Below are 57671 nucleotides of genomic sequence, written 5' to 3'. Positions count from 1 at the left end.
GCGATGTCACTGTCACAAACCCCGATGGCAGCACAGTCACCGTCACGATGACCCAAACCGCGCCCGGCCGCTGGGAAGGCCGCTACGAGGGGCCGGAACCCGGTCTTTACCGACTGGAAGAAGGCAGCCAGTCCACCGTCATCGGCCTCGGCCCTGCGGCGCCGCGTGAATTTGAACAGACCATTGCAACCGGCGATATCATGGCCGCCGCCGTGGCCCAGACCCGTGGCGGCGTGCGCGCGCTGCACGACGGTATCCCGAGCCTGCGCGATGTGCGCGAGGGACGCGTTGCCGCTGGACGTGGCTGGATCGGACTGACCCCGCGCGACGCCTATCGCACCGTCTCGGTCAACCAGACGCCGCTGCTTCCCGCTTGGCTGGTGCTGCTGCTGGCCAGCGCGGCGATTCTCGCAGGCTGGCTGCGCGAAGGGCGGCGGTGACCATCAGCCTTTGCGTGGTGCCGGATCTGCGCTACTCACCTGGGCGGGTGATCCGCACGCGGGCCTGATCGGAGCGACCATTGCGATCAACCACCACCAGTGTTGAAAATCCGCGCTCCATCCCCGGCAGATCAATGCTGCGGCGGCGGGCGCCGGTCACCACCGGCTTTTGATTGGCCAGCACCAGAAACGGCGCCTCGCCGCCTTTGATCCGCAGGGTGACCTGTCCATCCTCTGCCAGCATCAGCGCCGCACCGTCCGGTGGAAACGCCAGCTGCACCGCGTCAGCGGGCTGGCCACCCGCCCGACCGCCGTCAAAGCGCTGCAAGGGCAGCGGCAGCTCCGAAGTGGCCACCCGCAACGCCGAGCGAGGCGCCGGAGCGAGCGGTGCGAAACCGGTCCCGAGCCGCCCGAAGGCCTCAAACAACAGTGGGGCCGCCAGCTCCGCGCCAAAGGCGCCCGGCACCGGCGTGCCATCGGCCCGGCCAAGCCAGACGCCAACCACATGGCGACCATCCCAGCCAATCGCCCAGGTATCGCGGTGCCCGTAGGACGTCCCTGTCTTATAGGCCAGCACGCCAGCAGGCGCACCTGCTGGCGGCGGCACATCGCGCAGAACATCGGTGAGATGCCAGGCTGAGACCTCGCTCAACAGGCGTGGCATCCGTTCAAACGGCGCCTCCATACGCACCCGCAACCGGGGCCCCTGCCCGCCCAACGCCAGCCCGGCATAGACCTGCATCAGATCATGCAGCGACAGGCCCACCCCGCCCAACGCCACCGCCAGTCCCGGCTTGCCGCCGGGCAGTTGCGGTCGCGCGCCACCGCGACGCAGGGCTGACATCAACCGCACCGGACCCAGCGCCTGCATCACCCGTATTACCGGCGTATTCAGCGATAATTGCAGCGCACGCCGCATCCGCAGGTCTCCGCGATAACCTCCGTCAAAATTCTGTGGCGCATACCCGTCGATATCAATAGGCCCGTCGTGGATCATGGTTTCCGGGTGCGCCAGCCCCTGATCAAAGGCAAGACCATAGACCAGCGGTTTCAGCGTGGACCCCGGCGAACGCGCCGCGCGCGTCATATCCACAAACCCCTGTCGCAGATCATCCTGATATCCGGCTGAGCCGACCGAGGCGAGGATCTCGCCGCTCTGGTGATCGGCCACCAGCACCGCCGCCGACAGCCGGGCGTCCTGCCGCGCGACGGTCTGCGCCAACAGCCGCGCCAGCCGGTGCTGTAATCCGGCCTCCACCGTCAGATCAATCCGCGCAAGCTCCGGCGTCTCGGCCTTCACGCGATCCGCCAGATGCGGGGCCATCTGCGGGAAGGGGAGCATTTGCCGGGGGATCCGCGCCCGCTGCGCAGCCTCGGCCGCCTCCACCGGCAAGACGCCTGCGGCTGCCATCCGCGCCAATACCCGGTTGCGGGCCATCTCTGCAGGTTTCGGAGCGCGATCCGGGCGGCGCGCCTCCGGTGCCTGCGGCAAGGCGACCAGCAGCGCCGCCTCCGCCGGAGACAACCGCAACGGCTCCTTGCCGAACCAGGCATAGCTCGCCGCCCGCACGCCTTCCAGATTGCCACCAAAGGGCGCGTGAACCAGATACAGCTCAAGGATCTGCGCCTTGGTCAGGCGTCGCTCCAGCGCCAGCGCCAGCCGAATCTGGCGCAGTTTTCCTGCCCAGCGCCCGGTGCTGCCATCCTCCAGCAGCCGCGCCACCTGCATCGTCAGCGTCGAGCCACCCGAGACCACACGCCGCTGCCACACCGCCTGCGCCGCCGCCCGCAGCAGAGCAAGCGCATCAACGCCGCCATGGTCGTAGAACCGCTTGTCCTCATAGCGCAGCAGCATCGCGCGATAGCCGGCGTCGACCTGATCCGGCCGCACCGCCATCCGCCAGATCCCATCGGCAACCGGATAGGCCCGCAGCAACTGGCCGTTTCGGTCGCGCACCTCGGTGGCTGTCTCCGCCAGTGTTGCGGGCATCGGCGTTCGGGCGATCCAGGTCTCGACCCCCAATCCCAGCGCAGCAATGGTCACGCATAGGGCAGCCGCCCCTCCCAGCAGCCGCCAGGAGGAGCGCGCCCGTAGCCGCATCCTTGGCGCGCGGATCACCGGACCTGCACGCGCCCGGTGGCGGTGCGGGCCCGGCTGGCGGGCCGGTACATATCCTCAACCGACGCCGCCGGGTGGTGGAACAGACCGGGCGTCACCGCCCGCGCCACATAGGCCAGCGTCACCGGCGCCCCGGCCTCGTCGCCGCGGCCCCTCCGCAGATCGACAGCCGCCAGAAACCGGTCCGCACGGAATTCTGCATGTCGCGCGTCGCTCAGCGTCAGCCAGTCTAGCCCGCTCAGATCACCGGATCGCAGCAGGCTGGGATTATCAATCTCCAGCCCCGCAGGCAGCGGATCATTGATCATCAACCGCGCGCCACCCGGCTCAAACGGGACCACCCGCAGCACGGTGACAAAGCGGTCGCCAACCGTGAACTGATCCGGAGCCAGTGCCTCGCCCTCCAGTGTGTAATAGCTCCGCTCGATGCTGTAACCAGTTCCCCCTGCCGGCGCCGCCACCAGCGGAACGCCAAGGGTGGTGAGGGTGATATCGACCTCCTTGCCCGAGGCCGCCGTCAGCGCCAGCGGATCGCGATCCTGATCTCCATCCAAGACCTCAACAAATGGCCCGTCCGTCGCCTGTCCATTGACCAGCAGACCGGAGCCACCACCGCCCTCGATCAGCGCATGAGCCGCCATCAGCGTCCAGGCGCTTTCCTGCGTGGACAGCAGCCGGCCATCGGCTGTCAGGCCCGCGCTCAGACGACGGCTGTCCACCGCCTGCGAACCGGCCTCGCTGGCCAGGGCCAGGACACCGGCCTGATCGCGGCGCTGGCTGCCATAGTCGGCGCGCCACAGGGTCGGATCGGGATCATCCCCCTGCAACATAGAGGCCGCCCGGGCAAACATCTGATCGGCCCGGCGCTGATCGCCATAGGCCGCCAGCGCCGCCCCGATCTGGGCAACGGCCAGGGGTGTGGCGAAATCCGCAGCCTTAACGTCTGCGTAATAGCGCAGATCGCCCATCGCCGCCTCCCCCTCGCGCGCCAGCACCAGCAGCGCATAGGCGATGTCCTCACCTCCATTCTCGAAATCGGGGGCATAATTCACCCGGTTGCGCAGGTTGTCCAAGGCCTGCCGGAACCGGGTGTCAGCGACCTGATAGCCCTGCACACGCGCGCGGCTCAGAAAATCGCTGGCATAAGCATCCAGCCAGAAATCACCGCTTTCGGCGCGCCACAGACCAAAACCGCCATTGCTGGCCTGCCGCGACAGCACCTGCTGAATGGCGCTGTCAATCCGGGCGTCAACCTGCGGCCCGTCACCCAACCCGGCAGCCTGTGCCACCGACGACAGATACAGCAACGGCAGCGCCCGGGATGTGATCTGCTCGGTACAGCCATAGGGGTAGAGGTCGAGGCCCGTCAGCAGACCCGGCACGTCGAACCGCGCCAGCGGCCCCGCGGACATCACTGCCCGCGCGCCGCCCGGTCGCAGCCCGGTAAAGACGTCAGATGAGAACAGAAAACTATCCCCCGCCGCCAGCCTGAACCGTCTGGTTGTGGCAACCATCGGATCATTGGCCCGCACCGGCAGGCGCAGCGTCTGGATCAGCGTTTCGCCCTCTGGTGTCGTCACGGCGAGCTCAATCTCCGGATCTCCGACAGCCAGCGCTTCGACCGGCAGCATCAGGGTGGTATCTGCGCCATCGGCCAGCTCCAGGACTTTCGGCAATGTCCCGATCTCAAGCCCGCCGCCAAGGACCCGCGCCGCAAGGCTCAGTTGGCCTGCGGGCCCATCTGCATGAGTGAGCTCCACAAGAACCCGGCTGCTGTCTCCGGGCGCCAGAAAACGCGGGGCATTGGCGCTCACCACGATCGGATCGCGCACCACCATGTCCCGCTCCGCCTGTCCAACCGCATCTTGCGACCAGGCGACAGCCATCACCCGAACCGTGCCGTTAAACGCTGGCAGCGCGATCGGCACCTCGGCCGTTCCATCGGCCTTGACCTTCACCGGACCGGAAAACACCGCCATCAGATCCTGCGTCGGTGGCGGCGACTGCAGTCGCATCCCCGCCCCAGCATCGCCGCCGGAGCGCACCCGGCCCAAGGCGCCGTTGCCACTCTCGATCAGGCGACCGTAGAGATCCCGCAGCTCCATCCCGAGCCGCCGCTGGCCATAGTAATGCGCCAGGGGGTCCGGGCTCTGAAACCCGGTGAGGTTCAATATCCCAAGATCAACCGCCGCCAGCGTCAGCCAGACCTCTTCACCGGGAGCGGCCCCCGCGACCTCGACGCGGGCCAGCTGTGTCCGGCGGGGGCGGGCCACCTCGGGGAGGTCCAAGGTTACCTCCAGCGCCTGGCCCGGGCGAATGACGCGAGCATGGGCAAGCCCCAATGCGCGGGTCGGGGTCTGATCCGCTTTGCCAGCAAGCGGCTGCACCACCATCGCCGAGACATATGCCCCGCTGCCCCAGTCGGCACCAACTGCCAGTGGAATCACCGTCTCCCCGGCGGGAACCTCGACCATCTGGCGGCTGATCAACCGGTTCGACATCACCGAAACCAGAGCCGTGCCAGCCGCGCGGGTGACCAGCCGCAACCGCGCTGTATCGCCGGGCTGGTAACTGTCGCGATCAAGAAAGACGTCCAGCTGGTCGGGCGTATCAGCCCCCTCGTCAGGCACATACCACCCTGCATAGAAATCGGTCGAAGCCGCCACATAGGGCGTGCCCCGATGTTCGATCACCAGCTCATACCGGCCCCAGTCCACCGGCTGCTCCAGCACCAGAGGCGTCGCCGCGCTCAGGGTTGCCTCACCCGTCGCGATCCGGCTGCGCCGGGTGGTCGGCTCCCAGTTCCAGTTGCCGTAGAGCTGATACCACTGGTAGCGGGTTTCCACCCGGTTCAAACTCCATGTGACCGGCATATCCCGCGTGCTACCGTCCGGGGCCAGCGCAATCACCGAAAACCGCGCCGCATCGCCCTCTGCGACGACCTCTTCAAAAAGCGGCTTGATACCAATCACCGGCCCGTCAGGCTGCATGGGCACGGTCATCTGCCGTTCGACGGGTCGCGCGCCCCCATCGGCCAGCCGGGTGGTCACCTCCGCAACCAGAGGCTGACCCGGCGCGTCAATCTCCGGCAGTGTCACGGTAACCACGCCCAGACCCGAGGCATCGGTGCTCATCCCGCCGAAATAGCGGCTCTGCGGCGCGACGACCTCGTCATGGCGACCAAAGCGATAGCCCGTCCAACCGCTCACCTGTTCCGCCGGGCGCAGGGTCACCTCGCCCTCGATAGTCAGGTCGCGGCCCGGTGCACCAAACAGATACCGCGCTTCGATCCGCAAGGGGGCGCTTGTGCCCGGACGCAGACCTTGGTCGGTTCCTGCCGCCAGCTCTTGCGTGAAATCAATGCGTTCAGGCAGAAAATCCTCGACCAGAAGTTGCCTGCTGGCCAGCGCCGGGGCTTCGGGGTCCGACAGAATCGACAACCGCCAGGTTCCGCGCGGTGCCGTATCGCCAATCGGCAGGCGGAACACATGGCCGCCCAGCGCCCCCTGATCGGAAACCACCCGGGCGTATTCGACCCCGTCCGGGCGGTTCAGAACCGCGATCAAGGGCACGCCCGGAAGCGCCTCGGCCCTCGGATCACGGGCAAGGGCGGTCGCATGAATCACCTCACCCGCACGATAAGCCCCCCGATCAGTGGTCAGGAACACGTCAATCGGACCCGGCGCCAGACGCCCCTCCACCCCCCGGTCCGACAGATCAAAGGCGGCGTCCCGCAATGAGAGAAAGGCAAAATCGACCTTCGCCGCGTCCTCATCGCCGCTCAGCGCCATGATGACAGCCGGAGCCGATGCCCCCTCTCCACGGGTCAACCCCGCGTCGAAACGGGCATAGCCATCAGCGTCGCTGACTGCCGTCCCCAGCACCGCGTTGGCATTGGAGATCAGCTGCAAACGAACGCCCGCGCGCGGCGCGGCATCTGCCAGTCCCTGTACCTGCACATGCAGCCCATCACTGCCCAGCATGGTGCTCAAACCCAGATCCGTCAGCACGAACCATTGGGTTGCCGCAGGCGCCTCATAGGGATCGGCCCCCGGAACCTGCGCGCTCAGCGCATAAAGACCTACCGGCTGATCCGCCAGCGCCTCATCAAGCGGCAGCCGTGTGGTCACCGATTGGTTCAGATCCTGCTGGACCTCCGCGGTGCCGGTCCAGATTTCCTCGGCAATATCGCTGGCGAAATGTTCATCCTGCCACTGCGACAGCGGCCGGGCAAAATAATCCTCCTGTAGGGTTCGCAGCAGGTTGCGATCGCTCACACGGCGCAGGCGCAGATCAAGCGTGGTCGCGTTTACCGTCTCAACCGGCACCGCCACCTGATCTCCCTTGGGCAGCACATAGGACCGCCCGGAGAATCGCACGTTGGGGGCGCGATCCCGCACGTAGTGGGTCAGCGTTACATCCTTGGCCAATGTCTCGCCGGTTGCCGCCGGCAGCCCGCGCCGCAGCATCACCCGGTAGCGGGTGCCATGCTCCACACCGTCAATACACAGCTCGCGCGCGGTCGACTCGGCAACCAGACGCGGATCGGCCAGTTTTACAAAGTCGCTGTAGTCGATCCCGCTGCGTACCAAATCTTCAGAAAATTCGACACAAATGCGGGGCGATGCGCTGTCGCTCTCAACCCGGCTCCCGGTGACACGAAATCCATATTTGGCAATTGCCTCATCCAGACGTAGCGACAGTTTCGCGCTGGTGTCACGATCTGCCGCCAGCCGCAGAACCGCCAGCGCGGCACGTCCCCGTCCCAGCTGTTCCAACGCCTCTGCGGCGGTGATCAATCCGGCCGCCTGCGCCGCCGGCTGCGAACTGCGCAGATAGGCATTGAGCGCCGCGGCAAAGGCCTCTTCATGGGCGCGGCGTTGGGCGGATCCGTTGAGTTCCTGACGCAGCAGCCTGCGGGCATAGTCCAGCCACAGATCGCCGCGATCGCTCAGCACCACAGCCTCGGCAACCCACCGCAGCGCCGCTGCCGACGGTGCCCCCTGCGCCGCAGCAATCAGATCCTCAACGCTGGATCCACCCGTTGGAAAGCGCAGGCCAAGGTTTTCTGCCTGTTTGGACACCGCAGCCAGATCCGCAACCTCCAGCCCCTGCAAGGCCGCGGCGCGCTGTTTGGCCGCCTGCTTCTCTGCAGCACCGGCGAGAAGCTTATGCGCTGAAAACGCCCCGTCATAGGGCGACGGCTGATCCATCGCCGATTTTGGGAAACAGGCGTTTGATCGGCTGTTGAAGGCAAACCCGACACAATCGGTCTGTGCCGAACAAGCCCGCGCGCAACTGCGCAAATCGGTGTCAAAAAGCGGCCCAAGATCGGCCCCGAAATGATCGGTGTCGCGCTGAATGACATAGCGCGTTTCCGGAAAAATTGAATCAGCGAAAACAACTAATGGTTGAACAAGCCAACCGCACAAAAGTACAACAAATGAAACAGGCACACGCACAATAGAACCCTCCAGACCTGCCAAGAGGCTGGCACGGGGTTAACGCCATAGCAAGATATCGCAACGTAACAGATGAACTAATCTCAATTTAATCTCTGCCCGCCAAAGTAGGGCAGACAGGTCGTGTTGGTTTTATGTGGAGTTCGCAGGGATGAACCTTGCTGACAGATTGACGGAAGAACGACGCGCGCGTCTCGCGGCGGAGCGCCTGCTTGAATTGAAGCAGGCGGAACTTTCGGCAGCCAACCGCAAACTCGGGCGCCATGCGCTGGCATTGACACGCCAGATCGGCGTCACCCAGGCCGAGGTCGCGACGGTGCGCGACGAAAACGCCAAGGTGAAATCGGACCTGTCCACCGCCAACGAAAAGGTTGAGCGCGCCGAGCGACGGCTTTGGCATTCGATCCAGGCCTTTCAGGACGGCTTTGCCTTCTTTGATGCCGACAGCAAACTGATCGGCGCCAATGGCGCCTATCTCGACCTGTTCGACGGGCTGGAGGAAGTGGCGCCGGGCGTCTCCTACGTGCGGATCCTGCAGATTCTCACCGATGAGGGGCTGGTGAACACCGGAGAACAGGATCCCGATCACTGGCGAGCCCAGATGTCGGAGCGCTGGCTGTCGCCCTCCCCCGAACCTGTGGTCGTACGGATGTGGGACGACCGCTACCTGCGGCTGCTGGATCAGCGCGGCCATGGCGGCGATATGGTCAGCCTGGCGCTCGATATCACCTCCACCGTCCAATACGAGGAGGAGCTTGAGGCCGCCCGCGAGCGGGCCGAGGCCGCAAATCGTGCCAAATCCGCCTTCCTGGCCAATATGTCCCATGAGATTCGCACCCCGATGAACGGTGTTGTCGGCATGGCCGAGCTGCTCAGCGACACCAATCTGAACGAGGAACAACAGCTCTACGCCAACACGATCAAAAACTCCGGCGAGGCGCTTTTGGTCATCATCAATGATGTGCTCGACTATTCCAAGATCGAGGCGCAGAAACTGCAGCTGCATCCTGAACCCTTTGATCTGGAGCGCAGTGTGCATGAGGTGCTGATGCTGCTTCAGCCCACCGCACGGGACAAGGGGCTGACACTGCTGCTGGACTACGATCTGTTCCTGCCAACCAGCTTCGTCGGGGATCCCGGACGCATTCGCCAGGTGCTCACCAATCTTGTCGGCAACGCGGTGAAATTCACCTCAGAAGGTCATGTTGCCCTGCAAATCACCGGCATCTCCAATGCTGACGACAAGATCTGTTCGATCCATGTCACCATCGAAGACACCGGCATCGGCATCCCCGCAGAGAAGGTGCAGGACATCTTTGGCGAATTCAATCAGGTCGAGGATGAGCGCAATCGCCAGTTTGAGGGCACCGGCCTTGGCCTTGCGATCTCAAAGCGGCTGATTGAACTGATGGGCGGCGAGATCTGGGTCGAAAGCGAGGAGGGCAAGGGGTCCTGCTTCGGTTTCCGCATGGAGCTGCCACTGGCAGAGGGCGCTTCAACCAGCATCCCGACGCTGCCCAAGGGGCTGTGTCAGGTCGTGGTTATCGAGTCCCAATCGGTCATGCGCGACGTGCTCAGCAAACAGCTGGCGACGCTGGGGCTGGATGTGACGGTCTTTGACAATGGCACCACCGCAATTGCCCAGATGCCTGAGGACGTCGATCTGGTCATCTGCGATGAACAACTGCCCGATCAGGATGGGGTCGAACTGGCCCGCAAACTGCGCTCCGGCTCCTTTGCCAGTGTACCGATCCTCATGCTCAGCAGCGACCCCACAGCAGCCAGCAACGCGGTTGTACAATCCGTGACAGACAGCGTGCTGCTGAAACCGATCCAGCGGGACGAGCTGTTCCAGCGGCTTGTCGACCTGCCCAAGCGTGGATCAGCGGCGCGTGCCGCAGATATCGTTGAGCCGGTTGCAGCCACACCGCAGGTGCTCGACACGGTGGCCACACCGCTGCCGTCAGCGCAGCCAACGGCCCCGGCGCCCTCCCCGACCGTGGCGCCGACCCTGGCTCCGGCCCCGATCGCCGCGGCGGTCGATGCCACCCCGACGCCCCGGCTGATGCGGATTCTGGCAGCAGAAGACAACCGGACCAATCAGCTTGTGTTCCGCAAAATGGTGAAAGATCTGAACATAGATCTGCAATTTGCCAGCAACGGGATTGAGGCGGTGGAGGCCTATCAGTCCTTCCAGCCTGACCTGATTTTCATGGATATCTCGATGCCGGTGATGGACGGCAAGGAGGCAACGCAGAAAATCCGCGCGCTGGAACACGGCACCGGCATCTACACGCCGGTTGTCGCCCTCACGGCCCATGCGATGGCCGGCGATTCAGACGGGATTCTCGCCGCAGGTCTGGATCACTACCTGACCAAACCCCTGCGCAAGGCGCTGATCCACGAACGTATTCACGCCTATCTGCCTGCCGAGGCGGCGCCGCTGGCGGATGACGACCTCACCCAGACCGGCGCCGCCTGATCTGCACCGGCCCCGCTCAGCCCGCGCGCAGGAACACCGGCTGATCCGGCTCCGACATCTCCGGCATGTAGCGATAGCCGCCGCTGTCAAAATCCAGCAACGCCGCAGGATCGCTTAGCCGGTTCTGAATGATGTAGCGCGCCATCGCGCCCCGCGCCCGCTTGGCGTAAAAGCTCACCACCTTGGGCGTGCCGTTCTTGTCTTCCATGAAGACAGGCGTCACGACCCGCAGCGCCAGCGCTTCGCGATCAACCGCGCCGAAATACTCCTGGCTGGCGCAGTTCACCAGCACATCGCTGCCCACGGCCTCACCTTGGGCATTCAGCGCATCAGAGATGTCCCGCCCCCAGTAGTCATAGAGATTCTTGCCCTTTGCCGTCTTCAGCCGCGATCCCATCTCCAGCCGGTAGGCCTGCATCGCATCCAGCGGCCGCAGCAGCCCGTAAAGGCCCGACAGAATGCGGAAATGGTCCTGCGCCCAGGCCAATTCCTCCGCGTCCAGAGATCCCGCCTCCAGCCCCTGATAGGTGTCACCCGCAAAGGCCAGCGCGGCCGGGCGCGTGGCATCGCTGCCCGGATCGGCGGTAAAGCTCTGAAATCTCTCGTAGTTCAGCTTGCCCAGATCCTCGCTGATATGCATCAGCTTCATCAGCTCGGCGACCGACAGATCGCGCGCCACGGATGCCAGATCCACCGCCGCGTCGTGCATGGCGGGCCATGTCATCTCAACGTCGCGTTCGCTCCAGTCCAGCTTTTTGGCCGGAGAAGTCACTACCAGCATATTCTGCCCCCATCTGTTCTGGACAAGACCTAGCCCGCGCCGCGCAAGACGTCCAGAAACGCCGCTGCAAAACGTTCCGCGCGGCGCTCGCCTAACAGCCTTGTGATGGCGATTTCAGTCTGCGGACGGACCTGCGCCAGCTTCGCCAGCTGCGCCGCAGAACAGCTCAGCGGTTTCTCGGTTCCGTCGCTGCCCCGCGCCAGCTCCGCCTGCACAGCCATCAACGCATCATAAACCGATCCGGCATCGCGCCCGGCCAGCTTGCGCCGCATCGGGTGCAGCGCCGCGCTCTCGCCGGTGATCACCGACAGGAAATCGCTGCCATACCGCTCCAGTTTCTTCGCCCCGACACCGCCGATCCGCGCCATTTTATCCAGCGTATCGGGCCGGGTTTCGGCCATCTCGATCAGCGTGCGATCCGCAAAGATAACATAAGCCGGCACTTTCTGCGCCTCGGCCAGCGCGCGCCGCTTGGCTTTCAGTGCCGACAACAGCGGCGCGTCCTCATCCGACACCAGCGCCTTTACCGCAGGGCTGCGCTTGGCAGAGCTGATGGTGTCGCGGCGCAGCGCAATGTCCTGTTCACCGCGCAGAACCGGCAGCGCTGCCTCGGTCATCCGCAGCGCGCCATGGCGTTCGGGATCGGGGCGCACCAGATCATGCCCCATCATCTGCCGGAACACCGCCTGCCACTGTCGCTTGCCATATTCCTTGCCACAGCCAAAGACCGACAGATCGTCATGCCGCTTGTCACGCACCCGGTCGGTAGCATTGCCCACCAGAATGTCGATCAGATGTCCCGATCCATAGGTCTCGTTCGTTCGCAGGATCGCCGACAGTGCCTTGCGCACCGCCGTGGTGCCGTCGAACACATCCACCGGCTGGTCGCAGAGATCACAGTTGCCACAGGGCTCAGCCGCCTCGCCGAAATAGGCCAGCAAGGTCTGGCGGCGGCATTTCAGCGCTTCGGCCAGTCCGAGCAGCGCATTCAGCCGGGCATGGTCTGCACTGCGGCGGTCCGGCGGCGCCAGACCCTCGTCGATCTGACTGCGACGCAGTCGAATATCTTCCGGCCCGAACAGCGTCAGCGTCTCGGCAGGCGCGCCGTCGCGGCCACCGCGTCCGATTTCCTGATAATAGGCCTCGATGGATTTGGGCAGATCCGCATGGGCGACCCAGCGAATATCGGGCTTGTCGATCCCCATGCCAAAGGCCACCGTGGCCACAACGATCAGACCGTCCTCGCGGGCAAAGCGCGTCTCCACCCCGCGCCGGTCCTCGGCGTCCATGCCACCGTGATAATAACAGGCGGCGTGGCCCGCCTCGCGCAGCCCCGCCGCCAGCGCTTCGGTCTTGGCACGTGTCCCACAATAGACGATGCCGGATTGACCTTTTCGGGCGGCCGCAAACTCGAGTATCTGACGGCGCGGGCTGTCTTTGGTGGCAAAGGCAAGATGGATATTGGGCCGGTCAAAGCCGCGCAGGAAACTGCGCGGTGCGACACCATCAAACAGCTTCTCGACAATCTCTTCGCGGGTTTCCTGATCTGCGGTCGCGGTAAAGGCCGCCAGCGGCACGTCCAGCGCCCGCCGCAATTCACCAATCCGCAGGTAATCGGGGCGGAAATCATGGCCCCACTGGCTGACGCAATGCGCCTCATCCACCGCGATGAGGCTGACACCGATCCGCCGCAGCATCCCCATCGCCGCCCCGGAGGCCAGCCGTTCCGGCGCCATATACAGAAGCTTCAGCCGCCCCTCCTCAATGGACTGCCAGACCGCCTCGGTTTCTTCGTCGGTATTGCCGGACGTCAGCGCCCCGGCGGTCACGCCAACCTCCTGCAACGCCCGCACCTGATCGCGCATCAATGCAATCAGCGGCGAGATCACCACCGTGACCCCTTCACGCAGCAGGGCAGGCAGTTGGAAGCATAGGGATTTGCCGCCGCCGGTTGGCATGATCGCCAGCACGTTTTCCCCGGCGGTCACGGCGTCGACGATCTCCTCCTGCCCCGGGCGAAACCCGTCAAAGCCAAAGATTTCCCGCAACAGCGGCGTCGCGCCAGTAGCACAGGCAGCGGTGACGGATGTGCCAGTGGAGGTCGCCCCGGTCGGAGCGGTCATTTCCGGCTGCAATGCGGACATGGGGGCTGGGGGCCTCGTTTTGTGTTCTGCTCGTCTTGGCAGCTACAATCCCACAACGGGATTCGACCCACAAGGGTGCGCACCCCCGACCGTCAGACAAGTGGCACCGAAAAGACCGCCGCAGGCCGATGCCTGGGCGGTCCATCCGCATCAATCGCCGCGCCGCGATCAGAGCGATCGCCGCGCCTCGGCCCATTGGGTCAATAGAACACGGCGATATTGTTGGTCAGAATAATCCGCAGCGCATAAACGGCGATCAGCACCACCAGCGGCGCCAGATCGAGGCCCTGCATATTGGGCAAAATGCGGCGCACTGGCGCATAAAGCGGCTCTAACAAGCGGTTCAGACCATACCAGACCTGCGCCACAAATTGCTGATTGAGGTTCAGAACCTGAAAATTGATCAGCCAGCTCATGATCACATGGGCGATGATGAAGAACCAGACGATGTCCAGGATCAGCATCAGAATTTGAAACAGCGACAGCATCTCTTTGATTTCCCTTTTTGGAGCCTGTCCACAGGTAAGCGCGCCCGCGCAAAATCGCAAGACTGCCGCGAGGTTGCGGTTGACGCGCTGTAAACAGATGGCAACACGGGCACATCACACAGGAGAGCGCGCCCATGTTTCCCATCGTCCGCCTGATCAAGGATCTGCTGGTTGCCCGCCGGATGCCGCCGCTGGATCTGACCGACACCCATGTTTCCCGCCACATCTGCTGGCCCTGGGATCTGGATATCTGGATGGAGCTCAACAACGGCCGTGCGATGACGCTCTATGATCTGGGCCGTACCATGCTGGCCCAGCGTGTCGGCCTGATCGGCGCCCTGCGCAGCCGTCGCTGGGGCATGACGGTTGCGGGCACCACGGTGCGGTTTCGCCGCCGCATCCGCGGCTTTGAACGGTTCGAGATGCGCAGCCGGGCAGTGGCCTGGGACGATCGCTTCATCTATCTGGAACAATCCATGTGGAAATCCAACGGCGACTGCGCCAGCCACGTGATGCTGCGCACCGCCATCACAGATGCCAAGGGGATCGTCGCACCGCAGGAGGTGCTCAAAACCATCGGTCGCACCGACAGCCTCGCCCCCGAGATGCCCGCCTGGATCAAGGCCTGGTGCGAGGCGGACGCAGGCCGCCCCTGGCCACCGATGATGGCGGATCCTGCCCCTGCGGCGCCCGAAACCCTCCAAAACGGCTAGGGTCGGCCCGCCGCAGCATCCGGCCGCACAGCATATGGCTGTACGAAGGACCAGCGCGATCTACCACAGGTCAACGCAGGACACGCTTGCCTAACCCCATACCGGCCTGTCATACCAAAAGGTAACGACAAAAGACCACGACAGGCATCGGGCGAGGGACGACGAGGCATGACGCAGATATCCATGCGCAAGCGCATCTGGGGCTGGTGGGCCTTCGACTGGGCCAGTCAGCCCTATCACACGCTGCTGGTCACCTTTGTCTTTGCGCCCTTCTTCGCAGCCGTTGCCGCCGAGTATTACCTGACCCAGGGCCTCGCGGATGAGGCGGCAAAGGCGCAGGCGCAGACGGTCTGGTCGATGTGCCTCACCATCACCGGCCTGATGATCGGCCTTGGCGGGCCGTTTCTGGGCGCGCTTGCGGATATCTCCGGGCGCAAAATGCCCTGGATCATGATGTTTTCACTGATGTATGTGACCGGCGCCTGGGGCCTGTGGTTCATGGACCCGGACGGATCAAACCTCTGGTGGATGCTCATCAGCTTTGGCTTCGGCTTTATCGGCGCGGAATTTGCGCTGATCTTTGTCAATGCGCAGCTGCCCTCTCTCGGCAACAAGGAAGACGTCGGCACCATCTCAGGCACCGGCTTTGCCATCGGATACCTTGGTGGGGTGATCGCGCTTTTCCTGATGCTCACATTGTTCGTCGAACAGGGGAATGGCAAAACCCTGATCGGGATTGATCCCATTCTGGGGCTGGATGCGGAGACCCGCGAAGGCACCCGCGCCGCAGGCCCGCTGACAGCGATCTGGTTTGCGCTCTTTATCATCCCCTATTTCCGCTGGGTGCGCGACGATGCCATCACCGGCGCGCGCGGGCGGTTTGGCGATGCCATCCGTTCCGTTGGTCGCGCCGTCCGCAGTCTGCGCCATCGCGCCAGCCTGACCGGCTATCTGATCTCCTCGATGCTCTACCGGGATGCGCTGAACGGGCTTTATGCCTTTGGCGGAATTTACGCGCGGCTGGTGCTGGGCTGGGAAATCACCCTGATCGGCGTCTTCGGCATCATCGCCGTGATTTCCTCGGCGCTGTTCAGCTGGCTCGGCGGGCTGGCGGATCGCCGCTTTGGCCCGAAACCGGTCATCACCACCGCAATTCTGATCCTGACAATCGTCTGTTTCCTGGTCGTCAACATGTCCCGCGACCAGTTCTTTGGCCTCTCTCTCGCCGAAGGCTCCGGCCTGCCTGACGCCGTCTTCTTTGCCTGCGGTGTGCTGATCGGTGGCTTTGGTGGTATCCTTCAGGCCGCCAGCCGCAGCCTCATGGTCCGCCACACCACGCCCGAGAACGCGACCGAGGCCTTCGGTCTTTATGGCCTTTCGGGTCGCGCCACAGCCTTTCTGGCACCGGCCCTGATCGGAATAGCCACCACGCTCACCGGCAGTGCCCGCCTCGGCATTGCACCGGTTATTCTATTGTTCATTATCGGGCTCATCGTTCTGCGCTGGGTCAATGCAGAAGGAGACCAGAGTTGAAGTTCAGTCGATACATCACCCTCACCGCCCTCCTGTTGACAGCCTGCGCCCCCGCCGGGGACAGCCGATCACCCTCCGCCAATCCGGTGGTTAGCCGCTCTGCAAACTCGGACGTACCCGCAAAGCAGCTGTTCGGTGCCAAACGCGCAGGCTCCGCGCAGAAACCCGCACCGCATGGCTCCTATGCCAAGGGCTGCGTGGCCGGGGCAGAACAGCTGCCCCAGACCGGCCCGACCTGGCAGGCGATGCGCCTGTCGCGCAACCGCAACTGGGGCCATCCCGAAACCATCGACTTTATCAAGGATCTGAGCCGCGTTGCCGCCCGCCAGAGCGGCTGGAACGGGCTCTATGTCGGCGATATCAGCCAGCCGCGCGGCGGCCCGATGCTGTCCGGGCACCGCAGTCATCAGGTGGGTCTGGACGCCGATATCTGGATGCTGCCGGCCAAGCGCCTCGACCTCTCCGTCGACGAACGCGAGAAAATCTCCTCGATCTCCCTGCGCCGGGCCAATGGTGCCTACACCAATTCCAGCTGGTCACCCCAGCACCACGCCATCCTGCGCGCCGCCGCCAAGGATGACCGCGTGGCGCGGATCTTTGTCTTCCCCGGCGCCAAGGTCCAGATGTGCAACGACGAGAAGGGCAACCGCGACTGGCTGCGCAAGGTCCGGCCCTGGTACGGCCATCACTACCACTTCCACGTCCGGCTGAAATGCCCGGCCGGCGCGCGCGGCTGTGTCGATCAGGATCCGCCCCCGCGCGGCGACGGCTGCGATGACGCGCTCCAGTGGGTGAAGGACATCCTGAATCCGCCGCCGCCAAAACCGCGCGACCCCAATGCGCCGCCGCCCAAACCCCGGCGTGAATACACTCTTTCGGACCTGCCTCAGCAATGCGCCGCCGTTCTGCAATCAAACTGAGCCTCGGGCTGGCAGCGGCGCTGACCATCTCTCTCACGGCGCTGCTGGCCTATCGGCCCGTCGCCTCGGCCGCACAGCCGGGCGGGGCGCAGTTCATCGCGGCCTATCGCTGGACCCACCCGGCCAAATGGTTCGGCGGGTTCTCCGCCCTGTCGCTGTCGCCGGACGGGGCGCAGATGACCGTGGTCAGCGATCGGGCCACCATCGTCACCGCCCGCATTCAGCGCGGAACCGCGGCACTGCACCCCATCGAGGCCATCACCCCGACCGAGGCCCATAAGCTGCGCGCATCAGACGGCGCGATCCTGCGCGGGCGGATCGTCGACGCAGAAGGCCTCGCCATCGCGCGTGACGGCACCCTCTTCATCTCCTTTGAAGGCGTCTCGCGCGTGGCCCGGCACCGCCGGGGTGACAGTCGCGCCGAGGTGCTGCCCCGCCCAAAGGCCTTTCGCCGCCTGCCCCTGAACAAGGCGCTGGAGGCCCTCGCCATCGACGGCAAGGGCCATCTCTACACGCTGCCGGAACGCGCCCTGACCGAGGCCGGAGATATCCCCGTCTGGCGGTGGAATGGCAGCCGATGGGACCGTCCCTTTGATCTGCCGAGCCGGGGAAAATTCCTCCCTGTGGGCGCCGATTTCGGCCCTGACGGCCGCTTCTACCTCCTGGAACGCGACTTTGGCTTCATCGGCTTTCGCAGCCGCCTGCGGCGCTGGGACATCACCGCCGATGGCATCAGCGGCGAGGTCACATTGCTGCAAACCGGTCTCGGTCTGCACGACAATCTGGAGGGCGTCTCGATCTGGCGCGACAGCAGCGGCGCGCTGCGCGCCACTATGGTCTCCGACGACAACTTCAAATCGCTGCAACGCACCGAACTGGTGGAATACCGGCTGCCCGATTAGGCCACCACCGGTGCGACAGCAGGCAATACCTGACAAATCTCTTGCCCAAACAGGGGCTTTTCCGCTATTGGGCCTGATCTTTCGCATCGGCGAAACAAGTCTCCGCGACCTTGTCTAAAAAACGGACTGCAAAATGACACGCTCTTACCTTCCTGGCATTCTTGCCATGGCCGCTGTTGTTGTGGCCTCCAATATCCTGGTGCAATTCCTGTTCGGCCAATGGCTGACCTGGGGCGCCTTCACCTATCCCATCGCCTTCCTCGTGACCGATGTGACCAACCGCGTCTATGGCACCGGACCCGCTCGCAAGGTGGTGCTGGCCGGTTTTGTCGTTGGCGTCATCTGCTCGCTGATCGGCACCCAGATCATGGGCGAATTCGGCCCCCTCGTGACCCTGCGCATCGCCATCGCCTCCGGCCTTGCCTTCCTCACAGCACAGCTGCTGGACGTCTCGATCTTTGCCGCCCTGCGCAATGGCGCCTGGTGGCGGGCACCGCTGACCTCGACCTTGATCGGCGCCACGGTCGACACCGCGCTGTTCTTCAGCATCGCCTTTTCCGGCGCTCTGGTCTGGCTGGAACCCGGCAATGATGTCAGCTGGGCCGGTGAAATGCTGCCGATCCTCGGCACTGGCCCCGTCGCCCCGCTCTGGGTCTCGCTTGCTGTTGCCGACTGGGGCGTGAAAGTGGCACTGGCGCTGCTGGCGCTCGTCCCCTTCCGCCTGATCGTGGCACGTCTTACACGGTCGCAGGCCAGCGTTAACTGACAGCCGTCTTTTTATTTGGAGATCTTCCAGTTCCGTGCCACCATCCAAGACAGCGGAAACAGAGAGAAAAGGAGGTGATCCAGTGTCAAGAAAGGTATTGGAGCAAGGCGTAGCAACAACCGGAGCGGCGGCCCTCTGAGGCAGCCCTCTCTGGCAGTCGCCATCCGGCTGGGTTTCAGACCCTAACCTGCCTTTGCTCTTACAGACTTTCGGAAAGGGCCGCCTCCGTCGGGGCGGCCCTTTTTGCGTCACGCGATGCCCTCCCGTGACCTCCCAGCCACGGCTTTCGCTTGGACCTTGGCGATACGGCAGATTATGGTTCGCCCATGTTGCACATTACCGACACCATCGCCCTACAGGACTGGGAATTGACCGAAAGCTTTATGCGCGCCTCAGGTCCCGGCGGGCAGAACGTGAACAAGGTCTCCTCCGCCGTCGAACTGCGGTTCGAGGCCGCACGCTCCCCGGCGCTCAGCCCGGCGGTGAAATCGCGCCTGAAACGGCTGGCCGGCCGCCGCTGGACCAAGGATGGCGCGATCATCCTGCAATGCGACGAAACCCGCTCGCAGCAGCGCAACCGTGATCTGGTGCGCGAACGCCTGGCCGAACTGATCCGCCAGGCCCTGATTGTCCCCAAACGCCGCATTGCCACCAAACCCACCCGCGGCTCGGTACGCCGCCGTCTGGAGGCCAAACGCCAGCGCGGCGACATCAAGGCGACGCGCGGTAAGATCGACCCGGACTGAGACAGGCGATTGCGCTGCTCCCCGGTCTCCGCCAAGCTGCCGCCGAGTCAATTCGGGGAGAGAGCATATGCGGCTGGCAGGGAAATGCGCCATTGTAACCGGCGGGGCCTCAGGCTTTGGCGCCGGCATCGTCACCAAATTCCTGCAGGAGGGCGCGCGGGTGATGATTGCCGATATCAACGCCGACGCCGCCGCAGAGGCCGCAGAACAGGCCCGCAACAGCCATGGCACAGATCGGGCATTTGCCCAGACCGTCGATGTCTCCGACCGCGCCTCGGTCGATCAGATGGCGGCCACGGCGCTGGATCAATTCGGACAGGTCGATATTCTGGTCAACAACGCTGGTGTCAGCCACCTGCCGACGCCGCTTGAAAACGTCAGCGAAGAGGATTTCGACCGCGTCTTTGCCGTCAATATGAAATCCGTCTACCTGACCGCCCGCGCATTGGTGCCGCATATGAAGGCGCGCCACTCCGGCGCCATCCTGAATGTCGCCTCCACCGCCGGCATCTCACCCCGTCCCAATCTCAACTGGTACAATGCCTCCAAGGGCTGGATGATCACCGCAACCCGCACCATGGCGGTTGAGCTTGCCGCCGCCGGGGTGCGGGTCAATGCGATCAACCCGGTCGCGGGCGAAACCCCGCTGCTGAAAACCTTCATGGGAGAGGATACGCCGGAAATCCGCGCCAAGTTCCTCTCCACCATTCCAATCGGCCGCTTTTCCACCCCGGAGGATATGGGCAATGCCGCCTGCTACCTCTGCTCGGATGAGGCCAGCATGGTGACCGGCGTCGCGCTGGAGGTCGACGGCGGGCGCTGTATCTGACCGCCCAAGCCCGACCAAATATCCGACCCGCCTGTCATCTTTCCAGAAATACTCCCGCCGGAGGCCGCGCGCGCCAGCGCGCCCCTGCCATAATCTGCCCCAGATGCCCGCCCCAACAGGAGACACCCGATGAAACCCGGCCCGCGCAACCTGATCACCGATGTCCCCGGCCTCAAGGTTGGCAATGCCCAAGACCGGCGGCTGAAATCCGGCACCACCGTGCTGACCGCCGATCGGCCCTTTACGGCCGGGGTGCATGTGATGGGCGGCGCGCCGGGCACCCGCGAAACCGATCTGCTGGCACCGGACAAATCCGTCGCTCAGATTGATGCGCTGGTGCTCTCCGGCGGCTCCGCCTTCGGGCTGGATGCCTGCTCCGGCGTGGTCGCAGGGCTGCGCGCCGCCGGACGGGGCTTTGCCGTGGGGCCTGCGCGCGTGCCGATCGTGCCGGGTGCGATCCTCTTTGACCTCCTGAACGGCGGCGATAAGGACTGGTCGGAAAACCCCTATGCCGCCCTCGGTCGCGCCGCCTATGAAGCGGCTGATCACTGCTTTGCCCTTGGCACCGTCGGGGCGGGCACCGGAGCTCTTGCAGCACGACTCAAGGGTGGGCTCGGATCAGCCTCCTTTGTCCTGCCGGACGGCACCACCATCGGAGCGCTGGTCGCGGCCAATCCGCTCGGTTCGGTCACCACACCGGGAGACCGCCATTTCTGGGCCGCTCCTTATGAAATTGACGGGGAGTTCGGCGGTGCAGGCGTCGATCCCGCCACCGGCTTCACCACCCCCGCCCCGAGCCTCAAGATCGCCGCCATGCAGGCGCTGGCGCAGGGCACCGAACTGCCGACCGAGGGCAGCAATACCACCATTGCCATTGTGGCGACCGACGCGGCGCTGAGCAAATCACAATGCCAGCGGCTCGCCATTGCCGCCCATGACGGCATCGGACGCGCCATCGTACCGGCACATTCCCCCGGCGACGGCGATCTGGTTTTTGCGGTCAGCACCGCAGATCCGGCAAAGACCATCAGCGACGGTGATCTGGGCGCTGATCTGGGCGCCATCGGACATGCCGCCGCCCTCTGCCTCAGTCGCGCCATCGCCCGCGCTGCCGCGCTCGCGCATGCCGAACCCGGCGATCTGCTGCCCTCTTGGCAGGACATGTGACGCCACGGCCTCCCCTTGACCTCGGCGCGATCTGACACAGGTGAACTGTCGCAGCGCCCGACCGAGAGCCAACGCGGCAATACGCCCGTTTGACTTTCCTGCAGATCCGGCGCGTATTGATCGAGCCAACTCAATTTTGGAGCAAGCGACATGAAACTTCTGACTGCTGTAGCGGCCCTTGGCCTGATTGCAGCCCCTGCCTTTGCCGAAGGCGACGCCGACAAGGGCGAAACGGGCTTCAACAAGTGCAAATCCTGCCACATGGTTGTCTCGGACAGCGGTGACGTGATCATCAAGGGCGGCAAAACCGGCCCGAACCTCTGGGGCGTTGTCGGCCGCACCGCCGGCACCGCGGACGGCTATAAATACGGCGACGACATGGTGGCCGCAGGCGAACAGGGGCTGGTATGGGACGAAGAGAGCTTCGCCGCCTATACCGCCGATCCCAAGGCTTTCCTGCGCGATTATCTGGGTGATTCCAAAGCGAAATCCAAAATGTCCTTCCGCCTGAAGAAAGGCGCCGAAGACATCTATGCCTTCCTCGCGATGCACGGCCCCGCTGATGCCGCCGAAGGCGACGCAGACGCCACCACAGATGAGACCGCGACCAACTGATCCCGGTCCCCTGACACGACAGCAAAAGCCGCGCGCCCCTGGCCGCGGCTTTTCGCACAATTGCCTTTCGTTTTCTGCTGGGATATTGACCGTTCCGCGTCGGCACCCGCAACCACGCACCCGCAACTCTGGCCAGCCTTGGTTGCGGGATTGACCTCCACCCGATGACAACCATATCTGCCCGATGGCCGCACAGCCCAGCCCCTTGCACAATCCTTGCGAGCTCCTGCAATGACCCACCTGATCCCCGCCTGGGTGAATGGCACCCTGACGCCGGTTGAAAAGCTGGCTGCCCATGAACAGGGGCTGAAGCACAAGGCCGTTTCGGTCTTTGTGGTCAAGGGCGGCGAAATCCTGATGCAGCGCCGCGCTCTGGGCAAATACCATACCCCCGGTCTGTGGGCGAACACCTGCTGCACCCATCCGCAATGGGATGAATCCTCCTCCGCCTGCGCGGTCCGCCGGATGCAGGAGGAGCTGGGCATCACCGGTCTCTACCCCGAGTTTCGCCATCACCTCGAATACCGCGCCGATGTCGGCAACGGGCTGATCGAACATGAGGTGGTTGATGTCTTTCTCGCCCATGCCCACCGCGCGCCGCAGCTCACCCCCAACCCGGATGAGGTGATGGAGACCCGCTGGGTCGATTACCACGACCTTCTGGCCGAGGTGAAGCGCCACCCGGATCGCTTCACCCCCTGGCTCAAGATCTACCTCAACAGCTATTCCGACGTGATCTTCGGCCCCGACCTCAGCCTCGGCAGCAGCGAGGACAGCTGACGCATCCGCGGCTATCAGGCTCTAACCAAGGCATCTGCCCCCCCTTGCCCCGATGCGGGTGCCGTGATCCTAATATCGGCATATCGACAGCGCACAAGAGGGCAGGCCAGATGACAGTGATGATTGCGGGGGCCGGGATCGCGGGGCTCACACTTGGCCTCACCCTGCACGAGCTGGGTGTACCCTTCCACATCTACGAGGCCACCGAAACACTGAAACCGATGGGCGTCGGCATCAATCTGCAACCCAATGCGGTGCGCGAACTCTTCGATCTGGGGCTGGAGGCCGAGCTCTCCGCCATCGGCGTCCGCACACGGCAGGTGGGATTTTATTCCAAACTGGGCAACACCATCTGGGAGGAGCCGCGCGGCCAGGCGGCGGGCTACAGCTGGCCGCAGTTTTCCGTCCATCGCGGCGCCTTGCAGATGATGCTCTATCACGCGCTCCTCGCCCGCGCGGGCGACAGCGTCCTCACCACCGGCGCGCGGGCGGCGGGATATGAGCTCACAGATCACGGCGTCACCCTGCATCTGGACGGCGGGCGCGGCGCGCAGGGCAATCTCCTGATCGGCGCCGACGGCATCCATTCCGCCATCCGCGCGCAGATGTATCCGGGTGAGGGCGCACCGATCTGGAACGGTCGCATCCTGTGGCGCGCCACCACACAGGCCCCGGCCTTCCACGGCGGCGCGGCCATGGCAATGATCGGCCATAACCACCTGCGGCTGGTGGCCTATCCGATCAGCGCGCCCGACGCCAACGGCAAGGCGGTAATCAACTGGATCGCAGAGAAACAATTCGATCCCGGTGTGCCCCGGAACAAGGAAAGCTGGAACCGCGCTGCCGACATAGATGATGTTCTGCCGGATTTTGCCGATTGGCGCTTTGACTGGATCGACGTGCCCGCGCTGATCACCGGAGCCGAAACCGTCTATGAATATCCAATGGTGGACCGCGACCCGCTACCATGCTGGCAGGATGGTCCGGTCAGCCTGATGGGCGACGCCGCACATCCGACCTATCCGGTCGGGTCTAACGGCGCCAGCCAGGCCATTGTCGACGCCCGCGTGATTGGCGCCCAGATGCTGACTCATGGCGCAACACCTGAGGCCCTCACCCGCTACGAAAACGCCCTGCGTCCCGTCACCACCGCCGTTGGCATGGCCAACCGCGCAGGGGGAGGCCCCGACGGCGTGTTGCAACAGGTCGAGGATCTCTGCGGCGGGGAGTTCACCGACATCAACGACGTTATCCCGCAGGATCAGCTCGCCGCCCATGCCGCGAAATACAAATCCATCGCCGGGTTTTCGATCGAAGAGCTGAACGCCCGCCCCCGCACCATACCCGCAGGCACCCGCATCAACTGAGGCGACCGGGCGCCGCGCATCGCGCGGCGCCACCCCCAACTGCGCAGACACAGTCCACGACTGTGACGGAACAGGCGGGAGCGCCCGCCTGCGGCAATGTCAGACGCCGATCACTGCCTCAACCGCGCGTTTCCAGCGCCCATAGGCGGCGCTGCGCCGGTCTTCATCCATCGCCGGGGTGAATTGCTGATCCAGCGCCCAGGTCTCGGCAAACCCGGCCTGATCGGGATAGACACCCGCCCGCATCCCCGCCAGCCAGGCGGCCCCAAGCGCGGTGGTTTCCTGCATCACCGGCCGATCCACAGCCGCCCCCAACAGATCCGCCAGGCTCTGCATGGTCCAGTTGCTGGCACTCATGCCGCCATCCACCCGCAGGGTGACCAGACTCTCGCCTTGCCAATCCGCCCGCATCGCCTCCCAGAGGTCACGGGTCTGATAGGCCACGCTCTGCAACGCCGCGCGGGCAAATTCCGCAGGCCCCGAGCTGCGGGTCAGACCAAACATCCCGCCCCGGCAATCGGGTTTCCAATAAGGCGCACCAAGCCCGGTAAAGGCCGGCACCAGAATGACGTCCTGACCGGGATCGGCATTGCGCGCCAGGGCACCGCTCTCCTGGGCCGAGCCGATAATGCCCAGACCGTCGCGCAGCCATTGCACCGCCGCACCGGCGATGAAAATGGACCCCTCCAGCGCATAGGTCGGCGCGCCGTCCAGCTGATAGGCAATGGTGGTCAGCATCCGGTTCTGCGACACAACCGGCGTATCACCGGTGTTCAGCAGCGCAAAACAGCCCGTGCCATAGGTCGATTTCATCATCCCCGGCTGGAAACAGGCCTGCCCGATGGTGGCCGCCTGCTGATCGCCGGCAACCCCCAGAATGGCGATCTCGCCGCCGAGGAACTCTGCCTTGGTGGTGCCGAAATCTGCGGCACAATCCTTGACCTCCGGCAACATCCCGCGCGGCACCCCGAGAAAGCCGCAGATCTCGCTGCTCCAGCGCCCCTTGCGGATATCATACATCAGCGTCCGCGCCGCATTGGTCGCATCGGTCACATGGGAGGCGCCACCGGTCAGCCGCCAGATCAGAAAGCTGTCGACAGTGCCAAACAGCAGATCTCCCGCCTCGGCCCGGGCGCAGGCATCTGGAACGGTGTCCAGAATCCACTTCAGCTTGGTGCCCGAGAAATAGGGATCCAGCAGCAGCCCGGTTTTCTGGCGCACGCTGTCCTCGTGGCCCGCGGCGCGCAGCTCTTCGCAGATGGCGCTGGTGCGGCGGTCCTGCCAGACAATGGCATTGTGGACCGCCTTGCCGCTGTGGCGATCCCAGACCACCGTGGTTTCGCGCTGGTTGGTGATACCGATGCCGGCAATATCCGCCGCCTTGACGTCCTGCGCCTGCATCACCTGCCGACAGACATCCAGCGTCGTGCTCCACAGATCCTCCGGGTCATGCTCGACCCAGCCGGCCTGCGGAAAATGCTGCGGGAATTCCTGCTGCGCGGATCCCACCGCCTGCATCTTATCATCGAACAGGATCGCTCTGGTCGAGGTCGTGCCCTGATCAATCGCCAGAATATACGTCATCTTGCCCCTCCCCTGGGTCGTTTGGAGCAGAGATTAGACGTAAAACTGCGACCGCTACCAGCCCCTACTAATCATTTAGTTGATCAACCGCGATATTGTCGATCAACCGGATGCCATCCAGCCAGGCAGCCGCCAGCAGCCGGGCCGGGCGGTCGGGGCGGACAAGTGGGGCCAGCGTCTCGGCACAGCGCAGGTCCAGATATTCGATCTCGCCAAAACCGGCCGCGGCCAGTCGCGCACGCGCGCGCTCGACAAGCGCACCAAACTCGGCCCCACCGCGCAGCTGCCCGGCCAGGTCGCTAAGCACCGGATAAAGCTGCCCCGCCTTGCCCAGCGCCTCGGCTGACAGGCGCATATTGCGCGAGGACATCGCCAGCCCGGAGGCTTCGCGCACCGTGGCACAGCCCTGCACGGTGATCGGAATATCCAGATCCCGCGCCATACGGGTGACCACCATCAGCTGCTGATAATCCTTCTCGCCGAAAAATGCCTGATCGGCGCCGCTTTGTAGAAACAGCTTCGCCACCACCGTCGCCACCCCGTCAAAATGACCCGGACGAAACTCGCCCTCCAGCACATCGGTCAGCCCCGCCACCGACACCGTGGTCGCATAGCCTTCGGGGTAGATCTGATCCGGGTCGGGCACATAGATGGCATCGACCCCGTAGGGCGCCAGTTTCTCCGCGTCGGTCAGTTCAGTGCGCGGATATTTGGCCAGATCCTCGGCATTGTTGAACTGTTTGGGGTTCACGAAAATGGTGACGATCACCCGGTCACAAGCTGCCTTGGCCGCCGCCACCAGTGACAGATGACCGTCATGCAGCGCCCCCATGGTGGGCACCAGGCCGATACGCGCGCCCTCGCGGCGCCAGTCGGAATGCAGCGCACGCAATTCGCTCAGGCGGCGTAGGATCGGAGCAGTCATGATGGGATCAGTCCTTTTGCGGGGCCTTGGCCGGTGCCGCCGTCGTCGGTGCCGGGGCCTGGTCTGCAAATACATGTTCGGCCGCCGGGAAGCTCCGCGCGCGCACCTCGGCTGCATACTCGGAAATCGCCGCCTCTGCCAAGGGGCCGAGATCGGCATAACGTTTCACGAATTTGGGCTTAAAGGCGGTAAAGAATCCCAGCATGTCATCGACAACCAGAATCTGACCGTCACAGTCGGCACTGGCCCCGATACCGATGGTCGGAATCGCCACCTCAGCGGTGATCCGATCGGCCAGCCCCTGCGGCACCTTTTCCAGCACCACGGAAAACGCGCCTGCCTCCGCCACCGCATGAGCATCCGCCAGCACGGCATCGGCCTGCGCGTCGCGGCCCTGCACCTTGTAGCCCCCCAGCGTGTTGATCGACTGCGGCGTGAGGCCGATATGCGCCATCACCGGGATGCCGCGCTTCACGAGAAAGCGGATGGTCTCGGCCATCTCGACACCGCCCTCCAGCTTGACCGCCCCGGCGCCGGTTTCAGCCATCAGCCTTGCGGCATTGCGAAACGCCTGCTGCGGATCTTCCTCATAGCTGGCAAAGGGCATGTCGATGACCATCATCGCCTGTTTCAATCCGCGCGCCACCGCCTGCCCGTGCAGGATCATCATCTCCATCGTGACGCCAAGCGTCGAGGGCAAACCATGCAGCACCATGCCAACGCTGTCGCCGACCAACACAAAATCGCAATGCGCGTCCATCAGCTGCGCCATCGGTGTGGTATAGGCGGTCAGGCTCACCAGCGGGGTGCCGCCTTTGCGGGCGCGAATATCCTCGGCATTGGGTGCCATTTTGCGGGCCGTTGCACTCATGATGCTGTCCTCTCCGTTCGCATTGCGCACCGCTAGCAATTTACGCTGCGCGCTTCTAGGGGGCGAAATGTCCCGCTAACCTTGATTACCTGACGGAAAACGCGGAACAGTTTTCCGAAAGGTCACAAAATGCGGCCACCACCCAGAGGGAGAGACCACCAATGACACGATTGCCATTCCTGTTTGCTGCCAGTTCCGCACTGTCCATTCTGGCGGGGGCGGCTGCGGCGCGAGAGACCGTCACCGTGGCCCTGCAGCTGGAACCACCACATCTGGACCCCACCAGCGCTGCCGCCGGGGCCATTGATCAGGTGCTCTATTCCAACGTCTTTGAAGGGCTCACCCGCTTCATGGGCGATGGCTCGGTTGTACCCGGTCTCGCCGAGAGCTGGGAAATCTCCGAGGATGGGCTGACCTACACCTTCTCTCTGCACAAGGACGTCCGCTTTCACGATGGCTCCACGATGGACGCCGAGGATGTGAAATTCAGCCTTGATCGCGCCCGCGCCGAGGATAGCACAAATGCCCAGAAGGCGCTGTTTGCAGATATCGCCAGTGTTGATGCGGTCGATCCGCTCACCGTCAGGCTGACCCTGTCGCAGCCCAACGGTATGATGCTGTTCAACCTTGCATGGGGCGATGCCGTCATCGTGGCCCCCGAAAGCATCGAGAGCATCAAGACCATGCCCGTCGGCACCGGGGCCTTTGCCTTTGATGGCTGGGTTCAGGGCGACCGGATAGATCTTGTGCGCAACCCGGATTACTGGGGCACGCCCGCCATGCTGGACGGAGCAACCTTCAAATTCATCTCCGATCCCACGGCGGCCTTTGCGGCGATGATGGCCGAAGATGTCGATGCCTTCTCCGGTTTCCCCGCGCCAGAAAACCTGCCCCAGTTTGAGGCCGACCCGCGGTTTCAGGTGCTTGTCGGCTCCACCGAGGGCGAGACAATCCTGTCGATCAACAACAAACAGGCGCCCTTCGACAATCCCAAGGTCCGCGCCGCCGTCGCCCATGCGATCGACCGTCAGGCCATCATTGATGGTGCGATGTTCGGCTACGGCACGCCGATTGGCAGCCATTTCGCACCACATCACCCCGCCTATGTCGATCTGACCGGCAGCAGCGCCTATGACCCGGAGAAATCCCGCGCCCTCCTGACCGAGGCGGGTCTGGCCGATGGCTTCACCACCACGCTGCACCTGCCGCCGCCCTCATATGCGCGCCGGGGCGGGGAAATCATCGCCGCCCAGCTGGCCGAGGTCGGCATCACCGCAGAGATCATCAATGTGGAATGGGCGCAGTGGCTGGAAACCGTGTTCCGGGGCAAAAGCTTTGGCCTCTCCATCGTCAGCCACACGGAGCCGATGGATATCGGCATCTATGCCCGCCCCGATTACTACTTCCAGTATGACAATGCCGCCTTCCAGCAGCTGATGACGGATCTCTCGGGCACCACCGATCCCGACACCCGAACAAAGATGCTGCAACAGGCGCAGGAGATCATCGCAAACGACTATGTGAATGGCTTCCTGTTCCAGCTGGCATCGCTGAGCGTGGCCAAGGCGGATCTGCAAGGTCTCTGGGCCAATGCCCCCACACAGGCCACCGACCTGACGGCGGTCAGCTGGGCAAAATAGACCATTCCCACAGTGTTAGAGACTGAATAACAGCGCCTCAGACCGGGGCGCTGTAGCCGTTTTCTCAGGCCTCAGCGCAGCCCCCGCCGCCTGCGCAGCAGCGTCACAGCCTCGCGGATCTGATCGCACACGGGGCCGGGACGCGGTTCATCGCGCAACGTGGTGAACCAATGCTCCGGCGGGTTCCGCCCCAGACGATGCCCCTTGAACTCCAGCCCACGCAGCACCCCCTCGGCCGCCGGTGGCAGACGCTCGGGGATCTGATGCCCGTTCAGCACCGCCCAGACCCCGGTCCACAGCCGCCCGACGGACCATGGATTATAGCCACCGCCACCCAGCACCAGATAGCGCGGCGCAAGCGGGCGCAGCGCCGCCACCACCGACCAATGCGCGTTGTTGGACAGATCCAGATGCGCCAAAGGATCCTCGGTGACCGCATCCGCCCCGCATTGCAGGACCACCGCATCAGGCGCGAAATCCGCCACCGCCGGCAGGATCAGCTCTTCCAGCACATAGCCCATCTCGCTGTCATTGAACCCGCGCGGCACCGGCAGATTCAGCGCGTTTCCGCCTGCGTCATCGTCCAGCCGACCAGTCTTCGGCCAGAGGTTCTCCTCATGGGTGGAGATCATCAACACATCGGGATCCCCCGCAAACCCATGCTCGACCCCATCGGCATGATGGGCATCAATATCGACATAGGCGATCCGCTCTGCACCGTGATGGCGCAGTGACAGCATCGCCAGCACCGGGTCGTTCAGATAACAGAACCCATTCGCCCGATCCGGCATCCCGTGATGGGTGCCACCGGCCGGATTGTAGATCACCCCACCATGCGCGAGCTGCTCACCGGCCAGAATAGATCCGCCGGCGGCCGTGGCCGGCCTTCGAAAAATCTCGGGGAACACCGGGTTGGAAATGGTGCCGATGTGATGGCGTGCCTTGACCTCATCGCTGACAGCCTGCGCCTGCTCGGCAGCCTGAAGCGCCGCGATATACTCAGCGCTGTGCCAGCGCCGAAGGGCGGCAGGCTTTGCCCGGGGAGAGACCTGATACTGCGCCGTAGGCAGCCAGCCCAGCGCCCGTGTCAGATCCATCACCGTTGAGACCCTCGGCACCCGCAAAGGATGCGCACGCCCGTAGCTGGAACCACGGTAAATCTCCGAGCCGATAAAAACCGGCGCCTCCAGCGCCTTTGGAACGGACCTTGTCCGAGCAGGATCAGACAGTGAAATGGCGGCGGTTCTCGGTGTCATGCGACCAGAGATAGCCCGGAACCGCGCGCCGCCAAACCCCGTATCTGCAACCGACGCGACAGCTGCGCGATAGCCGCACGCCTTCGCCTAATGCGATCCTGCCAGACAACTGGAAAACAATGCCTTTGACGATTTATCAAGGTCGATGCCCGCCCGCTCTGGACCCCCGCCCAGCGCCCCCCTAACCTGCCGCCAATGGGACGCTATATCGCCAAACGCCTGCTGTCGCTGATCGTCAGCCTTGTCATCGCCTCTTGGGTGATCTTCTTCGTCATCGAGATTGCACCGGGCGATCCGGCCTCCTTCATGCTGGGAATCAACGCACAGCCCGACACGATCGCTGCCCTGCGCAGCGAACTGGGCTTGGACGAGGGGAAATTCGCCCGCTACATCAGCTGGTCCACCGGCATGTTGCAGGGCGATTTCGGCACCTCCTATACCTATCGCACACCGGTGGCCCGGATGGTTGCGGATCGGCTCTGGGTCTCGCTGCCGCTTGCGATCTATGCGCTGACACTCTCGACACTGATTGCCTTGCCCGCAGGCATCTATGCCGCCGCGCGCCGGGGCAAATCAGGGGATATTGCCGTGATGGGCGCAACCCAGCTGGGGGTCGCTGTCCCGAACTTCTGGTTTGCGATGATGCTGGTGCTGGTGTTTGCCATCAATCTGCGCTGGTTCAGTGCCGGCGGGTTTGTCGGCTGGGAGGCCGGCCCGCTGGCCGCGCTGCATTCCCTCACCCTGCCCGCCATTGCGCTGGCCCTGCCGCAGGCGGCTATTCTGGCCCGCGTCATGCGCTCGGCTCTGTTGGATATTCTGGGCGAGGATTTCATCCGCACCGCCCGCGCCAAGGGGTTGAGCCAGCGGCAGGCCCTGTGGCGTCACGGGCTGCGCAATGCGCTGATCCCGGTGCTGACCATCATCGGGTTGCAGTTTTCCTTCCTCCTTGCCGGCGCGATCATCATTGAACAGGTGTTCTACCTGCCGGGTCTGGGGCGGCTGGTGTTTCAGGCGATCTCTGCCCGCGATCTGATCGTGGTGGAAAGCGTCGTGATGCTTCTGGTCTTTGCGGTGATCCTGGTGAATTTCCTTGTCGATCTGACCTATGCGCTGGTCGACCCAAGACTGCGGGGGCGCGGATGACAAACCACATGTCCCGCACATGCCCGGCACAGCCGGGCAGCGCCCGACCCTCCCCCCGGGAGGGCGCTTTGCACCCACCCAGGGTCGGACGCAAGCCACTCCGCGACACGCGAGGCCCCCGATGACCCGTAGTCTCATCCTTGGTGGTGTCCTCTCCGCACTGGTTCTGCTGGCAGCACTGCTGTCGTTCATCTGGACGCCTTACGACCACACCGCGATGAACATCCCCGCCAAGCTGCAAGCCCCAAACGCCATACACTGGCTCGGCACCGATCACTTTGGCCGCGATATCCTGTCGATGATCATGGTTGGCGCACGCACCTCGATTGCGGTGGCACTGGTGGCGGTGGGCATCGGCATGGGGCTTGGCGTGCCGCTTGGCCTCGCCGCGGCAGCCAAACGCGGGTCCTGGCTGGACGAAGGCATCATGCGGGCCAATGATCTGGTCTTTGCCTTCCCGTCGTTGGTGATCGCCATCCTGATCACTGCCATCCTTGGCGCCGGTGCGATCAATGCGATCATCGCCATCGGCATTTTCAACATCCCCGTCTTTGCCCGCGTCACCCGTGGCGCGGCGCTGTCGCTCTGGCAGCGGGAGTTCATTCTGGCCGCCCGCGTCGCAGGCAAGGGCGCGACCAGAATTTCAGCCGAACATATCCTGCCCAATGTCGCCAACCTGCTGATCGTGCAGGGCACCATCCAGTTCTCGCTTGGCATTCTGGCCGAGGCGGGGCTCAGCTACGTCGGCCTTGGCGCACAACCGCCGGTGCCCAGCTGGGGCCGGATGCTGGCCGATGCGCAGACCATGGTCAGCCTCGCCCCCCATATGGCGCTGGTGCCGGGCTGCGCGATCATCCTCACCGTTCTGGGCCTCAACCTGATGGGGGACGGGCTGCGCGACTGGCTGGACCCGAAATTGCAGGGAGGTCGCGCGTGACCCTGCTTGAGATCACCAACCTCTCGCTCTCCATCGGGACCTTCCCGATCCTGCGTGATGTCTCCCTGTCGGTAGATCCGGGCGAGATCCTAGCCATCACCGGCGAAAGCGGGTCCGGCAAATCCCTGACCGCGCTGACCATCCTGCGGCTTCTGCCCAATTGCACCCGCCTCTCCGGGCATCTGAGCCTTGAGGGCCAGGACCTGCTGGCGCTGAGCGAAGAGCAGATGTGCGATCTGCGCGGGCGCAAGATTGGCATGGTGTTTCAGGAGCCGATGACCGCGCTCAACCCGGTGCAGAGCATTGGCGATCAGGTGATGGAAACCCTCCTGCTACACAGCAGCGTGACCAAAGCCGAAGCCGAAGCAGAGGCGCGCAGCCTGCTGGACCGGGTGGGCCTGCCCGCCGAACGCTTCCCGCTCAGCCGCTATCCGCACGAGCTGTCCGGTGGCCAGCGCCAGCGCGTGGTCATCGCCATGGCCATCGCCATGCGGCCGGCGCTGCTGATCGCAGATGAGCCGACAACCGCGCTGGATGTGACAACACAGGCGCAGATCCTCGACCTGCTGCGCGATCTGGTGCGCGACTACGGTATGGGGATGATCATCATCACCCATGATCTCGCGGTGGTGGCTGATATTGCCGACCAGATCGTCGTCATGCGAAAAGGCGAAGTGGTCGAGACCGGCAGCACGACGCAGCTTCTTGCCAATCGCCGTCATCCCTATACGCAGAAACTCTTTGCCGCCTCGAACCATCAGGCCGCCCTGCCCCCGGTGGTGGATACCGACCCGCAGGACACCCCCCTTCTGGAGGTGCGCGACGCGGTGCGCGACTATCCCCTGCCACGCAAACGCCTGTTTGCGCCAGCAGACCATATGCGCGCGGTGGATCACGTCAGCTTTGCCCTGCATCGTGGCGAACGGCTGGGTCTGGTGGGCGAGTCCGGCTGCGGGAAATCCACCCTGACCCGCGCCATTCTGGGGCTGGAACCGCTGCAAGGCGGCGAGATCCTGCTGGATGGCACCCCGCTGTCGCCCAGGGGGTTGAGCACCGAGCAGCGGCGCAAGATGCAGGTGGTGTTCCAGGATCCCTTTGGCAGTTTCAACCCCCGCCACCGCGTCGCACGGCTGATCACCGAACCCTTCCACGGCGTTCCAGACGCCCCCAGTGGGCAAGACCGGGACGATCGCGTGGCTGAGGCACTAAGTGCCGTTGGCCTCAACCCCGAGGACGCAGGCCGCTATATCCACCAGTTTTCCGGCGGGCAGCGCCAGCGCATCGCCATTGCCCGCGCGCTCATCACCCGGCCGGAGCTGATCCTGTTTGACGAAGCGGTCTCGGCGCTGGATGTCTCCGTGCGGGCGCAGATCCTTGACCTTCTGGCAGAGCTCTGCACCTCCTATGGGCTCAGCTATCTGTTCATCAGCCATGACCTGCATGTGGTGCGCAGCATGACCGACCGCTGTCTGGTCATGCAAAAGGGTCAGATCGTCGAACACGGCAGGACAGAAGATCTGTTTGCCAATCCGCAACATCCATATACGACATCTCTGATCGCAGCCGCTCCGGTGCTACCCGATCTGAAAACGGGGGCTGCATGAGCTTTAGACTGACCTTGATCCTGCCGCGCGAACGGGCGCGGCTGGCAGCGGCGCTGACCCGCTACTACTCCGAAATTGCCCCGGACCTGCGGATCGACCCCAGTGAGCGCGCAGGCCAGATGCTGCACCGCAAGGATGTGACGGCGTTCTGGATCCGCCAGGAGCAGGACCGCATCGGGTTTGCCATCGTACTTAACCTGCCCGATGATCGCCGTGAACTGTCGGAATTTGCCATTGATCCGGCCTATCGCAGGCAGGGGTACGGCCATGCCGCGGCCAGCCTGATCTTTGCCGAATTTCCGGGGTATTGGCGAATGGGCATTTCCGCAGGCTCGCCCAATGCAGTGGCGTTCTGGGGCACCTGTCTCAGCGCCGTGAAGGGGGTCGAGCAGCTGCGTGAAGGCGCGCCTTTTACCGAGAATCAGATCAAGAGTTACAGTTTCCACATCGCAGGAGCCCAGAATGACTGACGCAGCGCCGCTTTGGTTTGATCCCGCACTCTGCCTGATCGGTGGCAGCTGGCAGGCCCCTGCTGGGGGCGAAACGCTTCCCCTCACGAACCCGTCTGATGGCAATATCCTCTGCCAGATTGCCCGTGGTGACTCCCACGACATTGACGCCGCGGTTGCCGCTGCCCGCACCGCTCTGAATGGTGTTTGGGGAGAGATGACCGCCACCGAACGCGGGCGGCTTCTGACCCGGATGGGCCAGATGGTGCTGGAACGGGTCGAGACCCTCGCCCAGCTGGAGGCACTGGACGTCGGCAAGCCACTGACACAGGCGCGGGCGGATGCGGTGGCGCTGGCGCGGTATCTGGAATTCTACGGCGGCGCGGCGGACAAACTGCATGGCGAGACCATCCCCTATCAGGCCGGTTATACCGTCTACACCCTGCGCGAACCCCATGGGGTCACCGGTCATATCGTACCCTGGAACTACCCGATGCAGATCATCGGCCGTTCTGTCGGTGCCGCGCTGGCAATGGGCAATGCCTGCGTCCTGAAACCCGCCGAGGAAGCCTGCCTGACCGCGCTCGCCTTTGCCCATATCGCGGTGGAGGCCGGGCTGCCCGCAGGCGCGCTGAACGTGGTTCCGGGCATCGGCGCCGAGGCTGGCGCGGCGCTGGCGGGGCATCCGGGTGTTGATCATATCTCCTTTACCGGGTCGGTCAGAACCGGCGCGCTGGTGCAGCAGGCGGCAGGGGCCAATGTGGTGCCGGTCACGCTGGAACTGGGTGGGAAGTCTCCGCAGCTGGTGTTTGACGATGCCGATCTGGAGGCCGCCCTGCCGTTTCTGGTGAACGCAGGGATCCAGAACGCAGGCCAGACCTGTTCCGCCGCTTCGCGCATTCTGGTGCAACGGGGCGTCTATGATCAGGTGCGCGCCGCCATGGCCGAGGCCTACAGCCGACTGACCGTGGGGCCGGCCCTGTCCGACTTGCGTCTGGGACCGCTGATTTCCGCCCGGCAGAAAGAGATCGTCGAGGGCTATCTGGCGCAGGGCGCCGACCTCACGATTGCGGCGCAGGGTGTGCTGAGTGAGGCGGCCAGCGACAAAGGCGCCTATGTGCGCCCAACCCTGTTTGCAGATGTTGCGGCGGATCATCCGCTGGCGCAGGACGAGGTATTCGGTCCGGTGCAGGTGCTGATCCCATTTGAGGATGAGGCAGAGGCGGTCCGGATTGCCAACAGCACCGACTACGGGCTGGTTGCGGGCATCTGGACCCGCGACGGCGCCCGCCAGATGCGGCTGGCCAAGCGCCTGCGCGCGGGTCAGGTCTTCCTCAACAACTATGGCGCCGGTGGCGGGGTTGAGCTGCCCTTTGGCGGGGTGGGCAAATCGGGCCATGGCCGCGAAAAAGGCCTTGAGGCGCTCTACGGTTTTTCGCAGCTGAAAACGGTTGCGGCCTATCACGGCTAGGCCGACGCCCGCGATCAAGGTCAGCAGGACTCACCCATTGTTTCGCGTGCGAAACATTGGGGCAGATCTATTGCCGCAACTTATTGGGAAATCCGCGCCCAACGCCCCCAGATGGGCGAAGTATTTCTAGACTATTACCGCCTGGCTTTGCTGTTCACCGACACCAAACACCCGCTTGTAACGGTCGATTTCAGCCTGCGGGCCCATCGCCTTTTCCGGGTTGTCGGAGAGTTTGACGGTGGGGCGGCCATTGGCCGACACCGCCTTGCACACCAGGGAGAACGGCGCGAGGCCGTCATCCGGCACCAGCCCGCGGAAGTCATTGGTCAGCAGCGTGCCCCAGCCAAAGGACACTTTGGTGCGGCCTGAAAACTGCGCATGCAGTTCCTTGATCTTGGCAACATCCAATCCGTCGGAGAAGATCACCCGTTTGTCCTGCGGGTCCTCGCCCCGCTCCTGCCACCAGCGGATCGCAGTTTCGGCGCCGCTTGCGGGATCGCCGCTGTCGATACGGATGCCGGTCCAGCCCGCCAGCCAGTCCGGCGCGCGATCCAGGAAACCCCGGGTGCCATAGGTATCGGGCAGGATGATGCGCAGATTGCCTTCATGCTCGTCATGCCAGTCGGACAGCACATCATAGGGGGCCCGCGCAAGTGCGGCATCATCTTCGGCCAGCGCGGAATAGACCATCGGCAGCTCATGGGCGTTGGTGCCAATAGCCTCAACCTCGCGGCGCATGGCAATCAGGCAGTTCGAGGTACCGGTGAATTTATCGCCCAGCCCCTCCATCATCGCCTGCACACACCAGTCCTGCCAGAGAAACCCATGACGGCGGCGGGTGCCGAAATCGGCGATGCTGAGGCCGTCTATGTCGCGCAGCTGTTCAATCTTTTCCCAGACCCGGGTCATGGCGCGGGCATAGAGCACCTGGAGTTCAAACCGGCCCATGCTGTTGATCACCGCCCGGCTGCGCAGTTCCATAAGAACCGACAGGGCCGGGATTTCCCAGAGCATGACCTCGGGCCATTTGCCTTCAAACGTCAGTTCGTATTGGTCGCCCTTGCGCTCCAGCTCATAGGGCGGCAGGCGCAACCCCTCGAACCACTCCATGAAATCGGAGCGGAACATCTGGCGCTTGCCGTAGAACGTATTGCCGCGCAGCCAGGTGCTTTCGCCACGCGACAGCGATAGCGAGCGGATGTGGTCGAGCTGTTCGCGCAGCTCGCCTTCGTCGATCAGATCGGCCAGCGGGATATGTTTGGATCGGTTGATCAACGAGAAGCGGACATTGGTGTCGCGGCGATTGCGATACACCGACTGGCACATCAGCAGTTTGTAAAAATCGGTGTCGATCAGCGAGCGCACGATCGGATCGATCTTCCACTTGTGGTTATAGACGCGGGTTGCAATGTCCACAGGCGGCCTCATCCATCGTGTTTCAATGGTTGATAAAACAGGCCGCAGCCAGGAGCAAAGGAAATCAGACTGCTGCGCGACGCCCCTGAGGAATGCTGTGTTTGCACAGAACCGCAAGCAGGTCATCGCGGTTGATCGGCTTGCTGAGGAAATCATCCATGCCCGCGGACAGGCAGGCCTCGCGATCGGAATCAAAGGCATTGGCCGTCAGTGCCGCAATGACAGGCTGGCGGATCTCCATCTCGCGGATCATGCGGGTGGCCTCCAGCCCGTTCATCACCGGCATCGACATATCCATCAGAATGACATCGGGATCAAACTCCGGCGTTTTCTCGACCGCCTCGGCGCCATCCACGGCAAATTCCAGTGTAACCGGTTCGTCCTGAAGGTATTTCTCAACCAGGAGGCGGTTGATCCTGTTGTCCTCAGCGACGAGGATACGCATCCCCTGCAAACAGCCTTCTTCCTGCGGGATGGTGCCGTCGGTGTCGGACAGGGCGGAGCCAGTGGCAGGCTGCATGCGCAGGTGGACGGAAAAACAGGCCCCTTTGCCAAGGTCAGAGGTCACGTCGATCTCACCGCCCATCGCCTCGCACAGGAGGCGCGATATGGTTAGGCCAAGACCGGTGCCGCCAAACCGCCGCGTGATCGCCGCATCGGCCTGAGAGAAGCGTTCAAAGATCTGATCCTGCTTGTCCTTGGCGATGCCGATGCCTGTATCGGTGACCGAGAAGCGCAGGCGCAGCCGGTCGCCCGCCTGCGTGGTGGCCACCGCGACGCGAACGCCGCCGGTCTCGGTGAATTTCACCGCATTGCCGACCAGATTCAGCAAGACCTGGCGCAGGCGCCGGTCGTCGCCATTGATCAGCCGGGGCACGTCCGGCGCGATATCGAGATCAAGGCTGATGCCCTTCTCCTGCGCCTGCGGTTCAAACAGCTTCAAGGTCTGCTGGAAACAGGCGCGCAGATCAAAATCAACCTCGCTCAGGATGACCTCGCCCGCGTCCATCTTCGAGAGATCAAGCACATCGTTGATCAGCGACAAAAGGGTGCGGGCCGAGCCGAGGATCGTATCGGCATAGAGCTTTTGCTCGTCATCCAGATTGGTCCGTTCCAGCATCTGCGCCATCCCGATAACCCCGTTCATCGGGGTGCGGATCTCATGGCTCATGGTGGCGAGGAATTCGGATTTCACCCGCGCGCCCTCCTCCGCGGCGATGCGGGCATCCTTCAGCTGCTGTTCGTATTGTTTGGAGGCGGTGATATCACGTTCGACGGCAATGATGGTCTCCACCGTCCCGTCGTCGCGCAGCATCGGCACCTGATTGGTCTCCAACCACAGACGCTGACCATCCTTGCGACGATTGCAGATCTCAAGCCGAAACGGTTTGCCGGTGGCGCGCCCCTTCTCCAGTGCCTTGACCACCGCCATATCGGTGTCTTCACCGTTCAGCAGCTCACCCGGCATCCTGCCGATCGCCTCATCGTAGCGGTAGCCGGTGATCCGGGTGAACGCCTCATTGACCCATGTGATCCGCCCCTCCTGATCCATGAGGAAGACGCTGTCGTTGGCATTCTCGGCCACCAGAGCAAGCTGTTGGGATTGCAGCTGCTGGGCCTGTAGCTTGGCGTTGATCTTGGCCAGCTGCTTATGTTGCAGGGCCATCGCCAGGGTGTTTTTCCGGCTGCGGTGGTAACGACCCGCGATAAAGCTGACGAAGAAGAAGACGCTGACATAGAGCACGCCCAGACCGGCGAATTGAAAGGACTGCACCTCGATCACGGCAGTGCTGTGATCGGCAAGGGTTTCAATCGCGATGCTGACCAGAGGTGTCAGCGCATAGACCACCAGCCGCACGATACCGGCAGAGATCTGATAGGGCAGGATCACCGTGGCATTGATGGCGGCCCCGACCAGGATACCGACGGTGAACAGCGGCGTGGCATGGGCCTGATGCAGATGGTTTTCCGCGTGGATGAAATACGATGGTGAACAGGCCAGAAAGGAGAGGGAAACCGCCTGCACCCCAGCGGTGAGGCTGCTGATGGCCAGCACGCGCTTATAGGGGGCATTATCCGCAATCGGCGTTGCCCTCATAAGGTAGAGCGTATCAACCAGGTCGCCGAGAAACGCGACCACAAAGACCAAGAGACCAGCCATTGGCGATATCAGCAGACCGATCAGCGCCGACAGCCCTGCCATGATCAGCTGGCGGAACGCAAAATACCGGCACCGCCCATCCGCATAGCGGTTGAGCAGCCCGCGCTGGCTGTATCGCCTGCTATAGGTTTCTAGCGGCCCAGTGTTGAGCGCATCGGCCTGCGGCATCTCTTTGCAAGGTCCCTGATGACGACGAGTCTCTGAATATCGTCAATTCGTTAATAACTTACCCAAAGGCACCAACCAGCCGCACGCCTGCCGATTGCATATGCGTCACTGCGGTTGTCAGAGAGCCATCCAGATCAATCGCGCGGCAGGCTGTCAAATCCACTGTCACGTCGTAGCCCAAACGGGCGGCATCCAGTGCCGAAAATGCGACACAAAAATCGGTGGCAAGCCCGACCAGCGTCAGATCGCGGATGCCGCGGTCCTGCAGATAGCCGTGCAATCCGGTGGGCGTGCTCTGGTCGTTTTCAAAGAACGCCGAATAGCTGTCGATATGACGGCGGTAACCCTTGCGCAGAATCAGGTCGCCACGCAGGTCCAGATCCGGGTGGAACTGCGCCCCGGCGCTGTCGATCACGCAGTGATCGGGCCAGAGCACCTGCGGGCCATAGGGCATGTCGATGCTGTCATAGGCGGCAGCGTCGCGGTGTTGCGAAGCAAAGGAACTGTGGTCGGCCGGGTGCCAGTCCTGTGTCATCAGCACTGCGTCGTAATCAGGCATCATCGCATTGATTGGCGCCACGACCTGATCCCCGTCCGGCACCGCCAGGGCACCGCCGGGGCAGAAATCCAGCTGAACATCAATCACGATCAGGGCTTTGGTCATCGGGTTCTCCACGTCTTGCCTGACAGGGGTACGCCCCCTGCGCCCACCCGTCAACAAAGCTGCGGCGATGCGGCATTCCACGACCTTGCAGCGCCTTGCCTGGTTGGTGTAGAGCGGCGCCATGTATACGATTGCCGCTCTCTACCACTTCACCCGTTTCGACGATCCCGCCGCTCTGAAACCGGCGCTTCTGGCCCTTTGCGAGGCGCAGGGGGTCAGGGGCTCATTGCTGCTGGCGCAGGAAGGCATCAACGGCACCATCGCTGGCCCGCGCGCCGGGATTGATGCGGTGCTGGCCCATATCAAGGCGCTGCCCGGTTGCAGCGATCTTGAATGGAAGGAAGCCACCAGCGACAAGCCCCCCTTTGGCAAGATGAAGGTGCGGCTGAAGAAAGAGATCGTCACCATGGGCCAGCCGGACATCGACCCGCGTGCCCGCGTCGGCCATTACGTGGAGCCGGAAGACTGGAACGATCTGATCCGCTCGGACGATGTGGTTGTGATCGACACCCGCAATGACTACGAGGTTGCCATCGGTACCTTCGAAGGCGCGATCGACCCCAAGACCGAGAGCTTCCGCGAATTTCCGGCCTGGTGGGAACAGAACAAGGACCGGTTCCACAACAAGCGTGTTGCGATGTTCTGCACCGGTGGCATCCGCTGCGAGAAATCCACCAACTTCCTGATTGGTCAGGGCGTGGAGGATGTCTATCACCTGAAAGGTGGTATCCTGCGCTATCTTGAGGAGATGCCGCAGGAAGACAGCAGCTGGACCGGCGAATGTTTCGTCTTTGACAGCCGGGTGTCCGTCGGACATGGGTTGCTGGAAGGTCCGCATGAGCTGTGCAACGGCTGCCGCAGGCCCATTCTGCCAGAGGACAAATCCAATCCGGCCTTTGAGCAGGGGGTGTCCTGCCATCTCTGTATCAATGAGACCTCTGAGGCCGACAAGGCCCGGTTCCGCGAGCGGCAGAAACAGATGAGACTGGCGCGGGAACGCGGCGACGACCACCTGGGCCATCTGCCGCTGCGCTGAGGCCAGCGCCGGCCGCCGCGATACCGATCACATCGCCACTGATCTGCGCATTTACGGGCCCCTTTTCGGCGGCGCTGCGTGGAGTCGCGCAAAAACTGTTTGGCGAAACGCCACACTCGCCTAAAGTAATTGGTAACCATGATTAAAGAGTGAGCCGGGTGAGTGATGGCGACGCGCAAGAACCAAGACTTCTGTTCAGATCTGAGAACACGCTGCGGCACAGAGGTGGGCGCGGCGGAGCGGCAGTTGGCCGAGGCTGAGCTTGGCTCCGGGGCGATACGGTACAAGCTCAATCCGGCAGGGCTGCGCCATCTGTTCAAATCGCTTTCGCAAGACGATAGCGGATCGCAGGGGCAGAGCTAGATGCCACAGTATACCGTCACAGCCTTCAATTGGAGCGCGGCTGGCTACAACGCCCAGTACAATACATCCTATACCGCGACGCTGGATGACGATGACGGGGCCTATCAGGGCGGTGCCGACGGCAACGAGAGTATCAGCATCAACGGGGGCGCCTTCGGCGGATCTGTAGGGGAGCCTTACGCCATTGACGTCTCCTTTACCGACACCGGCGGCACCCCCCATGTCGAGACCTTCTATTTCTTCAACACCGGCGGCAGCTGGTATTTTGTCCCCGGCCCGGGTTCTGAATTCACCGTTGGTGCGACGCTTGGCAGTTACCAGAGCCACACCACGGGCTGGAATTATTCCGAGATCACCTGTTTTGTCCGCGGCACCCTGATCGAAACCGAACGGGGTCGGGTGGCTGTCGACTCCCTGACCGCCGGTGATCGCGTGCTGATCGCTGATGGCAGCTACCGGCCGCTGCGTATGGTGATGAGCCGCGCGCTGACGGCGGATGCGCTGCGCGCCAACCCCAAGCTGCGCCCGGTCAGGATCACCGCCGGGGCGCTGGGGCATGGTCTGCCGATGCGCGATCTTCTGGTGTCTCGGCAGCATCGCATGTTGGTTTCGTCAAAGATCAGCGAACGGATGTTTGCCGACGCCGATGTGCTGGTCGCCGCCGTGCGGCTGACCGAGCTGCCTGGTATTGATATCGAGCAGACCTGCGAGCCGGTGGAGTATTTCCACCTGTTGTTCGACAGGCATGAGGTGATTTTTGCCGAGGGTGCCCCGACCGAGAGCCTGTTTACCGGTGCCGAAGCGCTGAAGGCGCTGACGCCGGAGGCCTATGAAGAGGTCACCCTGCTGTTTCCCGAGCTGCTTGCGCCGCAGGCCGCATGCCGCACGGCCTGCCATATCCCCAGTGGCAGACAGCAACGCCGGTTGGTGGCGCGGCATCTGAAAAACAACAAGCCCATTCTCGCAAGCGGCGCCGTCGCAGTGCCATAAGCATCGCACAGGTGAAGTTGTCTCAGGCGAAGGTGATCTCCACCGCGCCGAAGGGGCCGAAATCGGCCTTGATCGCAGTGCCGGAGGGGCATTCGACGGGGCGGATGAAGCTGCCGGAAAGGATGATCTGACCGGGTTCGATGCGCTGGCCATATTGTGCCATGCGGCGGGCCAGCCAGACCACGCTTTCGACCGGATCATTAAGCACGCCTGCACCAAGCCCCGTTTCCTCAACCTCGCCATTGCGCGAGGTGATTGCCCCGACCCAGCGCAGATCAAAGGCGTCGACCGCGTGGCGCTGCGGTCCCAGTACGACACCTGCGTTGGCCGCATTGTCGCTGATGGTGTCGAATACGTTGCGGCTTTGGCCGGTTTCCCTGTCCTTGCGCGCGATGCGCGTGTCGAGGATCTCCAGCGCGGGTGCCACATAGTCGGTGGCGGCAAGCACCGCAGCCCGGGTAATATCGCCGCCACTGAGGGCGTGTTTCATGACAAAGGCGATCTCCGCCTCGATCCGCGGCTGGATGAAACGACCGGCGGGAACTGTCGTGCCATGTGAAAACACCATGTCGTCAAACAGGATACCGCTGTCGGGTATGTCGATGTTCAGCGCGTATTGCATCGCCTTGGAGGTGAGGCCTATTTTCCAGCCGACGACGTTGTGCCCCTGCGCCAGCTTGGCTTCGCAGATCGCCTTCTGGATCGCATAGGCATCGTCCATATCCATCTGCGGATAGCGTCTGCTGAGCAGGCCGATCTGCTGTCCCGTTGCCTCCGCCCGCAGGAGATCCTCTGCGGCCCTCGCGTGATCCTGCGGTGTCATGGGGCTTCGTCCTCGATCGTGTTGCGCAGCGTGCCGATGCCGGAAACCTCGATCTCAACCACATCGCCGGGTTTCAGGAACTGCGGCGGATCCAGCCGTGCGCCGGACCCGGTGGGGGTTCCGGTCACGATAATATCGCCCGGCTCAAGCGTCATGAAGGTGGAGATATATTCGATCTCCCGCCGGATCGGGTGCATCATGCGCGACAGGACATCGTCCTGCCTGACCTCTCCGTTCACACGGGTGATGATGCGCGCGTCATCCAGCTGCGCCGGGTCCTGGAACGGCACCAGCCAGGGGCCGATGGCACCGGAGTTGTCCCAGTTCTTGCCCTGGGTGACGTTGAATTTCGCGTGGCGCACCCAGTCGCGGATGGTGCCTTCGTTGCAGATGGTGAGCGCGGCGATATGGTCATAGGCGTCGGCCGGTGCGATGCGCCGCCCGCCTTTGCCGATGACAATCGCCACCTCGCCCTCATAATCGAGCATATGGCTTTCGGGGGGGCGGATGAGCGGGCGATTGTGGCCAGTGAAGCCACTGGCAAAGCGGGGGAACAGCGACATGTATTTCGGCTGCTCGCTGCCGTCTTTGTATTCGGCATTGCGATCCGGGAAGTTGACGCCGACACAGAGGATCCGCCGCGCATTGGGCAGCACCATGTCGTACTGCACATCTGTGTGGGTGACGGATCTGCCCTCGGCCGCGACCATCAGCTGATCCAGCCCGCCCGCGCGCACCACATCCAGCAGGGTCGGCCATTGCGGGAAGTCCGGGCTAAGCGCGATCATCCCGTCATCAGTTGCGGACCCGTAGAAAGCCTGCCCGGCTGCGCTGTAACTTGCAAACTTCATGGCGCGATGATCGGGCTGGCTTGCAGATCAGAGTCCTTTGGCGTGACCCCGGTGAAACGGCTGCCATGTTTGAACCAGCTTTCCGGGGCCGGCGCCCCCCAGAGCGTCTGGCGCTGCGGATCCTTCAGATCCCATTTGATCGGTTCAAGGTCGGGATCGACGGTCTGATAATCGGAACAGTAGATTTCGATCCGGTGGCCATCGGGATCGAGGATATAGAGGAAGAAGGCGTTGGAAATGCCATGTCGACCGGGGCCGCGTTCGATATTGGTCACATAGCCGGTGGTCGCCATCAGATCGAGCAGGTCGATGATATTGAGCGGGTTCGGCACCCAGAAGGCCACATGGTGCATACGCGGGCCGGTGCCATTGGTGAAGGCCATGTCATGCACGCCGCCTTTGCGATGCAACCAGGCCGCCCAGAGTTTCTTGCTGTCTTCGTCTTCGGTATATTCCGTCACCCGAAAGCCGAAATCGCTATAGAAGGCGACCGAGGCATCGACGTCATGGCTGAAGCAGTTGAAGTGGTCGATCCGCAGAGGTTTCACACCGCGATAGAGCGCGTATTGCTGGTGGATCGGCGCCAGCCGGTCCATCTTGTGGTAGAACTCCAGCGGGATCCCCATATTGTCCGAGGTCAGCAGCGTACGTCCCTGATACGGGCGCTGCACCCATTCTGTTGGCCGTCCCTTCTTGCGGAAATAGGCGTCGGCGCGGTCCAGATCCTCCTCGTCAAAGGTCTTGAACCCCATCACCTCAACCGTGCCCGGCTGATCTGATTGTTGCAGGATCACGCAGTGGTGACCGCGCTCCTCCATCGCGCGCAGGTAGACGCGCTGTGTGTCCTCGTCGCTGACCTGAAGACCGAGGATCTCGGTGTAGAAACGCTTGGAGGCGGCCAGATCCTTGACGTTCAGGCAAACGTGGCTGAGCCGGATCGTGTTGAAATCGGGATAGAGATTTGGGGCGGGAACAGGCATCAGAGCGCTCCTAGCTTGGTGATCTTATGGGAGCCGGTGGCAAAGCCGATGTGTTTTTGCTCCATGTAGAACTCAAACGACCAGTCGCCGCCGTCGCGACCGATGCCGGAGGCCTTGACGCCACCAAAGGGCGTAGGCAGATGGCGCACATTCTCCGAGTTCACCCAGATCATGCCCGCTTCCAGCTTGTCGGTGAAGCGCAGCGCCCGCGTCAGATCGTTGGTCCAGAGATATCCGGTGAGCCCATAGGCGGTGTCATTGGCCAGCGCCAGCGCCTCCTCCTCGGTCGCAAAGGGGATTGAGGTCAGCACCGGGCCAAAGATCTCCTCCTGCGCGATCCGCATATCGTTGCGGGCACCGGTGAACAGCGTCGGGCGGACGAAATACCCCTCGTTGCCCAGCACCTCGCCGCCGGCGGCAATCGTCGCGCCGTCGTCTTTGGCAATGCCGAAATAGCTGGTGACCTTGTTGAAATGCTCCTCGCTGACAAGCGGGCCGATCTCGGTCGCGGGATCCAGGGGGTGGCCAACCCTGATATTGTTGATGCGCTCGATCAGCCGGGTTTCGAAGTCTGCGCGGATGCTGTCCTGGACCAGAAGCCGGGAGGAGGAGGTGCAGCGTTCGCCATTGATCGAATAAATCATGAAGATCACCGCATCGAGCGCGCGCTCAAGATCGGCATCCTCAAACACGATGACGGGGTTCTTGCCGCCCAGCTCAAGATGGTTGCGTTTCAGCGTGTCGGCGCCCTGTTTGACGATCAGGCTGCCGGTGCGCGATTCCCCGACAAAAGCGATGGCCCGGATCGCCGGGTGTTCGCACAGTGCCTTGCCCGCCTCATCGCCGAACCCGTTGACTGTGTTCAGCACACCCGGTGGCAGTCCGGCCTCCTCGGCGATCTCGACCAGCAGCCGCGCGGTCAGCGGTGAGGCTTCGGCGGGTTTGTGAACGACGGTGCATCCCGCAGCCAGCGCCGGCGCAATTTTCCAGGTCGAGAGCATGAAGGGTGTGTTCCACGGCGTGATCACCCCAACCGGGCCGATGGGCACACGGGTGGTCACATTCATCAGGGTTGGGGATTTGAGATGCTGGCCATCGCGTGCCTGCACAACCTGATCGGCAAAATACCGGAAATTCTCGGCTCCGCGCAGCGCCGCTTTGGACATGAATTTATAGGCCTGGCCAGTATCCCAGCATTCACAGAGCGCGATTTCTTCGGCGCGGGCTTCGATGCCTTCGGCGATCCGAATGAGGATCTTCCTGCGTTCAGAGGCCGACAGGTCGCGCCAATCTGCAAAGGCCTTCTGCGCGGCGCGGGCGGCGGCGTCGATATCTGCGGCTGAGCCCTGGGCAACATCGCAGATCACGCTTTTGTCCACCGGCGAGATGGTCTGAAACACCCCTGCTCCGCCGGCCACATCGGCGCCGGCAATCCGGTTCTGGATCCCGGTGGCACGGAACCGCTCCAGATAGCTGTCCAATTTGCGGATATGGCTGTCGAGCTGGCTCATGCCGGGTCCTCCAGATGATCACGGATATTTCCGAATTTCGGTGAAAGCGCTGCGTTGATGTCGCGCATCTCTGCTGACAGGGCGATGGAATGGCGATCCATCGCCGGGGCCACGAAGGTGCGCAGCACGGCAAAGATACGGGCGGTTGCGTCTTGCTTTACGGTGTCGCTGCGCCCCTCCCGCAGGCGGATGGACAGGTCGATGAAACCATGGTCCGGGTTGCCATCGGCAATTGCCACATGATCGACGCGCAGCGCCCGCACCCGGATCCCTGCAATGGGAAAGGTGTCGATCGCGGCCGCCTCTGCGCGGATCGCCTCGCACAGTGCAGAGATGTCCAGCACGTCCTCTAGATTGGCGGAGTATTCGATCTGGAAATGGGGCATCGGGGCACCTTGGCGATTTATTGCTTATCAAGTTAAGTAAAAAGCACACGGTGAGTCAAGCGCAGGATCCGGGCGGCAGGCGTTACGGCGAAACAATGCCGTCGGCGCACCAGCGGTCGAAAATCTCCAGCGCCTTATCGGCGAAGGCACGGTCGTTGATATGGCTGTCGAGGCGGTGCACGGAGACATGCGCGGGCAATGTCGCCTCAAGCTCCGCCAGAAACGCCGCCAGCCCCGCGCTGTCGTGCAGGTCGGCGCCTTCGCGGTCCCATTCGCCGAGTCCACGCTCCGGCAGGATCATCGCCACAGGACCGCCGGCGTCAGCCAGCTGTTTCGAATGGGCGCGGGCGACCTGGCGCCGTTCCTCGGTGTTGAGGACAATCGAGGTCAGCAGCCGGTTGTGCGCGTGTTTCGGATGGTCCGACCATTTCTCGGCGATTGGCTGCCAGCCGACCACATCAACCAGATCATAGCAGCCGGGGGCGACAATCTGCGGCGTCCCCCTGGCGCCGGCATTGGTAAGGCGATCCGCACCGGCGGAAATCGACGATCCGTGGATATGGTTGCCAAGCTCCTGGGTGCAGAAGTCAAACACGCAGGCAAAGGCGCCCTGCTCTGCGAGGCTTTCAAAGGCGCGCCCTCCCATTCCGGTGGCGTGAAAGACCGCAACCTCAAACCCACGTGCCTCAAGCGCCGGTTTCAGCGGAATGACGTATTTCAGCGCCGATGTGCCAAGGGACATGATACCGATCAGCGGTTTATCCGGGTCCGGAATCTGCGCTGCCCTCGCGGCGCCCAGAACGGCGCCTGCGGCCTGGCTGAGCGAGGCCTTGCAGACGGAATTCAGCCCGTAAAGCCCACCGGCCCAGAGGATCATCTGGGTGTCGGCCGCCAGTCTTTCGGCCGGGATCAGCGGCGAGAAGGAAACGGTTGAGACAATGTATTTCGGCACCCCAAGCGGCAAGGCCGAACAGACATCAAGCGCCAGATCGGTGCCCATCGTGCCGCCAAGGACGATCACCCCGTCAAAAGCCGCCATCCGGTGCAGCCGCGCCGTCAGCAAGCTGGCACCATGCGCCATGATCTGCATGGCGGTGTTTTCATCCCCGCTGTCGATGGCCGCCCGGATCGAGCTGCCACCGGCCTCGGCGACGTCGTGTTTGGAATAGTCGGTCGGCGTCGATGGGTCGCCCAGAACCGAGACATCCATGGTCAGGACCCTGCCCCCCTGATCGCCGATCACGCTCGCCAGAAAACCAAGCTCATCGTCCTTGGTGTCGTAGGTGCCAACCACCAGAATGGTTTTCTCGGTCATTGCCCCACCTTTCATAGTTTGATCCATGCGGTTTTCAGGTTGATGTATTTTTCGATGGCATGAAGCGATTTGTCAGACCCGTTCCCGGACTGCCCGACCCCGCCAAGCGGGACGGTGCCATCCGCGCCGCCATAGGTGTTGACATGCATCACCCCGGTTCGGACACGCTGCACCATGCGATGGGCGCGGCTGAGCCCGGATGTCCACACCGCACCGGCGAGACCGTAAACCGTGGAATTGGCGATCCGCACGGCGTCGTCCTCGGTCTTGAAGGGGGTCACGGCAAGCACTGGGCCAAACACCTCCTGCTGTGCCAATGTCGCCGCTGGCGTGACATCAGTGACGATGGTCGGCGCCATGTAATAGCCGCCGGTTTCCGACAAGATACGCTGCCCGCCGGTGACGATCTGCCCGCCTTCCTGCTGGGCGGTGGCGACAAAGGTCAGGTTCTGCTTCAGCTGTGCTTCGGAATTGATCGCCCCGATCTGGGTCTCCAGCCGAAGCGGGTCGCCGACCTGCATCGCCTCCGCTGCCCGCACGACCTCCTGCACAAATCTGTCGTGGATCGAGGCCTCGACCAGCAGGCGGGAGCCTGCGACGCAGACCTGACCCGAGTTGCGGAAGATACCTGCGGCGGTCACCTTCGCGGCCTCTGCCAGATCCGGCGCATCGGCGAAGACGATATTGGGAGATTTGCCGCCCAGCTCCAGATAGACACGTTTCATGTTTGAACGGGCGGAATAATCCAGCAACCGACGCCCGGTCTGCCCCGATCCGGTGAACACCAGAACGTCGACGTCCATCGAAAGGCCGAGGGTTTCGCCGACCACCGCGCCTTCGCCGGTGATCACGTTCAGGACGCCGGGTGGCAGGCCCGCCTCAAGCGCCAGTTCCGCCACCCGCATCAGCGAGAGAGAGGCGGTTTCAGCGGGTTTCAGCACCACGGAATTTCCCATCGCAAGCGCCGGGCCCAGTTTCCAAGCCCCAATCATCAGCGGAAAATTCCACGGAATTATCGCGCCGACCACACCGACGGGATCCTTGTGGATCAGGCCCAGCACATCACCCGCCGTGGGCGCGATTTCGCCATAGAGCTTGTCCAGTGCCTCGGCGTAGTAGCGGATCGTGGCTGCGGCTGACCCCGGTTCGGCCTTGAGCGCCATATTGATTTCGGTGCCATTGTCGCGCACGCCCAGAACGGCGAGTTCGAGCGCGTGCGCCTCGATCAGCTCGGCCCATTTCATCAGAACCTTCTTGCGGGCGGCGGGCGGCTGCCCGGCCCAGCGGCGATCCTCGAAGGCGGCGCGGGCGGAGGCGATGGCCGCCTCCATATCCGCCGCAGTTCCCCGCGCGATCCGGGTCAGCACACACCCGTCGATCGGCGACAGCACATCCAGCGTCGCCCCATCAGAGGCCGCAACCTGCCGACCGTCGATGAGATGTGAAACCGGCTGCACCGGTTGTGGCCGAAGGGCGTCGATCTTGCTTTGGTCCATGGGGCTACCTTGTTTGGCTGTCGTGCAGATCGTGGTCTTCGTCGGGCTGATGCGCCTGCCATTCACGCATCAGCGCGCGCAGGTGCAGGGCCAGAACGATCAGGATCAGAATGAAGAGGAGAAAGGAAATCGGGCGGTCGATCATATCCAGCGGCGTCTTGAGGCGCGGCAGGGCCGAACGCAGCTTCACCTCCATGATGCCGCCCAGAACCATGCCCAGGATGATCGGGACAATCGGCAGGTTCAGACGTTTCAGGATCAGGCCAAGCACCCCGAACCCTGCCGAAATCATGCAGTCCGTCAGGGAATTTCGCAGCGAATAGACGCCGACAAAGGACAGCAAAAGGATCATCACCCCCAGGAACCGGGTTGGGATGCGAATGATCCGGGTCAGCAGATTGGTGGAGACCATTAGGAAGGCGAGCACGATCACATTGAGCAGGATCAGCGCCAGATAGAGACCATAGACCAGGTCGATATTGTTCTGAAACAGCTGTGGGCCGGGGATGACGTTATGAACATAGAACACCGACAGCATCATGGCCGTCAGCGCCTCTCCCGGGATACCGAGCGCGAGAAGCGGGATCATCGCCGCGGCCGGAACCGCGTTATTGGCAGCCTCCGAGGCGATCAGACCTTCGGGGGATCCCTTGCCAAACAGCTCCGGCGTCTTGGAGGTTTTCTGGGCGTAGGTGTAGCTCATGAATTGGGCGGTGAACTCGCCGGTGCCGGGGATCATGCCCAGGATCACGCCACAGGCGGAGGCGACGGTTGCTACCCGCTTGTGCTGCATCAGCTCCCTGATGCCGGCCCCCATCCGCCCTGATACCGGCTTTGCATCCGGCTGGCTGTCGGGGGCGGTCAGCAGGAAAAACGCCTGGCTCAGCGCAAAGAGGCCGAGCACGACAACAATCAGGTTCACGCCGGAGCTGAGAAAGGTGAAGCCGAAGGTATAGCGCTGGGTGTAGGTCACCGCATCGAGGCCGACGGTCTGTAGAAAGATGCCGAACATCGCCAGAACGCCGGCGGCAAAGATCTGGCCCCGGTGGGCAAGGATGACCAGGATGATCCCCAGAAGTGCAGCAAGAAAGATCTCTCTGGAGCCGAACATCGGAGCCACGAGAGCCAGGACCGGTGACAGCAGGATCAGGCAGAGGATGCCGAATATCCCACCCCAGAACGACGCGCTATAGGCCAGCGACAGCGCCCGATGGGCCTGCCCCTGTTTCGTCATCGGATAGCCGTCATATGATGTGAGCGCATTCACCGCCGTGCCCGGCGTATTGATCAGGACCGCAGGGATGGCCCCGCCATACATCGAGGATCCGTAGATCCCCAATAGCATCGTCAATCCCACGATAGGCTCGAAGGCAAAGGTCGCCGGCAGCAGGATGGCGATCGCCACTGCGGGTCCGACGCCCGGAATGGCCCCGATGATCACGCCGCCGATTGACCCGATCAACAGCGCGACGATCACATCCCAGCGGGCCAGCATCTCGGCCCCGGCGAGGAGATTTTCCATTTGTTGCCCCGATCAGAAATAGGTCAGCATGATTTGGCGTAGCCCGTCGGGCAAGGATTCATAGGCGAGGCCTGCGGGCAGATTCACCTTCAGCAAGGTCTTGAACAGCACCACGATCAGCAGCGCCGAAAGCGCCGCGACCGCCAGTGTTGCGGGGCGCCGGTAGCCCACCCTCAGCGCCAGAGCGACCGCGCATATCACCGTGGCCGGCAGGTAGCCCGCATAGGGAACCGCGGCTGCGTAGGCGATGAACCACCCTGCATATTCCAGCGAGGCGATCCAGAGCAGGACCTCCTGCCAGCGTCCTTCGATCCGTTCGGACAGCGCCGAGCCAAGCAGGTGAAATGCGGCAAAAGCCGCCATGCCACCAAGAGACACCGCTGGCCAGAACCGAGGTTGAGCAAAAAGCGCGCTGCCTTTACGCCAGACGGTCTGCTCGAAGATTTGCGACAGGAGCAGGAGAGCACCGACCAGCACAATCCAGGCAAAGACGATATCCCCCGGTCTTCGGTAGCGTTTGAACAAGGCTTGAAGCGTTTTGACCCGCGACATTGGTCGCCCCCTTGCTAGAGCTGCGCAGTCCCGGCGATCGACGCCGCCGAGCCTGCGAGATCCGTTAGTTGCTCAACATACCGTCGATCCGGGCCATGGTCTCGATATCGGCCTTGATCTGAGCGGCCACCTCAGTGGCGGGCTGCCAATAGACCGCCGCACCGGTTTCTGCGGCCAGCGCCTGGGCGCGCTCCGACATCACCGTCTGCTCCGCGACAGCGATGATCTTATCGCGCACATCCTGTGGCGTGTCCTTGTGCACAAAGAGCCCGTTCCACAGCGAGACATTCAGATCCGGCGCCAGCTCTGCGACGGTGGGCGCATCCGGTGTCAGCGGGATCCGCTCGGCGCCGATGGAGGCAAGCACCTTTACACTGTCTAGGCATGGCAGGATCAGCTGAAGCGTGGTGTTGATCACATCCACATCCCCGGAGGCCAGCGTGTTGCAGTCCAGGGCGTCAAAGGCAGCGTCGGAGGCGTAGGAGAACCCCATCTCCTTGGCCAGACCCAATGTGACCTGCGTCGGCACCAGAGGAGCGCCAAAATGGCCAAGCACCACATCGTTTTCCGCCGCATGGGCGGCCAGCCCGGCCATATCATCATAGGGCGCATTCGCCCCGGCAGCGATTACGAAAGGGTAGGTCAGGAAATTGCCCAGCGGTACAAATGGATCCGGGCTCAGCTCCGGGATGCCGATCTGCGGGCCGACCACGGGAATGGCGATGATGAAGGATCCGACCGTATAGCCGTCAGCAGGCGCAGTGGCGACCTCGACCGCACCGGGAAACGGGCCGCCGCCGCCACCGGGTTTGTTCACAACCGCAGTGGGCACATCATAGGCGGCCGAGAAATCCTCCGCGATCATACGGGTCAGGACGTCCTCCAGGTCGCCGGGCGGCCATGGCACCACAAATTCAACGGGTTTCTCCGGGTATTCGGCATATGCCGCACCGGCAGCAGCCATCATGGCCAAGGTAAGCGCAGTGGCAGAAATCTTGAACTTTGACATGTTTCCCTCCCTGTCATCGGTTCATATATCGAACCGACGTTACGTAAAAAAGGTTGCCTTGCTAAACATCATGTGTCAAATTTTTTCTGAATTCGCTTGAAGGGTGACCGAAGGCATGTCCTCTGCAACCAAAACGCTGGCGCTCTTGTCGCACTTCTCTACCGACCGGCCTGAGATCGGGCTGTCGCAACTGTGCCGGATCGCGGGACGGGACAAGGCGACCACCTACCGCCACCTCCAGGCCCTTGAAACCGCTGGATTTGTCGAACAGAATCCAGTGACGAAACACTATCGCCTGGGGCCTGCTATCCTGCAGCTGGCGCAGGTGCGGGAGGCCACCGTCCCCCGTGAGATGGGCGCTCAGCTGGCGCTGTCGCAGCTGGCCGAGGTCACCGGCGAGACCGCGCATGTGTCAGTGCTCTCAGGAACGACGCTCTACGCGCTGGCGTCCTGCGAATCCCCCCGGCACGGCACGCGGGCGATTATCGACATCACGACCTTTCCGCTTCATGCGACGGCGTCGGGGCTATGTGCGCTGGCCTTTGGCCCGGAGGCCCTGATGACCTCTGCCCTCGCCCGGCTGGATCGGTTCACGCCCCATACCGCAACAACAGCTGAGGCGCTGCACGAATTGGTCGCGGCGGCACGCACCAGCGGATTTGCCTGCTCAGACCGGAGTTTCGAAGCGGAGATCCATAGCCTGTCGGCGCCCCTCTACGATCAGACCGGGCTGTTTGTCGGAGCGGTATCGGTGGCCAGCGTGGCCGCACGGGTCACACCGGAACAGCAGCGGCTGATCAAGACAGAACTCACATCCGCCAGCCGCGAGATCACCCGCAATTGGGGCGGCGCGGTTCCCGCAGCGGTGCAGGCTGCCTGGGCAACCGCGCTAGAGCCGTCCCCGTCACACATACATGTATCGGATATCGCATCATGAAAGATTCTAACTTTCTCAAGGAACAGAACGGTCGGCTGATGTGGCATCCGATGACCTCGCCGCAGGACAGCATCAACCAGCCCCCGAAGATCATCACCGAGGCCGAAGGCGTGTCGATCACGGATATCGACGGTCATCGGGTCATTGATGGGGTGGGCGGTCTGTGGAATGTGAACCTGGGCTATTCCTGCCAGCCGGTAAAGGACGCCATGGCCGCGCAGCTGGATAAACTGCCCTATTATTCGACCTTTCGCGGCACCTCCAACGATGCGGTGATCGAGCTGTCCTATGAGCTGAGCCGGTTCTTTGCCCCTGACGGGCTGAGCCGGGCCTTTTTCACCTCCGGCGGTTCCGATTCCGTCGAGACCGCGCTGCGGCTGGCACGGCAATATCACAAACTGCGCGGCGATGCGGGCCGCACCAAGTTCCTCAGCCTCAAGAAAGGCTATCACGGCACCCATATCGGCGGGGCCTCGGTCAACGGAAACGCCAATTTCCGTACGGCCTATGAACCATTGCTGCCGGGCTGTTTTCATATTCCCGCGCCCTATACATATCGCAACCCATTCAATGAGAGCGACCCCGAGCGTCTTGCCCAGCTCTGCGTCGCGGCTTTGGAAGATGAAATCGCGTTTCAGGGGGCCAATACGATCGCTGCGATGATCATGGAGCCCATTCTGGGCGCCGGAGGCGTCATCCCGCCCCATAAGTCATTTGCCCCGATGGTTCAGGAGATCTGCAATCGCCATGGTATCCTGCTGATCACCGATGAGGTGATCACCGCCTATGGCCGCACCGGCGCCTGGTCCGGCGCCCGGCTCTGGGGCATTCAGCCCGACATGATGTGCACCGCGAAGGCCATCACCAACGGGTTCTTCCCCTTTGGCGCGGTTATGCTGGGGGATCGGATGATCGAGGTGTTCGAGGATAACCCGGACGCCAAGATCGGCCACGGCTACACCTATTCCGGCCATCCGGTCGGCGCCGCCGCAGCGCTGGCCTGCCTGGCGGAAATGCAGCGGCTGAAGGTGACGGAGACCGCTGCTGCCCGCGGCACCCAGCTCTACGAGGGCTGTCTGGCGCTGAAGGAGCGTTACGAGATTGTCGGAGATGTGCGTGGCGGGCATGGGTTGATGACGGCCATTGAACTGGTGAGTGATCGCCAGACACGAGCGCCACTTGACGGGCGCAGGGCCTTGGCCGTCCAGGAGGCCTGCTATGAGGCCGGTGCCCTGGTTCGGGTTTCGGGCGCAAATGTCATTCTTTCGCCGCCGCTGATCCTGAGTGAGGCCGATGTGCGTGGTTTGCTAGACGCCCTTCAGGTAGGTCTTTGCATAGCATAACACTGAACGCGTTCAGTGGAGCGGATTTCACTCAGGTTACCGGTCCGACCCGCAGAAAGCCCCGCTTCCAAGGCCCCCGCCACAAACAAACAAGCTGCCCCTAAAGGCAGCTGCATGCATCTAATATCCGTGTTGTAATTTTGGTTGCGGGAGCGGGCAACCGCCGTATCCTACCTACCCTCTCCGCAATCATCTAAACCCATGATAGCACACAGCTAACGGCACCTTTGCGCAGATAGTGACCTTTGCAAAGTCGTGGTTTAGCAGCGGCCAGACGCTGCACGAGCACTAGTAGAAGCCGCCGTTCGCCGCGTCTGCAGCCCTCAAATACCGGCCGTCGTCCGCTGGGCGGTCGAAGCAGTCGTTCCGGGATGTTTATTTCAATGCTTGCGCCAGCTCGTATGCACGTGTTCGTTCTTCCGCAAGCTCGATGTTGGCGGAAGCCGGAGCATCAAGGATCAAGTCGCTTAAGCTTCCCATGCCACCAAATAATCCTTCAAATAATTGTACGCTGTAACCATCAGATTTTTCTGCGACTTGGCGCACTCGTGACAGTTTCTCTGCCCAAAACTCCTGATCGTGCTCTGCAAGAATGGCTTCCAGCTTTCGCAGGCTGGAAATAAATTCAAGTACGTCCGGATGAAGCGGTTTTGGGCCCATACCTTTCTATGTCACACGAAGAAATCAGGCGTGCAAGGCTTTCAAGCAGAAGAGAGTTTGGGCTCACTACCGACTTGCGGCAATGCGGCGGCAGGGTTGCAGCGAAACTTCACCAAGATGCTTCTCCCAGACAACGCAAGGCAGCCCGAAGCGGCCATAGACCGAAGACCCTGGGGCAACGATGCTGCGCGTGCGAAACTTCTGGGACTCTTTCCCGGAAGCGGACCCTCTGCAGGGCTAAGCTGCTTCACGGGGTGCGGACGTTATTGACTGTAGACATTGATCGACCTACCGACACCAGCCTTTGAAGGGATCGGCTGATGGCCGTTGCCAGTTTATGAATTTTTAACCATTTAAAGCACCAATGTGCCCGAGAAAAACTAAGGTATTTTGAGGACTAACAATGAATTTGCTTATTAGCACACTCGAAGCTTCGGATCCGTCTGTTGTTGTGTTTGCGGATGGCAGCCGCTTGGTTACGATTGTGCTGCCGGACGGGAGCGGTCAGGGCATCTGGACCCAGCGGTATGACGCTCTCGGGAATGAGGACGGTCCGCTGCAGCTGGTCAACAGCACCACGACAGGCAATCAGTACAGAGTCGAGACACTTCAGGTCTCCGAAGACCGAGCTCTGATTTACTGGGTCAACGGTTCGCATTCAAACGGCTATGGCTGGACCTATGCACAGTATGTCGACAACACGGGTGCGCCCATCGGCGAAGAATTTGCCTTACAGCCTCCGGACGCGCGGGTCGGCAGCTTCTCGATTGGACCGGAAGTTGCGATCCTGGATGACGGCGCGGGCTCCATCGTCACGGTCTGGTCAGAATATACCAGCGATAGCAGCGTGCGCGGCGTCTGGGTTGGGATCCAAAGCGCCGACGGCAGCGCAGAAACCGCCACCCGCTTCTTTGCGGCACCGGGTTACAGTACGAACCACAGCGCCGAGGTTGTTGCCCTTGCGGGGGGCAACTTCGTGGTCAGCTGGACCGGGTCTAAAGGTGTTTGGGGTAGCGACACTGGCATCTATGCGCAGATCTTCTCCCCGTCGGGGGAACCCATCGGCACCGAGTTCCATGTGAACACAACCGTCGCCGGGGCCCAGACGTATTCCCAGATGCTGGTGACAGAGCAAGGTTTTATGGTGACTTGGCTGGACAACGACACCGGAACACTACGCCTGCAGCATTATCTTTCGGACGGCACTGTTTCAGGGGATGAGCAGATCTTTGAGCTGGAGGCAGAGGATCACGTTGCGCCCACAGAAGGCAGCCGCGAGATCATCCGGCTCGACAGTGGCGCCCTGGCGGTGAGCTGGCAGACAACCGATGGCGTGACCCATGTGCAGGTCTTT

General features: G+C 63.0%; 48 protein-coding genes (1 of these 48 running past the window's edge). 25 read left to right on the top strand and 23 right to left on the bottom strand.

Features of this window, described 5'->3' with window-relative positions; translation table 11 throughout:
* Positions 1-440 carry the final stretch of a hypothetical protein gene (locus VWY60_RS02020; RefSeq protein WP_416540842.1) on the top strand. The gene continues 1621 nt to the left of window position 1, outside the view, so only the last 440 of its 2061 coding nucleotides appear in the window; its start codon lies off the left edge, out of view; the stop codon is at positions 438-440.
* 31 nt (positions 441-471) lie between these two features.
* Here VWY60_RS02020 and pbpC read toward each other — a convergent pair whose 3' ends face one another.
* Positions 472-2541 carry a penicillin-binding protein 1C gene (gene pbpC, locus VWY60_RS02015; RefSeq protein WP_416540891.1) on the bottom strand — a complete coding sequence of 690 codons (2070 nt, stop codon included), beginning with the start codon at positions 2539-2541 and terminating at the stop codon, positions 472-474.
* Positions 2542-2555: 14 nt separating this feature from the next.
* Entirely contained in the window at positions 2556-7865 is a 5310-nt protein-coding gene (locus VWY60_RS02010; protein WP_416540841.1) for an alpha-2-macroglobulin family protein, read from the bottom strand.
* 307 nt (positions 7866-8172) lie between these two features.
* On the opposite strand from VWY60_RS02010, the gene VWY60_RS02005 reads away from it, so the two are divergent.
* On the top strand, positions 8173-10503 hold the full coding sequence (locus tag VWY60_RS02005; protein WP_416540840.1) for a response regulator: 2331 nt from the start codon (positions 8173-8175) through the stop codon (positions 10501-10503).
* A gap of 16 nt (positions 10504-10519) precedes the next feature.
* On the opposite strand, the gene yaaA is transcribed toward VWY60_RS02005, so the two are convergent.
* The 3 genes from yaaA to VWY60_RS01990 form a co-directional block, all read right to left on the bottom strand.
* Positions 10520-11284 (bottom strand): peroxide stress protein YaaA, encoded by a 765-nt coding sequence (gene yaaA, locus VWY60_RS02000; RefSeq protein ID WP_416540839.1) that lies wholly within the window; start codon positions 11282-11284, stop codon positions 10520-10522.
* Positions 11285-11313: 29 nt separating this feature from the next.
* Positions 11314-13428 carry a DNA helicase RecQ gene (gene recQ, locus VWY60_RS01995; protein ID WP_416540838.1) on the bottom strand — a complete coding sequence of 705 codons (2115 nt, stop codon included), beginning with the start codon at positions 13426-13428 and terminating at the stop codon, positions 11314-11316.
* Positions 13429-13628: 200 nt separating this feature from the next.
* On the bottom strand, positions 13629-13916 hold the full coding sequence (locus VWY60_RS01990) for a YggT family protein (RefSeq protein ID WP_416540837.1): 288 nt from the start codon (positions 13914-13916) through the stop codon (positions 13629-13631).
* A gap of 134 nt (positions 13917-14050) precedes the next feature.
* On the opposite strand from VWY60_RS01990, the gene VWY60_RS01985 reads away from it, so the two are divergent.
* The 11 genes from VWY60_RS01985 to VWY60_RS01935 all read left to right on the top strand — a co-directional run bounded on the left by VWY60_RS01985 (position 14051) and on the right by VWY60_RS01935 (position 24254).
* A complete protein-coding gene (locus VWY60_RS01985; protein ID WP_340546401.1) occupies positions 14051-14629 on the top strand; it encodes an acyl-CoA thioesterase in 579 nt (192 codons plus the stop codon).
* Between the two features lie 111 nt (positions 14630-14740).
* On the top strand, positions 14741-16162 hold the full coding sequence (locus VWY60_RS01980) for an MFS transporter (protein ID WP_416540890.1): 1422 nt from the start codon (positions 14741-14743) through the stop codon (positions 16160-16162).
* Positions 16159-17082, top strand: coding sequence for a penicillin-insensitive murein endopeptidase (mepA, locus tag VWY60_RS01975; protein WP_416540836.1), 924 nt, complete (start codon positions 16159-16161; stop codon positions 17080-17082). Before VWY60_RS01980 ends, mepA begins: the two co-directional genes overlap by 4 nt.
* Positions 17055-17984: an esterase-like activity of phytase family protein gene (locus VWY60_RS01970; RefSeq protein WP_416534576.1), complete on the top strand. Its 930-nt coding sequence runs from the start codon at positions 17055-17057 to the stop codon at positions 17982-17984. The genes mepA and VWY60_RS01970 overlap by 28 nt, the downstream gene beginning before the upstream one ends.
* Before the next feature lie 133 nt (positions 17985-18117).
* Positions 18118-18750, top strand: a complete 633-nt coding sequence (locus VWY60_RS01965) for a queuosine precursor transporter (protein WP_416540835.1) — start codon at positions 18118-18120, stop codon at positions 18748-18750.
* 326 nt (positions 18751-19076) lie between these two features.
* Positions 19077-19496, top strand: a complete 420-nt coding sequence (gene arfB, locus VWY60_RS01960) for an alternative ribosome rescue aminoacyl-tRNA hydrolase ArfB (protein ID WP_416534578.1) — start codon at positions 19077-19079, stop codon at positions 19494-19496.
* Between the two features lie 67 nt (positions 19497-19563).
* Positions 19564-20325 (top strand): SDR family oxidoreductase, encoded by a 762-nt coding sequence (locus tag VWY60_RS01955; protein ID WP_416534579.1) that lies wholly within the window; start codon positions 19564-19566, stop codon positions 20323-20325.
* A 129-nt stretch (positions 20326-20454) separates the two neighbouring features.
* The gene (locus tag VWY60_RS01950) at positions 20455-21492 is read left to right on the top strand and encodes a P1 family peptidase (protein ID WP_416540834.1); all 1038 of its coding nucleotides are present in this window, start codon (positions 20455-20457) and stop codon (positions 21490-21492) included.
* A 150-nt stretch (positions 21493-21642) separates the two neighbouring features.
* The gene (locus VWY60_RS01945) at positions 21643-22107 is read left to right on the top strand and encodes a c-type cytochrome (RefSeq protein ID WP_416540833.1); all 465 of its coding nucleotides are present in this window, start codon (positions 21643-21645) and stop codon (positions 22105-22107) included.
* Between the two features lie 231 nt (positions 22108-22338).
* Positions 22339-22887, top strand: a complete 549-nt coding sequence (gene idi, locus VWY60_RS01940; protein ID WP_416538259.1) for an isopentenyl-diphosphate Delta-isomerase — start codon at positions 22339-22341, stop codon at positions 22885-22887.
* Between the two features lie 110 nt (positions 22888-22997).
* Complete coding sequence (locus tag VWY60_RS01935) at positions 22998-24254, top strand: flavin-dependent oxidoreductase (RefSeq protein WP_416540832.1); 1257 nt, start codon at positions 22998-23000, stop codon at positions 24252-24254.
* 99 nt (positions 24255-24353) lie between these two features.
* Here the strand turns inward: VWY60_RS01935 and glpK are convergent, their stop codons facing one another.
* From glpK to panB, 3 genes are all read right to left on the bottom strand, one after another.
* Complete coding sequence (gene glpK, locus VWY60_RS01930) at positions 24354-25838, bottom strand: glycerol kinase GlpK (protein WP_416540831.1); 1485 nt, start codon at positions 25836-25838, stop codon at positions 24354-24356.
* A 67-nt stretch (positions 25839-25905) separates the two neighbouring features.
* Positions 25906-26763 carry a pantoate--beta-alanine ligase gene (gene panC / locus VWY60_RS01925; protein ID WP_416540830.1) on the bottom strand — a complete coding sequence of 286 codons (858 nt, stop codon included), beginning with the start codon at positions 26761-26763 and terminating at the stop codon, positions 25906-25908.
* A gap of 7 nt (positions 26764-26770) precedes the next feature.
* Entirely contained in the window at positions 26771-27634 is an 864-nt protein-coding gene (gene panB / locus VWY60_RS01920) for a 3-methyl-2-oxobutanoate hydroxymethyltransferase (RefSeq protein ID WP_416540829.1), read from the bottom strand.
* A gap of 161 nt (positions 27635-27795) precedes the next feature.
* Between panB and VWY60_RS01915 the strand changes: the two genes are divergently transcribed.
* Positions 27796-29274, top strand: coding sequence for an ABC transporter substrate-binding protein (locus tag VWY60_RS01915; RefSeq protein WP_416540828.1), 1479 nt, complete (start codon positions 27796-27798; stop codon positions 29272-29274).
* A gap of 71 nt (positions 29275-29345) precedes the next feature.
* Here VWY60_RS01915 and VWY60_RS01910 read toward each other — a convergent pair whose 3' ends face one another.
* On the bottom strand, positions 29346-30530 hold the full coding sequence (locus VWY60_RS01910) for an acetoin utilization protein AcuC (RefSeq protein ID WP_416540827.1): 1185 nt from the start codon (positions 30528-30530) through the stop codon (positions 29346-29348).
* Positions 30531-30725: 195 nt separating this feature from the next.
* On the opposite strand from VWY60_RS01910, the gene VWY60_RS01905 reads away from it, so the two are divergent.
* The 5 genes from VWY60_RS01905 to VWY60_RS01885 all read left to right on the top strand — a co-directional run bounded on the left by VWY60_RS01905 (position 30726) and on the right by VWY60_RS01885 (position 36134).
* The gene (locus VWY60_RS01905; protein ID WP_416534274.1) at positions 30726-31673 is read left to right on the top strand and encodes an ABC transporter permease; all 948 of its coding nucleotides are present in this window, start codon (positions 30726-30728) and stop codon (positions 31671-31673) included.
* A 121-nt stretch (positions 31674-31794) separates the two neighbouring features.
* Positions 31795-32610 (top strand): ABC transporter permease, encoded by an 816-nt coding sequence (locus VWY60_RS01900; protein ID WP_340546385.1) that lies wholly within the window; start codon positions 31795-31797, stop codon positions 32608-32610.
* The gene (locus VWY60_RS01895; protein ID WP_416540826.1) at positions 32607-34214 is read left to right on the top strand and encodes an ABC transporter ATP-binding protein; all 1608 of its coding nucleotides are present in this window, start codon (positions 32607-32609) and stop codon (positions 34212-34214) included. Before VWY60_RS01900 ends, VWY60_RS01895 begins: the two co-directional genes overlap by 4 nt.
* Entirely contained in the window at positions 34211-34684 is a 474-nt protein-coding gene (locus VWY60_RS01890; RefSeq protein ID WP_340546383.1) for a GNAT family N-acetyltransferase, read from the top strand. Before VWY60_RS01895 ends, VWY60_RS01890 begins: the two co-directional genes overlap by 4 nt.
* Positions 34677-36134: an aldehyde dehydrogenase family protein gene (locus tag VWY60_RS01885; protein WP_416540825.1), complete on the top strand. Its 1458-nt coding sequence runs from the start codon at positions 34677-34679 to the stop codon at positions 36132-36134. Before VWY60_RS01890 ends, VWY60_RS01885 begins: the two co-directional genes overlap by 8 nt.
* A gap of 126 nt (positions 36135-36260) precedes the next feature.
* Here the strand turns inward: VWY60_RS01885 and pncB are convergent, their stop codons facing one another.
* From pncB to pncA, 3 genes are all read right to left on the bottom strand, one after another.
* Complete coding sequence (gene pncB / locus VWY60_RS01880; RefSeq protein ID WP_416540824.1) at positions 36261-37550, bottom strand: nicotinate phosphoribosyltransferase; 1290 nt, start codon at positions 37548-37550, stop codon at positions 36261-36263.
* A gap of 64 nt (positions 37551-37614) precedes the next feature.
* Positions 37615-39879 (bottom strand): ATP-binding protein, encoded by a 2265-nt coding sequence (locus tag VWY60_RS01875; protein ID WP_416540823.1) that lies wholly within the window; start codon positions 39877-39879, stop codon positions 37615-37617.
* A gap of 58 nt (positions 39880-39937) precedes the next feature.
* A complete protein-coding gene (pncA, locus tag VWY60_RS01870; protein WP_416540822.1) occupies positions 39938-40543 on the bottom strand; it encodes a bifunctional nicotinamidase/pyrazinamidase in 606 nt (201 codons plus the stop codon).
* Positions 40544-40664: 121 nt separating this feature from the next.
* Between pncA and VWY60_RS01865 the strand changes: the two genes are divergently transcribed.
* From VWY60_RS01865 to VWY60_RS01855, 3 genes are all read left to right on the top strand, one after another.
* Positions 40665-41579, top strand: coding sequence for a rhodanese-related sulfurtransferase (locus tag VWY60_RS01865; protein ID WP_416534268.1), 915 nt, complete (start codon positions 40665-40667; stop codon positions 41577-41579).
* A 165-nt stretch (positions 41580-41744) separates the two neighbouring features.
* Entirely contained in the window at positions 41745-41942 is a 198-nt protein-coding gene (locus tag VWY60_RS01860) for a hypothetical protein (RefSeq protein WP_416540821.1), read from the top strand.
* Positions 41943-42932, top strand: coding sequence for a Hint domain-containing protein (locus VWY60_RS01855; RefSeq protein ID WP_416592460.1), 990 nt, complete (start codon positions 41943-41945; stop codon positions 42930-42932).
* Between the two features lie 22 nt (positions 42933-42954).
* Here VWY60_RS01855 and hpaH read toward each other — a convergent pair whose 3' ends face one another.
* From hpaH to VWY60_RS01805, 10 genes are all read right to left on the bottom strand, one after another.
* Entirely contained in the window at positions 42955-43755 is an 801-nt protein-coding gene (gene hpaH, locus VWY60_RS01850) for a 2-oxo-hept-4-ene-1,7-dioate hydratase (RefSeq protein ID WP_416540819.1), read from the bottom strand.
* On the bottom strand, positions 43752-44606 hold the full coding sequence (locus tag VWY60_RS01845; protein WP_416540818.1) for a fumarylacetoacetate hydrolase family protein: 855 nt from the start codon (positions 44604-44606) through the stop codon (positions 43752-43754). Before VWY60_RS01845 ends, hpaH begins: the two co-directional genes overlap by 4 nt.
* The gene (gene hpaD, locus VWY60_RS01840; RefSeq protein ID WP_416540817.1) at positions 44603-45586 is read right to left on the bottom strand and encodes a 3,4-dihydroxyphenylacetate 2,3-dioxygenase; all 984 of its coding nucleotides are present in this window, start codon (positions 45584-45586) and stop codon (positions 44603-44605) included. Before hpaD ends, VWY60_RS01845 begins: the two co-directional genes overlap by 4 nt.
* On the bottom strand, positions 45586-47097 hold the full coding sequence (gene hpaE, locus VWY60_RS01835) for a 5-carboxymethyl-2-hydroxymuconate semialdehyde dehydrogenase (RefSeq protein WP_416540816.1): 1512 nt from the start codon (positions 47095-47097) through the stop codon (positions 45586-45588). The genes hpaD and hpaE overlap by 1 nt, the downstream gene beginning before the upstream one ends.
* Positions 47094-47483: a 5-carboxymethyl-2-hydroxymuconate isomerase gene (locus VWY60_RS01830; RefSeq protein ID WP_340546371.1), complete on the bottom strand. Its 390-nt coding sequence runs from the start codon at positions 47481-47483 to the stop codon at positions 47094-47096. Before VWY60_RS01830 ends, hpaE begins: the two co-directional genes overlap by 4 nt.
* Before the next feature lie 82 nt (positions 47484-47565).
* Positions 47566-48798: a Tm-1-like ATP-binding domain-containing protein gene (locus VWY60_RS01825; RefSeq protein ID WP_416540815.1), complete on the bottom strand. Its 1233-nt coding sequence runs from the start codon at positions 48796-48798 to the stop codon at positions 47566-47568.
* A gap of 11 nt (positions 48799-48809) precedes the next feature.
* A complete protein-coding gene (locus tag VWY60_RS01820; RefSeq protein ID WP_416540814.1) occupies positions 48810-50294 on the bottom strand; it encodes an aldehyde dehydrogenase in 1485 nt (494 codons plus the stop codon).
* A gap of 4 nt (positions 50295-50298) precedes the next feature.
* Complete coding sequence (locus VWY60_RS01815) at positions 50299-51816, bottom strand: tripartite tricarboxylate transporter permease (RefSeq protein WP_416540813.1); 1518 nt, start codon at positions 51814-51816, stop codon at positions 50299-50301.
* 12 nt (positions 51817-51828) lie between these two features.
* Complete coding sequence (locus tag VWY60_RS01810) at positions 51829-52368, bottom strand: tripartite tricarboxylate transporter TctB family protein (RefSeq protein WP_416540812.1); 540 nt, start codon at positions 52366-52368, stop codon at positions 51829-51831.
* 64 nt (positions 52369-52432) lie between these two features.
* Positions 52433-53377: a tripartite tricarboxylate transporter substrate binding protein gene (locus VWY60_RS01805; RefSeq protein WP_416540811.1), complete on the bottom strand. Its 945-nt coding sequence runs from the start codon at positions 53375-53377 to the stop codon at positions 52433-52435.
* A 115-nt stretch (positions 53378-53492) separates the two neighbouring features.
* Between VWY60_RS01805 and VWY60_RS01800 the strand changes: the two genes are divergently transcribed.
* Both VWY60_RS01800 and VWY60_RS01795 read left to right on the top strand, forming a co-directional pair.
* A complete protein-coding gene (locus VWY60_RS01800) occupies positions 53493-54314 on the top strand; it encodes an IclR family transcriptional regulator (RefSeq protein WP_416540810.1) in 822 nt (273 codons plus the stop codon).
* On the top strand, positions 54311-55657 hold the full coding sequence (locus tag VWY60_RS01795) for an aminotransferase class III-fold pyridoxal phosphate-dependent enzyme (RefSeq protein ID WP_416540809.1): 1347 nt from the start codon (positions 54311-54313) through the stop codon (positions 55655-55657). Before VWY60_RS01800 ends, VWY60_RS01795 begins: the two co-directional genes overlap by 4 nt.
* 375 nt (positions 55658-56032) lie before the next feature.
* Here the strand turns inward: VWY60_RS01795 and VWY60_RS01790 are convergent, their stop codons facing one another.
* On the bottom strand, positions 56033-56317 hold the full coding sequence (locus VWY60_RS01790) for a DUF6966 domain-containing protein (protein WP_260101392.1): 285 nt from the start codon (positions 56315-56317) through the stop codon (positions 56033-56035).
* Between the two features lie 403 nt (positions 56318-56720).
* Here VWY60_RS01790 and VWY60_RS01785 point away from each other — a divergent pair.
* The coding region (locus VWY60_RS01785; protein ID WP_416592459.1) for a hypothetical protein at positions 56721-57671 on the top strand (951 nt) is incomplete at its 3' end.

This window comes from Phaeobacter sp. JH20_26 (assembly GCF_048056275.1).
GTDB lineage: Bacteria > Pseudomonadota > Alphaproteobacteria > Rhodobacterales > Rhodobacteraceae > Phaeobacter > Phaeobacter bryozoorum.
This window is presented reverse-complemented; position numbering and strand designations above follow the sequence as displayed.

Coding starts and splice junctions, on each gene's coding strand:
- VWY60_RS01990 (WP_416540837.1), bottom strand. CDS start 13,916: ATGCTGTCGCTGTTTCAAATTCTGATGCTGATCCTGGACATCGTCTGG.
- pncA (WP_416540822.1), bottom strand. CDS start 40,543: ATGACCAAAGCCCTGATCGTGATTGATGTTCAGCTGGATTTCTGCCCC.
- VWY60_RS01935 (WP_416540832.1), top strand. CDS start 22,998: ATGACAGTGATGATTGCGGGGGCCGGGATCGCGGGGCTCACACTTGGC.
- VWY60_RS01875 (WP_416540823.1), bottom strand. CDS start 39,879: ATGCCGCAGGCCGATGCGCTCAACACTGGGCCGCTAGAAACCTATAGC.
- VWY60_RS01985 (WP_340546401.1), top strand. CDS start 14,051: ATGTTTCCCATCGTCCGCCTGATCAAGGATCTGCTGGTTGCCCGCCGG.
- VWY60_RS01845 (WP_416540818.1), bottom strand. CDS start 44,606: ATGAAGTTTGCAAGTTACAGCGCAGCCGGGCAGGCTTTCTACGGGTCC.
- VWY60_RS02005 (WP_416540840.1), top strand. CDS start 8,173: ATGAACCTTGCTGACAGATTGACGGAAGAACGACGCGCGCGTCTCGCG.
- VWY60_RS01885 (WP_416540825.1), top strand. CDS start 34,677: ATGACTGACGCAGCGCCGCTTTGGTTTGATCCCGCACTCTGCCTGATC.
- VWY60_RS01815 (WP_416540813.1), bottom strand. CDS start 51,816: ATGGAAAATCTCCTCGCCGGGGCCGAGATGCTGGCCCGCTGGGATGTG.
- glpK (WP_416540831.1), bottom strand. CDS start 25,838: ATGACGTATATTCTGGCGATTGATCAGGGCACGACCTCGACCAGAGCG.
- VWY60_RS01945 (WP_416540833.1), top strand. CDS start 21,643: ATGAAACTTCTGACTGCTGTAGCGGCCCTTGGCCTGATTGCAGCCCCT.
- VWY60_RS01900 (WP_340546385.1), top strand. CDS start 31,795: ATGACCCGTAGTCTCATCCTTGGTGGTGTCCTCTCCGCACTGGTTCTG.
- VWY60_RS01805 (WP_416540811.1), bottom strand. CDS start 53,377: ATGTCAAAGTTCAAGATTTCTGCCACTGCGCTTACCTTGGCCATGATG.
- hpaD (WP_416540817.1), bottom strand. CDS start 45,586: ATGCCTGTTCCCGCCCCAAATCTCTATCCCGATTTCAACACGATCCGG.
- recQ (WP_416540838.1), bottom strand. CDS start 13,428: ATGTCCGCATTGCAGCCGGAAATGACCGCTCCGACCGGGGCGACCTCC.
- VWY60_RS01820 (WP_416540814.1), bottom strand. CDS start 50,294: ATGGACCAAAGCAAGATCGACGCCCTTCGGCCACAACCGGTGCAGCCG.
- VWY60_RS01915 (WP_416540828.1), top strand. CDS start 27,796: ATGACACGATTGCCATTCCTGTTTGCTGCCAGTTCCGCACTGTCCATT.
- VWY60_RS01790 (WP_260101392.1), bottom strand. CDS start 56,317: ATGGGCCCAAAACCGCTTCATCCGGACGTACTTGAATTTATTTCCAGC.
- VWY60_RS01965 (WP_416540835.1), top strand. CDS start 18,118: ATGACACGCTCTTACCTTCCTGGCATTCTTGCCATGGCCGCTGTTGTT.
- pbpC (WP_416540891.1), bottom strand. CDS start 2,541: ATGCGGCTACGGGCGCGCTCCTCCTGGCGGCTGCTGGGAGGGGCGGCT.
- VWY60_RS01950 (WP_416540834.1), top strand. CDS start 20,455: ATGAAACCCGGCCCGCGCAACCTGATCACCGATGTCCCCGGCCTCAAG.
- yaaA (WP_416540839.1), bottom strand. CDS start 11,284: ATGCTGGTAGTGACTTCTCCGGCCAAAAAGCTGGACTGGAGCGAACGC.
- panC (WP_416540830.1), bottom strand. CDS start 26,763: ATGACTGCTCCGATCCTACGCCGCCTGAGCGAATTGCGTGCGCTGCAT.
- VWY60_RS01810 (WP_416540812.1), bottom strand. CDS start 52,368: ATGTCGCGGGTCAAAACGCTTCAAGCCTTGTTCAAACGCTACCGAAGA.
- VWY60_RS01825 (WP_416540815.1), bottom strand. CDS start 48,798: ATGACCGAGAAAACCATTCTGGTGGTTGGCACCTACGACACCAAGGAC.
- VWY60_RS01910 (WP_416540827.1), bottom strand. CDS start 30,530: ATGACACCGAGAACCGCCGCCATTTCACTGTCTGATCCTGCTCGGACA.
- VWY60_RS01955 (WP_416534579.1), top strand. CDS start 19,564: ATGCGGCTGGCAGGGAAATGCGCCATTGTAACCGGCGGGGCCTCAGGC.
- VWY60_RS01860 (WP_416540821.1), top strand. CDS start 41,745: ATGGCGACGCGCAAGAACCAAGACTTCTGTTCAGATCTGAGAACACGC.
- VWY60_RS01970 (WP_416534576.1), top strand. CDS start 17,055: ATGCGCCGCCGTTCTGCAATCAAACTGAGCCTCGGGCTGGCAGCGGCG.
- VWY60_RS01865 (WP_416534268.1), top strand. CDS start 40,665: ATGTATACGATTGCCGCTCTCTACCACTTCACCCGTTTCGACGATCCC.
- VWY60_RS01830 (WP_340546371.1), bottom strand. CDS start 47,483: ATGCCCCATTTCCAGATCGAATACTCCGCCAATCTAGAGGACGTGCTG.
- VWY60_RS01890 (WP_340546383.1), top strand. CDS start 34,211: ATGAGCTTTAGACTGACCTTGATCCTGCCGCGCGAACGGGCGCGGCTG.
- arfB (WP_416534578.1), top strand. CDS start 19,077: ATGTTGCACATTACCGACACCATCGCCCTACAGGACTGGGAATTGACC.
- hpaE (WP_416540816.1), bottom strand. CDS start 47,097: ATGAGCCAGCTCGACAGCCATATCCGCAAATTGGACAGCTATCTGGAG.
- VWY60_RS01800 (WP_416540810.1), top strand. CDS start 53,493: ATGTCCTCTGCAACCAAAACGCTGGCGCTCTTGTCGCACTTCTCTACC.
- VWY60_RS01855 (WP_416592460.1), top strand. CDS start 41,943: ATGCCACAGTATACCGTCACAGCCTTCAATTGGAGCGCGGCTGGCTAC.
- idi (WP_416538259.1), top strand. CDS start 22,339: ATGACCCACCTGATCCCCGCCTGGGTGAATGGCACCCTGACGCCGGTT.
- panB (WP_416540829.1), bottom strand. CDS start 27,634: ATGAGTGCAACGGCCCGCAAAATGGCACCCAATGCCGAGGATATTCGC.
- VWY60_RS01795 (WP_416540809.1), top strand. CDS start 54,311: ATGAAAGATTCTAACTTTCTCAAGGAACAGAACGGTCGGCTGATGTGG.
- VWY60_RS01905 (WP_416534274.1), top strand. CDS start 30,726: ATGGGACGCTATATCGCCAAACGCCTGCTGTCGCTGATCGTCAGCCTT.
- hpaH (WP_416540819.1), bottom strand. CDS start 43,755: ATGACACCGCAGGATCACGCGAGGGCCGCAGAGGATCTCCTGCGGGCG.